Source organism: Flavobacterium bomense (genome assembly GCF_003970355.1).
Window position 1 is genome coordinate 1 of sequence record NZ_RYDJ01000010.1, and the last position, 57,671, is coordinate 57,671.

50 protein-coding genes, 1 tRNA gene and 1 pseudogene are annotated in these 57,671 nt (G+C 33.9%); 37 read left to right on the top strand and 15 right to left on the bottom strand.

From position 1 onward, the window contains the following. The first annotated feature begins 281 nt into the window (after positions 1–281). From EKL98_RS09600 to EKL98_RS09610, 3 genes and pseudogenes are all read left to right on the top strand, one after another. Positions 282–1,055 carry a DUF4369 domain-containing protein gene (locus tag EKL98_RS09600; protein WP_126555812.1) on the top strand — a complete coding sequence of 258 codons (774 nt, stop codon included), beginning with the start codon at positions 282–284 and terminating at the stop codon, positions 1,053–1,055. Positions 1,056–1,073: 18 nt separating this feature from the next. Beyond that, positions 1,074–1,460: pseudogene (locus tag EKL98_RS09605) on the top strand (TlpA family protein disulfide reductase); the annotation flags it as partial. Positions 1,461–1,634: 174 nt separating this feature from the next. Next, a tRNA-Tyr gene (locus EKL98_RS09610) sits at positions 1,635–1,715 on the top strand. A 118-nt stretch (positions 1,716–1,833) separates the two neighbouring features. On the opposite strand, the gene EKL98_RS09615 is transcribed toward EKL98_RS09610, so the two are convergent. Both EKL98_RS09615 and EKL98_RS09620 read right to left on the bottom strand, forming a co-directional pair. Next, complete coding sequence (locus EKL98_RS09615; protein ID WP_126459784.1) at positions 1,834–2,520, bottom strand: SIMPL domain-containing protein; 687 nt, start codon at positions 2,518–2,520, stop codon at positions 1,834–1,836. 50 nt (positions 2,521–2,570) lie between these two features. Continuing rightward, complete coding sequence (locus EKL98_RS09620; RefSeq protein WP_126459787.1) at positions 2,571–3,209, bottom strand: rhomboid family intramembrane serine protease; 639 nt, start codon at positions 3,207–3,209, stop codon at positions 2,571–2,573. Positions 3,210–3,323: 114 nt separating this feature from the next. Between EKL98_RS09620 and EKL98_RS09625 the strand changes: the two genes are divergently transcribed. Then, positions 3,324–4,193 carry a lysophospholipid acyltransferase family protein gene (locus EKL98_RS09625; RefSeq protein ID WP_126555806.1) on the top strand — a complete coding sequence of 290 codons (870 nt, stop codon included), beginning with the start codon at positions 3,324–3,326 and terminating at the stop codon, positions 4,191–4,193. Between the two features lie 85 nt (positions 4,194–4,278). Here EKL98_RS09625 and EKL98_RS09630 read toward each other — a convergent pair whose 3' ends face one another. After that, entirely contained in the window at positions 4,279–5,766 is a 1,488-nt protein-coding gene (locus tag EKL98_RS09630; RefSeq protein WP_126562165.1) for an aminotransferase class V-fold PLP-dependent enzyme, read from the bottom strand. A gap of 167 nt (positions 5,767–5,933) precedes the next feature. Between EKL98_RS09630 and EKL98_RS09635 the strand changes: the two genes are divergently transcribed. Both EKL98_RS09635 and EKL98_RS09640 read left to right on the top strand, forming a co-directional pair. Further along, the gene (locus EKL98_RS09635; RefSeq protein WP_126562166.1) at positions 5,934–6,350 is read left to right on the top strand and encodes a DM13 domain-containing protein; all 417 of its coding nucleotides are present in this window, start codon (positions 5,934–5,936) and stop codon (positions 6,348–6,350) included. Between the two features lie 10 nt (positions 6,351–6,360). Next, positions 6,361–7,263 (top strand): hypothetical protein, encoded by a 903-nt coding sequence (locus tag EKL98_RS09640; protein WP_126562167.1) that lies wholly within the window; start codon positions 6,361–6,363, stop codon positions 7,261–7,263. 98 nt (positions 7,264–7,361) lie between these two features. On the opposite strand, the gene EKL98_RS09645 is transcribed toward EKL98_RS09640, so the two are convergent. The 3 genes from EKL98_RS09645 to EKL98_RS09655 form a co-directional block, all read right to left on the bottom strand. Further along, positions 7,362–7,952 (bottom strand): porin family protein, encoded by a 591-nt coding sequence (locus tag EKL98_RS09645; protein WP_126562168.1) that lies wholly within the window; start codon positions 7,950–7,952, stop codon positions 7,362–7,364. Between the two features lie 26 nt (positions 7,953–7,978). Then, entirely contained in the window at positions 7,979–8,752 is a 774-nt protein-coding gene (locus EKL98_RS09650; protein WP_126562169.1) for a membrane metalloprotease, read from the bottom strand. Between the two features lie 104 nt (positions 8,753–8,856). Continuing rightward, complete coding sequence (locus EKL98_RS09655; protein WP_126562170.1) at positions 8,857–9,900, bottom strand: hypothetical protein; 1,044 nt, start codon at positions 9,898–9,900, stop codon at positions 8,857–8,859. A gap of 258 nt (positions 9,901–10,158) precedes the next feature. On the opposite strand from EKL98_RS09655, the gene EKL98_RS09660 reads away from it, so the two are divergent. The 4 genes from EKL98_RS09660 to EKL98_RS09675 all read left to right on the top strand — a co-directional run bounded on the left by EKL98_RS09660 (position 10,159) and on the right by EKL98_RS09675 (position 14,842). Further along, a complete protein-coding gene (locus EKL98_RS09660; protein WP_126459810.1) occupies positions 10,159–10,674 on the top strand; it encodes an RNA polymerase sigma factor in 516 nt (171 codons plus the stop codon). Positions 10,675–10,736: 62 nt separating this feature from the next. After that, positions 10,737–11,651, top strand: a complete 915-nt coding sequence (locus EKL98_RS09665) for a FecR family protein (RefSeq protein WP_126562171.1) — start codon at positions 10,737–10,739, stop codon at positions 11,649–11,651. Further along, positions 11,638–14,172: a TonB-dependent receptor gene (locus EKL98_RS09670; protein WP_126562172.1), complete on the top strand. Its 2,535-nt coding sequence runs from the start codon at positions 11,638–11,640 to the stop codon at positions 14,170–14,172. Before EKL98_RS09665 ends, EKL98_RS09670 begins: the two co-directional genes overlap by 14 nt. Before the next feature lie 100 nt (positions 14,173–14,272). Beyond that, positions 14,273–14,842, top strand: coding sequence for a PepSY-associated TM helix domain-containing protein (locus EKL98_RS09675; RefSeq protein WP_126555785.1), 570 nt, complete (start codon positions 14,273–14,275; stop codon positions 14,840–14,842). A 193-nt stretch (positions 14,843–15,035) separates the two neighbouring features. Here the strand turns inward: EKL98_RS09675 and glmM are convergent, their stop codons facing one another. After that, the gene (gene glmM, locus EKL98_RS09680; RefSeq protein ID WP_126562173.1) at positions 15,036–16,427 is read right to left on the bottom strand and encodes a phosphoglucosamine mutase; all 1,392 of its coding nucleotides are present in this window, start codon (positions 16,425–16,427) and stop codon (positions 15,036–15,038) included. A 120-nt stretch (positions 16,428–16,547) separates the two neighbouring features. On the opposite strand from glmM, the gene EKL98_RS09685 reads away from it, so the two are divergent. The 27 genes from EKL98_RS09685 to EKL98_RS09815 all read left to right on the top strand — a co-directional run bounded on the left by EKL98_RS09685 (position 16,548) and on the right by EKL98_RS09815 (position 47,758). Further along, on the top strand, positions 16,548–17,129 hold the full coding sequence (locus tag EKL98_RS09685) for an acyl carrier protein phosphodiesterase (RefSeq protein ID WP_126562174.1): 582 nt from the start codon (positions 16,548–16,550) through the stop codon (positions 17,127–17,129). 276 nt (positions 17,130–17,405) lie between these two features. Then, positions 17,406–17,819: a GxxExxY protein gene (locus tag EKL98_RS09690; protein WP_126562175.1), complete on the top strand. Its 414-nt coding sequence runs from the start codon at positions 17,406–17,408 to the stop codon at positions 17,817–17,819. A 145-nt stretch (positions 17,820–17,964) separates the two neighbouring features. Continuing rightward, positions 17,965–19,650, top strand: a complete 1,686-nt coding sequence (gene ggt / locus EKL98_RS09695) for a gamma-glutamyltransferase (RefSeq protein WP_126555779.1) — start codon at positions 17,965–17,967, stop codon at positions 19,648–19,650. 14 nt (positions 19,651–19,664) lie between these two features. Beyond that, positions 19,665–21,350, top strand: coding sequence for a gamma-glutamyltransferase (gene ggt / locus EKL98_RS09700; RefSeq protein ID WP_126562176.1), 1,686 nt, complete (start codon positions 19,665–19,667; stop codon positions 21,348–21,350). Between the two features lie 212 nt (positions 21,351–21,562). Beyond that, positions 21,563–23,347, top strand: coding sequence for a chloride channel protein (locus EKL98_RS09705; protein WP_126562177.1), 1,785 nt, complete (start codon positions 21,563–21,565; stop codon positions 23,345–23,347). 101 nt (positions 23,348–23,448) lie between these two features. Continuing rightward, on the top strand, positions 23,449–26,280 hold the full coding sequence (gene uvrA / locus EKL98_RS09710; protein WP_126562178.1) for an excinuclease ABC subunit UvrA: 2,832 nt from the start codon (positions 23,449–23,451) through the stop codon (positions 26,278–26,280). Between the two features lie 36 nt (positions 26,281–26,316). Further along, complete coding sequence (locus EKL98_RS09715) at positions 26,317–26,676, top strand: cupin domain-containing protein (protein WP_126459837.1); 360 nt, start codon at positions 26,317–26,319, stop codon at positions 26,674–26,676. A gap of 120 nt (positions 26,677–26,796) precedes the next feature. Further along, entirely contained in the window at positions 26,797–27,525 is a 729-nt protein-coding gene (locus EKL98_RS09720) for an LOG family protein (protein WP_126459840.1), read from the top strand. 198 nt (positions 27,526–27,723) lie between these two features. Next, positions 27,724–30,471: a gluzincin family metallopeptidase gene (locus EKL98_RS09725; RefSeq protein ID WP_126562210.1), complete on the top strand. Its 2,748-nt coding sequence runs from the start codon at positions 27,724–27,726 to the stop codon at positions 30,469–30,471. A gap of 186 nt (positions 30,472–30,657) precedes the next feature. Beyond that, entirely contained in the window at positions 30,658–33,066 is a 2,409-nt protein-coding gene (locus EKL98_RS09730; RefSeq protein WP_126459843.1) for an alpha-ketoacid dehydrogenase subunit alpha/beta, read from the top strand. A 341-nt stretch (positions 33,067–33,407) separates the two neighbouring features. Then, on the top strand, positions 33,408–34,085 hold the full coding sequence (locus EKL98_RS09735; RefSeq protein ID WP_126459846.1) for a peptidoglycan DD-metalloendopeptidase family protein: 678 nt from the start codon (positions 33,408–33,410) through the stop codon (positions 34,083–34,085). A 3-nt stretch (positions 34,086–34,088) separates the two neighbouring features. Next, the gene (locus tag EKL98_RS09740; protein WP_126555770.1) at positions 34,089–34,571 is read left to right on the top strand and encodes a hypothetical protein; all 483 of its coding nucleotides are present in this window, start codon (positions 34,089–34,091) and stop codon (positions 34,569–34,571) included. A gap of 325 nt (positions 34,572–34,896) precedes the next feature. Continuing rightward, a complete protein-coding gene (locus EKL98_RS09745; protein WP_126460145.1) occupies positions 34,897–35,448 on the top strand; it encodes a helix-turn-helix domain-containing protein in 552 nt (183 codons plus the stop codon). A 47-nt stretch (positions 35,449–35,495) separates the two neighbouring features. Beyond that, the gene (locus EKL98_RS09750) at positions 35,496–38,090 is read left to right on the top strand and encodes an ATP-binding protein (RefSeq protein ID WP_255416372.1); all 2,595 of its coding nucleotides are present in this window, start codon (positions 35,496–35,498) and stop codon (positions 38,088–38,090) included. A 2-nt stretch (positions 38,091–38,092) separates the two neighbouring features. Continuing rightward, positions 38,093–38,527 carry a response regulator gene (locus tag EKL98_RS09755; RefSeq protein ID WP_126459855.1) on the top strand — a complete coding sequence of 145 codons (435 nt, stop codon included), beginning with the start codon at positions 38,093–38,095 and terminating at the stop codon, positions 38,525–38,527. Between the two features lie 205 nt (positions 38,528–38,732). Next, the gene (locus tag EKL98_RS09760; protein ID WP_126555764.1) at positions 38,733–38,924 is read left to right on the top strand and encodes a hypothetical protein; all 192 of its coding nucleotides are present in this window, start codon (positions 38,733–38,735) and stop codon (positions 38,922–38,924) included. Positions 38,925–39,226: 302 nt separating this feature from the next. Next, positions 39,227–39,448, top strand: a complete 222-nt coding sequence (locus EKL98_RS09765; protein ID WP_126555761.1) for a YidH family protein — start codon at positions 39,227–39,229, stop codon at positions 39,446–39,448. Positions 39,449–39,570: 122 nt separating this feature from the next. Beyond that, the gene (locus EKL98_RS09770; protein WP_197037190.1) at positions 39,571–40,005 is read left to right on the top strand and encodes a hypothetical protein; all 435 of its coding nucleotides are present in this window, start codon (positions 39,571–39,573) and stop codon (positions 40,003–40,005) included. 275 nt (positions 40,006–40,280) lie between these two features. Next, complete coding sequence (locus tag EKL98_RS09775) at positions 40,281–40,499, top strand: hypothetical protein (RefSeq protein WP_126459867.1); 219 nt, start codon at positions 40,281–40,283, stop codon at positions 40,497–40,499. A 343-nt stretch (positions 40,500–40,842) separates the two neighbouring features. Continuing rightward, on the top strand, positions 40,843–41,481 hold the full coding sequence (locus tag EKL98_RS09780; protein WP_126459870.1) for a porin family protein: 639 nt from the start codon (positions 40,843–40,845) through the stop codon (positions 41,479–41,481). A gap of 33 nt (positions 41,482–41,514) precedes the next feature. Continuing rightward, complete coding sequence (locus EKL98_RS09785) at positions 41,515–41,667, top strand: lmo0937 family membrane protein (protein ID WP_126459873.1); 153 nt, start codon at positions 41,515–41,517, stop codon at positions 41,665–41,667. A gap of 26 nt (positions 41,668–41,693) precedes the next feature. Continuing rightward, entirely contained in the window at positions 41,694–41,963 is a 270-nt protein-coding gene (locus EKL98_RS09790) for a YtxH domain-containing protein (RefSeq protein WP_126555752.1), read from the top strand. A 141-nt stretch (positions 41,964–42,104) separates the two neighbouring features. After that, on the top strand, positions 42,105–42,320 hold the full coding sequence (locus EKL98_RS09795; protein WP_126576256.1) for a histidine kinase dimerization/phospho-acceptor domain-containing protein: 216 nt from the start codon (positions 42,105–42,107) through the stop codon (positions 42,318–42,320). A gap of 364 nt (positions 42,321–42,684) precedes the next feature. Next, on the top strand, positions 42,685–44,376 hold the full coding sequence (locus EKL98_RS09800) for an Ig-like domain-containing protein (protein WP_126562179.1): 1,692 nt from the start codon (positions 42,685–42,687) through the stop codon (positions 44,374–44,376). 3 nt (positions 44,377–44,379) lie between these two features. Beyond that, entirely contained in the window at positions 44,380–46,413 is a 2,034-nt protein-coding gene (locus EKL98_RS09805) for an OmpA family protein (protein ID WP_126555742.1), read from the top strand. A 429-nt stretch (positions 46,414–46,842) separates the two neighbouring features. Beyond that, positions 46,843–47,322 carry a nuclear transport factor 2 family protein gene (locus EKL98_RS09810; protein WP_126562180.1) on the top strand — a complete coding sequence of 160 codons (480 nt, stop codon included), beginning with the start codon at positions 46,843–46,845 and terminating at the stop codon, positions 47,320–47,322. Continuing rightward, on the top strand, positions 47,312–47,758 hold the full coding sequence (locus tag EKL98_RS09815) for a DinB family protein (RefSeq protein WP_126555736.1): 447 nt from the start codon (positions 47,312–47,314) through the stop codon (positions 47,756–47,758). The genes EKL98_RS09810 and EKL98_RS09815 overlap by 11 nt, the downstream gene beginning before the upstream one ends. 585 nt (positions 47,759–48,343) lie before the next feature. Here the strand turns inward: EKL98_RS09815 and EKL98_RS09820 are convergent. From EKL98_RS09820 to EKL98_RS09855, 8 genes are all read right to left on the bottom strand, one after another. Then, a complete protein-coding gene (locus tag EKL98_RS09820) occupies positions 48,344–49,390 on the bottom strand; it encodes an o-succinylbenzoate synthase (RefSeq protein WP_126562181.1) in 1,047 nt (348 codons plus the stop codon). 137 nt (positions 49,391–49,527) lie between these two features. Beyond that, positions 49,528–50,736 (bottom strand): tetratricopeptide repeat protein, encoded by a 1,209-nt coding sequence (locus tag EKL98_RS09825; protein ID WP_126562182.1) that lies wholly within the window; start codon positions 50,734–50,736, stop codon positions 49,528–49,530. A 185-nt stretch (positions 50,737–50,921) separates the two neighbouring features. Beyond that, positions 50,922–51,599, bottom strand: a complete 678-nt coding sequence (locus EKL98_RS09830; RefSeq protein WP_126454851.1) for a metal-dependent hydrolase — start codon at positions 51,597–51,599, stop codon at positions 50,922–50,924. Between the two features lie 54 nt (positions 51,600–51,653). Continuing rightward, positions 51,654–52,616: a 1,4-dihydroxy-2-naphthoate octaprenyltransferase gene (gene menA / locus EKL98_RS09835; RefSeq protein WP_126459899.1), complete on the bottom strand. Its 963-nt coding sequence runs from the start codon at positions 52,614–52,616 to the stop codon at positions 51,654–51,656. 85 nt (positions 52,617–52,701) lie between these two features. Then, positions 52,702–54,216 (bottom strand): PH domain-containing protein, encoded by a 1,515-nt coding sequence (locus tag EKL98_RS09840; RefSeq protein WP_126555724.1) that lies wholly within the window; start codon positions 54,214–54,216, stop codon positions 52,702–52,704. Beyond that, complete coding sequence (locus tag EKL98_RS09845) at positions 54,216–54,737, bottom strand: PH domain-containing protein (RefSeq protein WP_126555721.1); 522 nt, start codon at positions 54,735–54,737, stop codon at positions 54,216–54,218. The genes EKL98_RS09840 and EKL98_RS09845 overlap by 1 nt, the downstream gene beginning before the upstream one ends. Before the next feature lie 198 nt (positions 54,738–54,935). Next, on the bottom strand, positions 54,936–55,766 hold the full coding sequence (locus EKL98_RS09850; RefSeq protein WP_126459908.1) for a 1,4-dihydroxy-2-naphthoyl-CoA synthase: 831 nt from the start codon (positions 55,764–55,766) through the stop codon (positions 54,936–54,938). 876 nt (positions 55,767–56,642) lie between these two features. Further along, positions 56,643–57,497: a CvfB family protein gene (locus EKL98_RS09855; RefSeq protein WP_126454843.1), complete on the bottom strand. Its 855-nt coding sequence runs from the start codon at positions 57,495–57,497 to the stop codon at positions 56,643–56,645. Between the last annotated feature and the right edge of the window lie 174 nt (positions 57,498–57,671).

A 57,671-nucleotide genomic window follows, 5' to 3' on the forward strand; every position in this document is an offset into this window, starting at 1 on the left:
CAAAAATGACTCTTAAAATACAGATTTACAATAATTTCAAAGAACTTGTTTTATTTTTTAGTGGACACTAGTGAAATCTTAATTGAAAAAAAATTGATTGTCCCAAAACACATCATGATTAAAAGGTTTTATATTCAAAAGAAGGAAGTAAAATAACTACTTGTAAAATAAATGCTAAATCCTAATTAAGAATGAAAAATAATAACAAAAATTTAGGTTGTAAAATTATATATCAATTAAAAATTTAAATACTTTTGCACTCTTAACTTAACTAATTAATAATGAAAAAAATAATTTTATTACTTTCGGCTGCTGTTGTTTTACTATCTTGTAGCAAAGTTGGCAAAGATGAATACATCATTTCAGGGACTGCAACAGGAATTGAAAATGGTAAAACAATTATCTTAGAAACACAAGATGCAAATGGCATGGGACTGATTGCTAAGGATACCGTAAAAGTTGAAAACGGTAAATTTGAGATGAAAGGATCTATTACAGAGCCATCGTTTTATACAATCCAATTAGAAGGGGCTCAGGCTAAAATACCTTTCATATTAGAAAATGGAGAAGTAACGATTGCCATAAATAAAGACAGTATTCAAAAATCTAAAGTTTCAGGAACGTATAACAATGATGAATACGCAACCTTCAACGAGGAAATCACTAAAGTTCAAAAGAAACTAATGGATTTCCAAAACAAAAACATGCAAGCAATGGAAGCTGCTCAACAAAGCAAGGACACCATTGTGATCAATAATTTGATGCAGGAATTTTCTAAACTTCAAGAAGAAGTTGGTATTGCTTCAAAAGCAAAGTATTTAGCGTATGCTGAAACACATCCTAAATCTTTTATTTCAGCGCTAATCATCCAAGGAATGTTAAACGATCCTAGTGCTGATGTTGCAAAATCTGAAAAGTTATACAACAGTTTAGAAGAAGCATTGAAAAAAACAAAGCCAGGAATTGCTATCAAAACCAGACTAGCTGAAATGAAAGCACCGGCTGCTGTAGGCGCTACCGCTCCAGCTACTGCTCCAACTACTGATGGTAAATGAAGAGCAGATTTTTCAGGTCCTAATCCTCAAGGGAAAATAATTTCTCTGAAAGAAAGTTTAGGAAAAGTAACAATAGTTGATTTTTGGGCATCATGGTGTGGGCCGTGTCGTCAAGAAAATCCAAATGTTGTGGCCATCTATAAAGAGTTACACAGTAAGGGTCTTAATATTATTGGTGTTTCTTTAGATAAAGATGCCAAAGCCTGGAAAGAAGCCATTGCTAAAGACAAGTTGACCTGGAATCAGGTTTCAAATTTGAAATTTTGGGACGAACCAATTGCTGCTTTGTATAAAGTAGAATCTATACCTGCCACTTTTATCCTGGATGCATCCGGAAATGTTGTGGCTAAAGATTTAAGAGGAGATGCCCTTAGAGCCAAAATAATTGAGCTTTTAGAACAATAAACACCTTATATCGTACAAATAAAAAAAATCTCCCTAGTGGAGATTTTTTTATTTTATTCAATACCAATGCTTTAAAAATAATAGTAAAATTAAGTACTAATATAGTTTGGAAACTTGAAAACAGTTTTTATATTTGCATCCGGTTAGCACAATAAGCACTGCTTATTGAGTCTTGGGGAGATACTCAAGCGGCCAACGAGGGCAGACTGTAAATCTGCTGTGTAAACTTCGCAGGTTCGAATCCTGCTCTCCCCACAAAACTCTTCAAGCGATTGAAGAGTTTTTTTTTGCATACTACTGTTGTGAATTAATCCAAAAAAAATCCTAGCAAATTGATATTTTGAACGGAATTTTTTAATACTTGCAGCTTCTTCTATTCTAAAATAAAACTTACCGTTACATTAGCCGTAATGTTGATTTCGCCTACCGCCATCGTTTCTCTTGAAACTCTAGTATCGCTCATTTCCATTTTCATGGCAGCATACATTGGTTGTGGACTATAATTTTGTGAATTATCTGATATGATCATGGCACGTCCTACTTTTTGTCCTAATACTGAAACATAATCTTCTGCTTTTAATTTAGCCTCTTTCATCGCTAATTTTCTAGCCTCAGATTGATATTGGGCCAACTTAGAAGATTCAAACACAACAGTATCAATTCTATTAATCCCTTCGTCAACTAAACCTTCCATCAATTCATCATATTTTGATAAATCCTTCAATACAATTTCGATTGTTTGTGTTGCATTATAGCTGTGTTTCTTTTTTTCGTAATCGTATTGTGGGTTCAACGAAACACGTTGCGTTTTATAATCTGCAGGAGCCAAGTTCATTTTTTTGATGAACTTAAGCACAGCTTCAATCTTTTGATCATTTTGCTTTTTGACGTCTTTGGCATTATTCCCTTTTGTTTCAACAGTCACCGTTATACTTGCTTGATCCGGAACAACCTTTACTTTTCCTTCGCCACTTACGCTTATTTGAGGAACTTGTTTGATTTCTTGCCCGTAGGACACTGAAATAAATAAAATAGACAAGATTAATAGTGCTTTTTTCATTTTTTTATCATTTAATTGTTTGTGTTAACTTCTTTTCAAAAGTTGTGCCATTATAATTTTCCCATTTTTGCCATTACGAACAGGATAATTATAGGAATGGCTAATAAAACTGCCATTAAAGCATGATCCACTAATAACTGTGGCTCGTTGACAAGTGTAATCAAATAACCGCCAACAGCACCTCCAAAATGGGCGGTATGACCTATATTATCATTCTTAGCTTTCATTCCGTAGATTGAATACAATAAATAAAGGATTCCAAAGATATAAGCAGGCATTGGGATAATAAAGAAGATTCCCAACATCATGTCTGGCTGTAACAATATGGCCGAATATAAAACCCCAGTTACAGCTCCAGAAGCACCTACAGCTCTATACCCGTAATCATTTTTATGAAACAATACAGTCAATAAACTTCCAAAAATTAAACTTCCAAAATACACCAGTATAAATGAAAAACTCCCTAAATAACTGATGACTACCGGTGCAAAAAACCACAGTGTCAGCATATTAAAAATCAAATGAGTCATATCTGCGTGAAGAAAACCAGACGATAACAACCGTATTTGTTCGCCTGCACGAATACTTCCAATATGGAATTCATATTTTCTAAAAAAAGAAAGGTCATTAAAACCTTTATAACTAATCAAAACATTTACAACAATTATTGCTATTAAAATGGTATTCATAAAGTATGTTTATTGTGAATTGTAAAGATAGTCTTTCTCAAATACCATCTTGTATGCGGTCCAAATTTATATCAATCTATATTTTTGCCTTATATTTGTCAAAAAAAATACGGCATGCAATTTCTTATTTACATCTTAATCATTCCCTTTTTGTGGGTCATTTCTATTCTTCCTTTTCGGATTTTATACTGGTTTTCGGATTGTATCTATTTGATTGTATATTATATTATAGGGTATCGAAAAAAAACAGTTAGAGAAAATTTAGCCCTTACTTTTCCTAATCTGAGTTTCAAGGAGCGTCTTATTATCGAAAAAAAATCCTATCACCATTTGTGTGATATGTTCCTGGAAATGATAAAAACCATGACTATTTCAGCTGCTGAAATGAACCGACGATTTGTAATAACAAATATTGAACTGGTTAAAGAATATGAGGATAAAGGGAAAAGCACTGTATTATTAGCCTCCCATTATGCAAGTTGGGAATGGTTATTATCTGTAAATGAAAAAACAATATTTAAAGGAATAGGCGTTTATAAAAAAATTGCCAATAAATACTTTGATAAATTACTACGAGATATTCGATCCAAATACAATGCAGAATTAGTCGAAACAAAAAGAGCGATCCCGTTGATGGCAGAAAATCAACAAAAAGAAATATTATTCATGTATGGCTTAGCCAGCGACCAATCCCCAAAACTAGATCGAGCCTTTCACTGGGATACATTTATGGGTATTGAAGTTCCAGTGCATACCGGAGCTGAAATGCTGGCCAAACGATACGATCTCAATGTCCTTTTTGTAAAAGTAAAAAAAGTAAAAAGAGGATTTTATGAAGCTACTTTTGTCCCTATAACAGATGATCCAAAATCCATTCCCGATTTTGAAATCACCAATACTTTTTTACGGGAAGTAGAAAAACAAATTCTGGAAGCTCCTGAATATTATTTTTGGACGCATAAACGATGGAAACACAGACGGTAGTAATTCGTATTCAGAAAAAAATCACACATTAGAAACAATAGCGTTTATGATATGTGATTTTTTTAGTTTCTTAAAACAGCAACTTCTATAAAGAAAACCAGTTTTTTACCAATTCATCTTCTAAATGGCGTGTATTTTTATTTATAAACTCATTTGTAGCCGAATTATAATCATAATCCAAAGCCCAAATTTTATGCTTTTCAGCCAATGCTTTTATTGCGTTACACACAAATTCAATTTCGGCATTTGTAGTTGTAGGATGAATAGACATTCTGATCCAACCTGGTTTTCTGATTAAATCCCCCAAAGTAATTTCGTCAATTAATTTGTGTGAGGTTTCCTGATCCACATGCAATAAAAAATGTCCGTATGTTCCGGCACAACTACACCCGCCACGGGTTTGTATTCCAAATTTATCATTCAATAACTTTACCCCTAAATTAAAATGTAATTCTTCTATAAAAAAAGAAATAACCCCTAACCTGTCGTGATGCTGCCCTGCAAGGATTTTAATATTAGAAACCGCTCCTATCTCTGAGAAAATATAATCCACAATTTCATGCTCTCTCTTCAAGATATTCTCAATTCCCATTTGCTCTTTCAATTGAACCGCCAGTGCAATTTTTATAACCTGAAGAAAACCAGGAGTTCCTCCATCTTCTCTATCTTCAATATTATCAATATACTTGTGCTCTCCCCAAGGATTGGTCCAGCTTACCGTTCCTCCTCCAGGATTATCAGGTATTAAATTTTGATATAGCTTTTTATTAAAAATTAACACCCCGGAGGTTCCAGGTCCTCCCAAAAATTTATGAGGCGAAAAAAAAATGGCATCCAATTGATTTTCAATGTCTTCCGGATGCATGTCGATTTTTACATATGGTCCAGAACAAGCAAAATCAACAAAACAAAGTCCGTTGTTTTGATGCATTCTTTTTGCCACTTCATGATACGGTGTTTTAATTCCCGTTACGTTTGAACAAGAAGTTATTGACGCTATTTTGAAAGGTCGCTCTTTGTACTTTTTCAATGCTATTTCTAAATTCTCCATACTGAACAATCCGTCTTCAGTAGAGGGAATTACTACAACATCAGCAATAGTTTCTAGCCAAGACGTTTGATTGGAATGGTGTTCCATGTGAGAAATAAAAACAACTGGTCTTTTTTCGGGTGGGATGGTAATAAAATCTTTCAGGTTTTCGGGTACTTTCAAACCTAGAATTCGTTGAAATTTATTGACTACACCTGTCATTCCTGTTCCATCAGTAATCAAAATATCATCACTGCCGGCATGCACATGGTGTTTGATAATATGGCGCGCTTGATGGTATGCTTTAGTCATGGCAGTTCCAGAAACGGTAGTTTCAGTATGAGTATTGGCTACAAAAGGGCCAAAATCATTCATTAATTTTTCTTCAATAGGACGATACAAACGACCACTGGCGGTCCAATCCGTGTATATAATTTTTTTTGGTCCGTAAGGTGACTCAAATTCTTGATCAATTCCAATTATATTTTTACGAAACTGTTGAAAATATTGTTCTAATTGGGTGGGTACTTCTTTAGTTATCATAGAATTCCTGATTTGAGTTCAAAGGTATTATTTTTTTGCAGAAAAAATATTTTCAGTTTATGGAAAGTGGATTCTAGTGTTTTTAATCTTCTCTTAAATGTAAAGTAGCTGACAAAGTTTAATTTACATTCCTTATACATTTGAATAATCAATAACCAATCCTGATTATGAAAAAAATTTTTATACTCCCACTATTTATTTTACTGCTCTCCTGCGAAGTGGAAGGAGATTTGACGCGTGATCCAGCTATACAAGCCTCACTTCCTGAAAACAGTACATCTGCATTTACTGGAGATTTTATGCCTACATCAGGCATTAAGGTTTCAGGTTCAGCCAAAGTGTATTTGAATACCAATCAAAATGAAGTACGCTTAGACAATTTTAGTATTTCCAATGGCCCGGATTTAAAAGTATATTTATCTAAAACCGCTGCCCCTTCAGATTTTGTGTATTTAGGAAATTTAACCTCGTCAACAGTATATGCAATTCCTCCTCAAGTAAATATTAGTGATTATAAATATGTGCTGATTCATTGTCAGCAATACAGTCATCTTTTTGCAGTAGCGCAATTGTCTCAAAATTAAATTTATATCCATGAAAAAAACAATAATAATTGTACTCGTTGGGCTGTTTTCAGGCTTTAGTTCTTATTCTCAAGGATGCAGTGACGCAGGGATTTGTTCGATAGGAAACAGCTTTCAAAACTCAAAAACTGATTTCAAAAACGGTATAGAAATAGGAAATGTTTTTGGCACCGGGGAAGCAGATCTAACTTATTTTTCATCCTATCTTACCTATACCAGAACAATAAACGAACGCTTTTCACTCAGTTCTAAAATCACTTATTCTGTAGCAAACGGCAGTTTTGGACAACGTGGTGCTTTTGGTGATGGCTATTTCATAGGCAACTATAACTGGAAAACTAAAACTACCGCAAAATGGAGCACTCTTATGGGTTTTAAAATACCTTTTACGAGTTCCAATCTAAAAATAAATGAATTTTCGCTTCCGTTAGACTACCAATCCAGTCTGGGAACTTTTGACCTTATTTTGGGTTTGAATCTTACTTATAAAAAATGGGATTTCAATACCGGGATACAGATTCCTGTTTTTAATAACAACAGAAACTCTTATTTTAAGGAGTTTTCAGACACGGATGATTTCCCGTCTACTAATTTATTTGAAAGAAAATCAGATGCTTTATTTAGAACTACCTACACCATTCAGCCCGCTAATACTAAATTTACCTTCAAACCTAATGTATTATTTCTTTATCATTTAGGCGAGGATAGTTTTGAAAATGCTTTTGGAAAAAGAGAAACCATACAAAATTCTGATGGACTCACCATCAATGGAAATTTGATTGGTTCTTATGCTATTGATGCTAAAAATAGTATCGAATTATCATTGGCTGCCCCTTTTGTAATTCGGGAAGTAAGACCCGATGGACTTACAAGAGGTTTTACCGCCGGACTCATCTACAAAGTTTTGTTCTAAAAACAGGTGTAGTAAAGCCCTTTTCGTGAAATTTATTCAGAGTAAAATAAACAAAAAATGCCCAATATCTATTGGGCATTTCAACTGTTTTTTTTTAATTATAAATCAAATCCTAACGAAAACTGCAGTACTCGATTTTGTGCTTTTCCTTCCTCATAGATATCGCCCTTGCCTAAGTGATAGCGTACTCCTAAACTTATTCCGGAATCCGTTTTAAAACCTGCTCCAAAATTGACTCCCCAGTCAAAATTATTAGGTTCAAATTCTTGATTGGTATCAAATAAACTAAACCCACTGTTAAACTCCTCTCTGTGAGAAACAGCCAATCCAATTTGAGGCCCCACTTCTAAAAAGAAATTTCTAGAAGGATAGGCTTTAAGCATCAATGGCAGGTTGATATAATTTAGCTTTTGTGTAAATGTGCCGCTACTATTCGTAATTACATACCCTTGTTGGGAATACAACAATTCTGGCTGAACAGAAAAACTATTGCTTATAAACGACTCTCCATAAACCCCCACATGAAAGCTATGACGTTGAGCTGTTTCAGCATTTCCGTCAAATTGTACTGAGGATAAACTATACCCTCCTTTTATTCCTCCAAAGGATTTATTATTCGAGTTGTTTTGGGCATTCACAGCGAGGGTCATACCAAAAAGCATTACGAGTATTAATTTTTGTTTTTTCATCGATAAGTGTTTTTTAATGTATTCTATTATTTTCCCCCGTTCGCTCTAAGATCTGCAATACATTGTGCATCTAATTGTGGTGCTGTACCTCCAGAGACCATCTCTCCAATACCACTGCCTGTTTCTGCAGACCAAAACATTAAACACGTTTTTACATTACAATGCTTTGGGTGTTCCCCATCTTCATGGTTGCTTTGCAATGCCGTTCCTAAGTTTGTTAAGCCAAAAATATGTCCAAATTCGTGGGTGATGATAGTTGTTTCTAATACGCTTCTGTTGGGTTTAAAAGGGCTGTTGCTTAACCCATGAATTGTTTGTTCATAAATAACAAATGAAGTATTTCTATACGCCGTTCCTAAAACAACTCCGCTGCTTGTATTTCTAGCTGATTCTCCATCTGCAAAAAAGGCCCAAACGGCAATTTCATCTGAGGTATTGTATTTTGTTCGGTTTGTTTCTTCAATTGCTACAATTTCTTCATTTGTATACGGAGAAGTCCCTGGTGACGGGATCGATCTCAACACAATATTAATCCCATTGGGCTTATGTGTTCGTGCTTCCAGAAAAGCTACAAAATTATTTATTGAAGTACTGGTTGGCTGAAAACCGACTACATAAACCACTTCAATAACCATACTTTTAAACTTTTTATCTGATAATAAATCGTTTGCAGAACTACCTGTGGACTGTTTATTTGTAATGGGATTAACAGTCTCAATTCCTTCTGTTACATCATTTTCTTTTGAACAGGATACCAATAAGACAAAACCTACGCACAGGATTACAAGTACTTTTTTCATTATTATCTATTTATATTAAAGTTTATTATTAAAAAACAGCTGCCTAAAAAGACAACTGTTTTTTGAGAATTTCAAAAAAATTAAAGCCAACTTAAAAGTCTACTTTATATTTGTTTCAATACTAACGTCGCCGCTGCATTAGTTGAACTTTGTAATGATATTGTGGTTGCATTAAAAGAAGTTACTTTCCAATTATTATTCAACAAGCTAAAAGAAGCGTTACTTGTAAAATTTAATTTAAGAAAGACTTCTATTTGTGAGCTTACAGCGTACGTACCATTTACAGTTGTATTTAAATTATTTACCGCTTTTACACTCCAATCATTTGCAAAATCTATTGTAAAATCTTTGTAATTAGTTGCTGAATTTACTCCAGAACTTACAAATGATTCTACTTTGAATTTGCCGTTTACCATAATCGTTTCTAATTTTTTTGAATTTTGAGCTGCTTCGTCTTTAGTTGCTTCTGTTTTAAGAGACGCCACAATAGTAGCTTGCAATTCTGCATCACTAGAAATTGTAGTTTTTGAACCATCACTGGTTGTAACTGACATTGGATAATTTACTGAAAACAATTCCGTACTACTAATATTAGTCATATACGTATATAATTGCTGTTCGGATGTGATAACAACGCTTCCCGTTTGTTGTACACTTAAATTATAGGTCAAAATAGTAATTGGAAAACTAATCTTTACTGACGAAATAGCATTCTGACCAGATGATTGTGCGGAGGAACAAGCATTAATTATAGCATTATACTCTGTTTGGTTACTTACATTAACCTCTGTATAATTGCTTAATTTAACTTTTAAAGGAAATTGTAATACTACAGAATCCTGATCATTATTATACTGTCCAAGGATAGAAATGACTTGTTGATAATTGACTTGGCTAAAAAGAGTAACCTGCGTTCCATTTACTCTAGCTGAAGCTGGCAGGATAATAGAAGAACAAGAGGTGCCGTCTAAAAAATCATCCGATGATCCGTCATACATAGAAGTACGTTTCAGATTGTTTGCTGTAGTTGAGTTTGCCGCATTTGTATTTGGGTTTTGTCCTTGCTCGTTATCCACTTCACTTTGACAAGATGCAAATCCGAATAGAGTCATTAATGCTATTCCAGTAATCGTTTTTAATTTTTTCATAACGTTCAAATTTAATATATTTTTGTTTGTAGAGGCGCTGTTTTTGACGCCTTTCTTTTAGTAAGACAACTACGTTCCGTTTTACCCTATTTTATTTTTAAAAAAAATATAAATTTTTATTAAAAAATTCATAAATAACTATATAACAGTGCTATACGATTTTATATTTTTTTTAAGTAAAAATCAATTCGAATTAACCTGACTGCTTTTTGAAAAAAAAATTACATTTACAATCTACAAAAAATGAATCCCTTTTAAATGGACGACCAAAAGAGTACACTTTGCGAAGAAAAACACTTTAGAGACTTTTACTTAAAGCAAGTACAATCAGCAACTAATTTTGCCTATTATAAATGTGGTAATACTGATACTGCTTTAGATTTAGTTCAAGATGCTTTTACTAAAATTTGGGAGAATTGTGCCAAAATTGATTTCAGTAAAGTAAAAACTTATTTATTTACAACGATATCAAATTTATTTCTAAATACTATAAAACACCACAAAGTAGTATTGCAGTATGCGAAAGAAACACCAAATTTAGACACCAATAATCAAAATCCAGAATATTTATTTGAAGAAGAAGAATTCAAACAAAAACTTACTAAAGCAATTGCATCCTTAAGTGAAGCGCAACGAGAAGTATTTTTGATGAATCGAATCGATGGCAAAAAGTACCGAGAAATAGCTGAAATACTCGACATTTCTCAAAAAACCGTAGAAAAAAGAATGTCGGCAGCACTGCAACTTTTAAAATCCCAGATAGAAAACCTATAAATAACCATTTTACCGTAGGGTAATTTAAAAGTTAGTTGTCTAATAAACATAGCGATATTAAAATGAAAAACGAAAAAGAAATATTAAAATGGTTAGACGATGCGCTTTCAAGTACAGAAATTGAGGATTTAAAACAATCTGATAGCTTGCAAACACTTGATAAAATTGCTTATTATGCCTCTAAAATGGAAGCTCCACAAGTAGATGCTCAGGAAGCTTTTGCAGCATTTACAGCTAGAAATCAGTCTAAAAAGGAAACAAAAGTCAGAACCCTAAATTTTAAAACAGGGTTTAAAGTAGCTGCAGTTTTAGTGGTTTTATTGACGTCGTCTTATTTTTTGTTTTTTAATAACATTCAGACATTTGAGACCCAAATAGCACAAACAAAAACCTTTAACCTTCCTGATGATTCTGAAGTAATCTTAAATTCTGATTCAAAAATAACTTTTAACGACAAAAAATGGGATGATCAAAGAAATTTAACTTTAGACGGAGAAGCCTTTTTTAAAGTCAAAAAAGGAAAAACTTTTAGTGTGCGAACAGATGCCGGAATTATTACTGTCTTAGGAACACAATTTAATGTAAAAAAACGGAACAAATATTTTGAAGTAAATTGCTATGAAGGCTTAGTTAGCGTGTCCTACAAAAATCAAATCGTTAAATTGCCTCCTGGCAAAACATTCCGAATTATAAATGATGCCATAGAAGGTGTTCAAGACTTAAATGCAAAAAACCCTTCGTGGATTCAAGAAGAATCTAGTTTTGACCGTGTTCCTCTTAATCAGGTTATTGCAGAACTGGAGCGTCAATATGATCTAAAAATTAAAACACGAAATCTGGATACAACTAAATTATTTACAGGTAGTTTTACACATAAAGATCAAAATATAGCCCTTCAGGCGATTACAATTCCGCTTAAATTAAGTTATAAAATGGAAGGCAAAACCGTTATATTTTATAATTATGATGAAAAATAAAGGGCTGATTTTGCTATTACTTTGTTTTGGAAGCTTGTGTTACGGACAAAATTCTCCAAAAAAAATTCCACTAACGGCTCTTATCCTTTCTATAGAGAAACAATTTAATATTAAATTTTCGTATGCTGTAGAAGATGTAGTCGCTGTTTCAATAGAAAAACCTGAAACTACACTCACATTACCTCAGGTTATAGATTATCTTAATGCTAAAACAGTACTGAATTTTAAAGTTTTAGACAAGCGGTACATTACCGTTTCGGTTATCAATAAAACGATAGCTGTTTGCGGAACTGTCTTTGACCAGGAAAATAAGAGGCCACTTTCCGGTGCTTCCGTACTGGTAAAGAATACTTCCAGAAGCACCGTTACAACTGAAAAGGGCATCTTTAAATTACAAAACATACCTCTGAATTCAACAATTACGCTCTCGTATTTAGGATATGAAATTAAAGAGATTCCTGCTAAAGAACTGTTTTTATCCGGTACTAATTGTCTGGAAATCACTCTTACAGCAAAAAGCGAAACGCTGAACCAAGTGTTAATTAATGTGTATTTGACCCCTGGTTTGCAAAAGTTTTTAGACGGCAGTACCGTTTTAAACACAAAAAAATTCGGGATTCTTCCTGGACTTATTGAACCTGATATTTTACAATCCATACAAATACTTCCCGGAATTGAAAGTACCAATGAAAGCATTGCAAACATCAATGTTCGTGGTGGTACTAACGATCAGAACCTGGTCATTTGGGATAATATCAAAATGTACCATTCCGGTCATTTCTTCGGATTGATTTCTGCCTATAATCCAAATCTTACCGAAAAAGTGACTATCACCAAAAACGGAACTAGTGCGGAGTACAGTGATGGAGTTTCCAGCACCATAAACATGCAAACCAAAGACGTAGTGACGAATAGATTTTCCGGTGGTGCCGGCGTCAATCTCATCAGTGCCGATGCATTTCTTGCCATTCCGTTAGCTAAGGATCTAGAACTTCACCTCTCAGGACGCCGTTCTATCACAGATCTTTTCGATACACCAACTTATACTAATTATTTTGAAAGAAGTTTTCAGGACAGCGAAATCAATGCCGATAGCTCGGACAAGAATACTAATTCTGATTTTTACTTTTACGATTTTACCGCTAAATTACTTTTTGATTTAAATGATAAACACCAGTTTAGAGCCAATATTATTGGGATCAATAATGCTTTAGCCTACTCTGAGAGCAACGCTATTACGAACAATACCGAAACAAAAGCAAGTACCCTTTCTCAAAATAATATTGGTTACGGAGGAAACTGGAAAGCACAATGGACCTCAAAATGGAGTACCAACCTGATTACTTATTTTTCAAAATACAATATCGACGCCACTGATTATAGGGTAGAAACTGACCAACGACTCACAGAAACCAATGAAGTTCTGGAAACTGGCGTGAAACTAAATACCCATTATAAAGTAAATAAGCACCTAAGCCTTTTATCCGGGTACCAGTTTAATGAAACAGGAATGTTAAACGAAACTACCGTTAGTGCTCCGTCATATAAACGAACTAAAAAAGATGTTTTGTTAAATCATTCCCTATTTTCGGAAGCGGAATACAACAATGCAAACACTTATTTAAGAGTTGGTATGCGTATAAATTATTTTCAAAAATTTGATAAAATATTGATTGAACCAAGAATAAATATCCAACAAAAATTATCAACTGATTTTGCTTTGAAACTGGAAGGGGAATTTAAAAATCAAACTACTGCACAAATAATTGATTTTGAAGATGATTTTCTTGGTGTTGAAAAAAGACGTTGGGTTTTAGTAAACAATCAAGATATCCCAATTGCAACAAGTAAACAAGGCTCTTTTGGAATCGAATTCAATCAAAAAAAATTAAATATTGAGCTTACTGGATTTTATAAATTGGTAAAGGGTATAACGGCTTCTAATCAGGGTTTCTATAATAGTTTTCAGTTTATTAACGCCAACGGCAGCTATATAGCAAAAGGAATTGAGTTTCTAGCCAATAAAACAGCTCGTAAATATAGTGCTTGGTTCAGTTACACCTATAGCATAAACGATTATGAATTTGCTGTTTTTACGCCTTCTGTCTTTCCTAATAATGCGGATATAAGACATTCTTTTTCTATTGGGTTTTATTATGATATAATCAAAAATCTAAAAGTATCTGTTGGTGGAGTATGGCGAAACGGGCAACCGTACACAAAACCCATTCCAGGAAATGAAACCATACAAGACGGAAATACCACAATGGTCAACTACGATTCCCCCAACAATGAAAATTTAGATAATTTCATGCGTTTAGACGCTTCCTTACAGTATAATTTCAACCTGTCTGAATCAATTAAAGCTTCGTTTACAGCCGGTGTAATCAATGCTTCCAATCAGGACAATGTCATCAATCGCTATTACAAAGTCAATCCAAATGATACTAATGATGCCATTCAAGTAGACAATAAGTCACTTGGCTTAACGCCAAATATAAGTTTCAGAGTAAATTTTTAAGGATTATTTTATTACCACCTAAGGTAGATTATATTGCTTTATTTATAATGTGCTGATAGAAAAATTTAATCCAAATTACCATAAAAAATAGTGCAATAAAATGACCGAAAATAATTCAAGAAAACAACAAGCTAAATTACTCCGGATTTTTAGAAAATTACACAGAACAACTGGCGCTTTTTTATTCCTATTTTTCTTTATTGTTTCCGTGACAGGACTATTATTAGGTTGGAAAAAAAATAGTGGCGGACTACTGCAATCAAAATCTTATCAAGGTACTTCGGTGCAATTTAAAGACTGGCTTCCTATTGATAGTTTGCATAAAAATGCTTGCAAAATTGTACACGATTCTATTTCAGCAGATAGTACTTTAGAACTAGAGCGCATTGAAATAAAAAAAGATAAAGGAATGGTAAAATTTATTTTTGCTGAGAATTATTGGGGAATTCAACTAGACGGAGCAACAGGAAAATTATTGCATATTGAAAGACGAAGATCTGATATTATTGAAAAAATACACGATGGATCAATTGTTGACGATTACTTCAAAACGGGTAGTGGTTTCTTCAAATTATTTTACACAACCGTCATGGGATTTGCACTTTTACTGTTTACAATCACAGGATTCTGGCTCTGGTATGGGCCTAAGAGGATGAAACGAAAATCATAAAGTGATAATTCAAGTAAATAATACTTTATTATTTTCTCTATTGTTGCATAAATAATCATAATTATTCCTCTGCAATGTCATCTGCAAAGAAGACTAAAATAAAAGGTTACGCTTTAATTTAGTTCCAAGGACGGATCAAAAAAGCCTGTTTAATAATTCAAACAGGCTATTTGTCAGTATTTATTTTAGATTTCTAAGATATTCCAGCCACTGCTTTTATTTCATCAATAATTCGAAGTGCCAAAGCATCTGCTTTCTCTTGTGAAGCAGCTTCGGTATAAATACGAATTATAGGCTCCGTATTCGATTTTCTTAGGTGAACCCAATTTTCAGCAAAGTCAATTTTTACACCGTCAATGGTTGTACTATCTTCGTTTTTGTATTTTTCCGTCATGGCAACAAGAATCGCATCTACATCAATTTGTGGCGTCAATTCGATTTTGTTTTTGCTCATATAATATTCCGGATACGAAGCACGCAAAGCCGAAACTGTCATTTTTTTGTTAGCCAAATGCGTTAAAAACAGCGCTACTCCCACTAAACTATCACGACCGTAATGCAGTTCCGGATAAATGATTCCGCCATTTCCTTCACCACCTATTACAGCATTATTCTTTTTCATCAACTCGACTACATTTACCTCACCCACCGCACTGGCTTCATAGCTTCCGTTATGCAAATTAGTTACATCACGCAACGCACGGGAAGACGACATATTCGAAACCGTATTCCCTGGTGTTTTACTCAATACATAATCGGCGCAAGCCACCAAAGTATATTCTTCACCAAACATCTCTCCGTCTTCACAAATGAAAGCCAAACGATCCACATCAGGATCTACCACGATTCCTAAATCTGCTTTTTCTTTGACAACCAATTCGGATATATCAGTCAAATGTTCTTTCAACGGTTCGGGATTGTGAGGAAAATGACCATTTGGTTCACAGTATAACTCGACTACTTCAACGCCCATTAATTCCAATAATCTTGGAATAATAATTCCTCCAGAAGAATTTACACCATCCACAACCACTTTAAATTTAGCTGCTTTTACTGCATCAACATCTACCAAAGGCAAATTCAACACTTCATCAATATGAATATCCATGTAGGCGTCGTTAATCATAATTTCTCCCAAATTATCCACATCTGAGAAATCGAAAGCTTCCGTTTCAGCAATTTCAAGAATTTTCAAGCCTTCTTCTCCATTCAGGAATTCTCCTTTTTCATTCAATAATTTCAAGGCATTCCATTGTTTTGGATTGTGAGAAGCGGTAAGGATAATGCCACCTTCAGCTTTTTCTAACGGAACAGCAACTTCAACCGTTGGGGTTGTTGATAGACCTAAATCAATCACGTCAATTCCTAAACCAATTAAAGTATTTACCACCAAATTGTGAATCATTGGTCCCGAAATACGGGCGTCACGACCTACAACAACAGTGATTTTTTCTTTCCCGATATATTTTTTCAACCAAGTTCCGTACGCCGCGGCAAATTTAACCGCATCAACAGGTGTCAGGTTATCTCCTACTTTACCTCCTATTGTCCCACGTATTCCCGATATTGATTTTATTAAAGTCATTGATTAATTATTTTAAATTTTGAATTATAAATTTTAAATTGCTCACAAATATAATAATTGACGCTTTATAAAAGTCATTTAGAATTCAAAATTAACCATTTAAATTCCTAAATTAGGCGAATGAATTTTCTAGCACACATCTATCTTTCCGGTGATAATGATTTAATCAAAATTGGCAATTTCATGGCCGATGGAATTCGGGGAAAACATTTTGAAAGCTTTCCTTTAGAAATTCAAAAAGGAATTGTTCTGCATCGTGCCATTGACACTTTTACTGATGCACATCTTGTTTTTAGAAAAAGTACCAAACGCCTGCATGAGCATTATCATCATTATGCAGGTGTAATTGTTGATGTTTTTTACGACCATTTTTTGGCTAAAAACTGGACGAAGTATTCCGATGAAAAACTAGAGGACTTTGTGATACGATTTTACCAATCCTTGTATTATAATTATGAGATCTTGTCAGAACGAACCAAAGGACTAATGCCTACCATGATGAAAGAAAATTGGCTGGTGAGTTATCAAACGGTTGAAGGAATTGAGCATATTTTGACTCAAATGGACCATCGCACCAAAAATGAATCTAAAATGCGGTTTGCTACCAATGAGCTTTCAGAATTTTATTCGGAATTTGAAAAGGAGTTCACGGAATTCTTTGAAGAATTGAACGCTTTTGCAAAACAAAAAAGAATTGATTAATGATTTTTTTTACCACATAGAAACATAAGTTTGTTTTTTGTAGAGACAGATTAGAAAATAATTTTCAAACATAAGTAATAACCATGGTATAATGTCGTATTTTAAAATCAGGATAAAATTATGTAACAATCTGATTTAAAGTTATTTTACTTAAAGTTAATTCTTTTGACTTTACGACTTTTAAACTTTCGCCTTACTTAGTAGTATTACAAAGACAATATTATATTTAAATCAACAACGCTTTAAGAAGATTAATAATTCGAAAGGACTAAAAGGATGATTACACAAAAATATCTAAATGAATTAAGCTTTCAAATTATTGGGGCAGCAATAGAAGTTCATAAAATCATGGGTAGAGGTTTATTAGAAAGCGTCTATCACCAATGTATGAAAGAGGAATTACGGGTGCGGAATATTAATTTTATTTCAGAGCTTAAAATACCTGTCATTTACAAAGGCAAAATCATGGAATCTGATTTTAGATGTGATTTGTTAGTTGAAAACTTAATTGTGGTAGAGTTTAAAGCCGTCTCAGAAATACATCCTGCTTTTGAAGCAAAACTTTTGAATCATATGAAATTATTAAAATCACCAAAAGGTGTTTTGATAAATTTTAATTGTTATAATATTTTCAAAGAGGGGCAAAAGACTTTCGTTAATGAATTTTATAAAATTTTACCAACAGAGTAACTAAATCCGTCTATGAAATCTATTTTTAAGCGAAGTTTTTTTACACACAAACTAAAATTCTATGTCTCTATGTGGTCAAACCATTTAAAGTATTACAATATAAAACAACCAAAACAATACACCTAAAACCAAAATATATTATACAATGAAAAAAATACTATTCCTACTTGCCTTTGCCGTTTTAGGTTGCAAATCAAATGAAAAAACAGTCGAACCAACAGGTTTAGTGACTTCTAAAGCGATGGTCGTTTCCGCTCGTGAAGAAGCGTCGCAAATTGGAGTTGAAATCATGAAAAAAGGCGGTAATGCTTTTGATGCTATGGTTGCCATGGAACTGGCTTTGGCGGTTTCACATCCTCAGGCGGGAAATATTGGTGGTGGCGGTTTCATGGTTTTCAGAAAAGCCAATGGTGAAACAGGCGCTATCGATTACAGAGAAAAAGCACCTTTGGCAGCATCTAAAGATATGTTTCTAGACAAAAAAGGAAATGTAATTGAAGGAAAAAGTACTGCGACTGCTTTGGCATCTGGAATTCCGGGTACCATTGCAGGAATATTTGAAGTACACAAAAAATATGGCTCTTTACCCATCAGTGAAATTCTCAAACCTGTAATTGCTTTGGCAGAAAGAGGTGTTATTGTCACTAAATTTCAAGCCGAAAGTTTGGCGTATCACAGAGCCTCCTTTATAAAAAGTAATGGTAAGAACAGTTTGTTTTCTAAAGTATATAAAGAAAATGATACTATAAAATACATCGCTTTGGCAGCAACATTAAAACGAATTGCTAAAAACGGACGAGATGAATTTTACAAAGGAGAAACTGCTCAAAAGTTAGTTGCTTTTCTTGCTGAAAAAGGTGGAAATACCACCATTGAAGATTTTAATAGTTATAAAGCCAAGTGGCGAACTCCAATTACTTTTCAATATAAAAATTTAAAAATCACCTCGATGTCGCCTCCCAGCAGTGGTGGAATTTGTTTGAATCAAATCATGAAAATGATTGAGCCCTTCAACCTCTCGCAAATGGGACACAACAGCCTAAAAACGATTCAAGTCATTACTGAAGCAGAACGAAGAGCCTATGCGGACAGGAATTATTTCTTGGGTGATCCTGATTTTGTAAAACTTCCGGTAAAAGAATTAGTAAGTCCATCCTATTTAGAAAAAAGAATGGCTGATTTTTCATTTGATAAAGCTTCTAAATCTTCGGATATTGCCCACGGAGCAATCAAGGGATATGAAAGCAACCAAACCACACATTACTCTATTGTTGATGCCGCTGGGAATGCAGTTTCAGCAACAACTACTTTAAATGATAACTATGGTTCTAAAATATATTGTGACGAATTGGGTTTCTTTTTGAATAATCAAATGGATGATTTCAGTGCCAAACCGGGTGTTCCCAACTTATACGGACTCACTGGAAGTGAAGCCAACAGTATTGCTCCCGGAAAAAGAATGTTAAGTTCCATGACACCCACGATTGTCGAAAAAAACGGTACGCTTTTTATGGTTGTAGGTACGCCGGGAGGCTCCACCATTATCACATCGGTGTTACAAACGATATTAAATGTGTATGAATTTGATATGAGCATGCAAGAAGCGGTAAACGCCCCACGTTTTCACCATCAATGGTTACCCGATGAAATTACTTTTGAACCCAATTCATTCGATACAGAATTATTGAATAATCTGAAGAAAAAAAGCTATTTAATCAATGAAAAAAACAAAGAAATCATTGGTGAAGTTGATGCAATTTTGGTTTTGCCAAATGGAAAATTAGAAGGTGGCGCAGACAAAAGAGGTGATAATAAAGCCGTTGGTTTTTAAATTTATACATTCAAATGAAAAAAATTAGTATTCTACTATGTATGCTTTCTGTTGGGTGTAAAACCCAAAATATAATGGTTCAGCCCACAGGATTGGTTGCTGATAAAGCAATGGTCGTTTCGGCACGGGTAGAAGCGTCCAAAATTGGAGTTGAAATCATGCGAAAAGGGGGTAATGCTTTTGATGCGATGGTGGCAACCGAATTGGCTTTGGCAGTAGCCTACCCTTTTGCAGGAAATCTTGGCGGTGGCGGTTTTATGGTGTACCGAAAAGCGAACGGTGAAATTGGTTCGTTAGATTACCGTGAAAAAGCGCCGATAGCAGCCACGAAAAACATGTTTCTGGACGAAAAAGGAAATGTCATAAAAGGAAAAAGTACTGAGTCTCCGCTGGCTATTGGAGTTCCCGGAACAATTGCCGGTGTTTTTGCAGTTCATGAAAAACTAGGTTCATTACCGATTGCAGACATCCTGAAACCTGTAATTGCATTAGCCGAAAAAGGGGTTATTGTTACCAAAAAACAAGAAGACCGACTAGCTGCTTATCGAGATAGAATTATAAAAGTAAATGGGAACAAAACGTTATTTGCAACTGCTTTCAAAGAAAATGATGTAATACAATATCCTGCGCTGGCAGCTACGTTGAAAAGGATTTCAAAAAATGGCAGAGCTGAATTTTACAAAGGGAAAACTGCTGAAATATTAGTGAAATACCTTCAAGAAAAAGGAGCTATCATCACCTTAGAAGATCTGGCTCAATACGAAGCCAAATGGAGGACGCCACTCACTTTTGATTACAAGGATTTAAAGATAATCTCGATGCCTCCACCCAGCAGTGGCGGAATATGTCTAGCTGAAATATTCAAAATGATAGCGCCTTTCGACCTGGCTAAAATGGGACATAACTCAACCGAAGCCATTCAAGTTATTGTTGAAGCCGAAAGAAGGGCTTACGCAGACAGAAGTTATTATCTGGGCGATCCTGATTTTGTAAAAATTCCTTTAAAAGCCTTAATGACAGATGCGTATTTGAAACAAAGAATGTCGAATTTTAGTTTTGAAAAAGCCACCTTATCATCGGATATAAAAGAAGGAAAAGTAAATTATAATGAGAGTACAGAAACTACTCATTATTCTATTGTAGATCAGTTTGGGAATGCTGTTTCGGCAACAACAACATTAAACGACGGTTACGGGTCTAAATACTATTGTGATGAATTGGGATTTTTCCTCAACAACGAAATGGATGATTTCAGTGCCAAACCAGGTGTGCCTAATATGTTTGGATTGGTAGGAAATGAAGCTAATAGTATTGCGCCACAAAAACGAATGCTGAGTTCCATGACGCCAACAATTGTGGAGAGAAACGGCAAATTATTCATGGTTGTGGGTTCTCCCGGAGGCTCGACAATTATTACATCCGTATTGCAAACGATTTTAAATGTTTCTGAGTATAATTTCAGCATGCAACAAGCAGTAAACGCACCTCGTTTTCATCATCAATGGTTACCGGATTTAATCACTTTTGAGCCTAATACTTTCGATGCTAAAACTTTTGAAACCTTAAAGTCCCGAGGATACATCATCAATGAAAAAACAACACCTGTAATAGGAAAAGTAGATGCGATTTTGGTTTTACCAACTAAAAAATTAGAGGGTGGTGCTGATTTTAGAGGTGACGATACAGCGGTTGGATTTTAGTCCGTCGATTGTGCTCGGAATGATGACAAATTTACTTTTTTATGAAATTTACACACGCCTTAGAAAACGCTTTTACACAAAATAGATCCAAAAGCTGTGCAGCAGTTTGTCGCAAATTGTAATTTAAACCCCTTAAGCACAAAAGAAGCTTTAAAAAACATTTGTTAGGATTAAAATAATAGTAGTTTTGCATCCCCTTTAAAAAAAATATAATGTTCAAAAAGTTGATCACCAAATTAGAAGTAATAATTGCCATAGCACAGTCTTTATTGACTCCAAAACAGTTTATATTTTTATCTGCTGTTTTAGTTGGTATCTCTTCTGCATTTGCCGTAATCGTTTTAAAAACTTTTGCCCATTGGGTTTTTTCTTTTGCCACGTATGTCAGTGGAATATTAAAATTAGGTTTTCTTAATAGTATCTTGCCTATAATTGGTATTCTGCTTACTGTTTTTGTAGTCAAAAGAGTTTTGGGAGGAACCATACAAAAAGGAACTTCGCAAATTTTATATGCTGTTGCCAAAAAAGCAAGTATTATTCAAAAAAAACAAATGTATTCCCAAATTGTTACCAGCTCACTAACAGTTGGATTAGGAGGGTCTGCAGGTCTGGAGAGCCCTATTGTTATTACAGGAGCTGCTTTTGGGTCTAATTATGCCCAAAAATATAAACTGAGTTATAAAGACCGAACGCTTCTAATCGGTTGTGGTGTTGCCGCAGGTATTGCCGCTGCTTTTAATGCGCCAATTGCGGGTGTATTATTTGCTATTGAAGTGTTATTAGTTGATGTGAGTATTGCGGCATTTACACCCATTATGATTGCAGCGGCAACAGGCGCATTAGTATCCGTCATTGCCTTGGACGAAGCCATCTTACTGTCCTTTAAGCAACAGCAAAGTTTTGATTATCACAACCTTTTTTTTTACGTACTTTTAGGCTTGTTAACCGGGTTTGTTTCCGTTTATTATTCCCGTAACTTTCAAAGGGTAGAACATTTTTTTGCCAGACTTAAATTATCGCCTTATAAAAAAGCCTTATTTGGTTCTTCTATTTTGGCCATTCTTATTTTTATTTTTCCAACACTTTTTGGAGAAGGATATGAAAGTATCAAAACATTATCCGAAAATGATCCCGGAAAATTATTGGAGAACACTTTATTCAGTAGTTTTAGAAATAATAGTTGGGCGCTTTTATTGTTTGTAGGTTGCACCATGATGATGAAGGTTTTTGCTACAGGAATAACCTTGAGTAGTGGTGGTAATGGAGGTAATTTTGCACCTTCCCTATTTCTGGGGTCTTATGTTGGTTTTTTCTTTGCTAAATTTTTAAATTTAACCGGATTAACCAAACTTCCTATCAGCAATTTCACTTTGGTTGGCATGGCCGGAATATTGAGTGGCTTGTTTCATGCGCCATTGACTGCGATTTTCTTAATTGCTGAAATTACAGGAGGTTATAATTTAATGATTCCACTTATGATTGTTTCTTCTATCAGTTTTGCTATTTCAAAGCGTTTTGAAAAACATTCTATGGATGTAAAAAATCTTATTCAAAAAGGACATGCATTTACCAGCAATAAAGACACTAATGTTCTTTCCACATTAGAAACAAATTCTATTATTCAAACGGATTTTTTAACGGTCACGCCAAATGAAAATTTAGAAAAATTAGTAGATTTGATATCACATTCTAATCAAGTAATTTTTGCTGTAGTAGATCCAGAAAATCAACTTCTAGGAATGGTTCATTTTAATACTATTCGGGAAATAATATTCAATACCTATAGAGTTAAATATACTTTGGTCAAAGATATTATGATAAAACCTTTGGAAACCGTCACTCCGGATGACAGTATGGAAACCGTCATGAATAAATTTGAAAAATCTAAAGTAGCCTTTTTGCCAGTACTCAAAAACGACAAATATTATGGTTTTATTTCTAAATCTATTGCGCTTGAGGCATACAGAACTAAACTAAAATCGATGACGATAGAATAATTTCGTAATTACTTTTAACACAAACTTCTAAAGTGTTCTATCGAAAGAATAAATCAAAATAGTAACTTTGTTTCCGAAAAATTCGGAATCTGCGAAAAATTATGTTAGACAAAGACAATACCATCGAAGTTCAAGGCGCTCGCGTTCACAACTTAAAAAATATAGATGTTTCTATTCCTCGGGAAAAACTGGTTGTAATTACCGGTCTCTCAGGTTCTGGAAAATCCTCCTTAGCTTTTGATACTATTTATGCCGAAGGGCAACGCCGTTATGTAGAAACTTTTTCGGCTTATGCACGCCAGTTTCTTGGTGGCTTGGAACGTCCCGATGTGGATAAAATTGACGGACTTTCTCCTGTAATTGCTATTGAACAAAAAACGACCAGTAAAAGTCCGCGTTCCACCGTGGGAACTATCACTGAAATTTATGATTTCCTACGTTTGCTTTATGCTCGTGCAGCTGATGCATACAGTTACAACACCGGCGAGAAAATGGTTTCCTATTCTGATGAGCAAATCAAAGATTTGATTATTCAAGATTTTACCGGAAAGCGAATCAATATTTTAGCGCCAGTTATTCGGTCTCGCAAAGGACATTATGCGGAGCTTTTTCAACAAATTGCCAAGCAAGGTTTTCTTAAAGTTCGCGTAAACGGCGATGTATTGGATATTACTTTGGGAATGAAATTAGACCGTTATAAAACACACGACATCGAAATTGTTGTGGATCGAATGGTGATTGAAGCCACCCCAGATAACGAGAAACGTTTGTCGGAAAGCATCAATACAGCCATGCATCATGGGGAGAACGTCTTGATGGTTTTGGATCAAGATTCCAATGAAGTACGATTTTTTAGCCGGAATTTGATGTGTCCTACTACTGGAATTTCCTATCAGAATCCCGAACCCAATTTATTTTCTTTCAATTCCCCAAAAGGCGCTTGTGATCATTGCAATGGCTTAGGAACAGTCAATGAAATTAACCAAAAAAAGATTATTCCAAATCCAAAATTATCCATAAAAAATGGCGGTTTTGCGCCTTTGGGAGAATATAAATCTTCGTGGATTTTTAAGCAACTTGAAATCATAGGCGAAAAATATAGTTTCAAATTGACGGATGCCATAGAAACCATTCCGCAGGAAGCTATGGAAATGATTTTGAATGGCGGAAAAGAAAAATTCACCATCAACTCAAAAGATTTAGGCGTTGCCCGAGAATACAAAATTGATTTTGAAGGGATTTCACATTTCATAAAAAACCAACATGATGAAAGCGGCTCTACATCAATCAAGCGCTGGGCAAAGGAATTTATGGACGAAATAAAATGTCCGGTTTGTGACGGTTCCCGTTTGAAAAAAGAAGCGATGTTCTTTAAAATCAATGAAAAGAATAGTACCGAATTGTGCGATATGGATATTTCGGATCTAACGGTTTGGTTTAATGACTTAGAAAATCATTTATCCGACAAACAAAAACGCATCGCTACCGAAGTCATCAAAGAGATTAAGGATCGATTGAACTTCTTAATGAATGTAGGCTTGGATTATTTGGCTTTAAGCCGAAGCTCTAAATCACTTTCGGGTGGTGAAGCACAACGCATTCGATTAGCGACTCAAATTGGTTCGCAACTTGTAGGTGTTTTATATATCTTGGATGAGCCAAGTATTGGTTTACACCAAAGAGATAATGATAAATTGATTCATTCCCTGGAACAATTACGCGATATTGGAAACTCTGTAATTGTGGTAGAACACGATAAAGATATGATTGAACGTGCAGATTATGTAATTGATATTGGACCAAAAGCAGGAAAATACGGAGGACAAATCATTAGCATTGGAACTCCTGCAGAAACAATGGCCTCAAATACCATTACGGCACAATATCTCAATGGGAAGATGAAAATTGAGGTTCCAGCAAAACGTCGGGAGGGAAATGGGAAATTCCTAAAACTGACCGGAGCAACCGGAAATAACTTGAAAAATGTTTCGATAGAATTGCCTTTGGGCAAAATGATTTGCGTGACTGGAGTTTCCGGAAGTGGTAAATCTACGTTAATTAATGAAACGCTCTACCCTATTTTGAACGCGTATTATTTTAATGGTGTCAAAAAACCAAAACCGTATAAAAAAATTGAAGGACTGGAACATATTGATAAAGTGATTGATATTGACCAAAGTCCGATTGGCAGAACGCCCCGCTCTAATCCTGCAACTTATACCGAAGTTTTTACCGAAATCAGAAATCTGTTTACGATGACTTCTGAAAGTCTGATTCGGGGATATAAAGCCGGACGTTTTAGTTTTAATGTCAAAGGCGGACGTTGTGAAACCTGCCAAGGTTCTGGAGTGCGAACGATTGAAATGAATTTTTTACCTGATGTATATGTAGAATGTGAAACCTGCCAAGGAAAGCGTTTTAACAGAGAAACTTTGGAGATTCGATACAAAGGAAAATCCATTTCGGATGTGTTGAATATGACAGTAGATGAAGCGGTTCCGTTCTTTGAAATGATTCCGAAGATTTATAGAAAAGTAAAAACTATTCAGGATGTTGGATTAGGATATATTACCCTTGGACAACAAAGCACTACACTCTCCGGCGGTGAGGCACAGCGCATTAAGCTGGCGGGAGAATTATCTAAAAAAGATACTGGGAACACGTTTTATATTCTGGATGAACCCACAACTGGTTTGCATTTTGAAGACATTCGAGTGTTGATGGAAGTGATCAATAAACTGGTTGACAAAGGAAATACTATTTTGATTATCGAACACAATATGGACGTGATTAAACTTGCGGATTACATCATCGACATTGGCCCTGAAGGCGGAAAAGGCGGCGGACAACTCATTGCCAAAGGAACTCCGGAAGAAATTATTAAAAATAAGAAAAGCTATACAGCGCAATTCTTGAAAAAAGAATTACTTTAGTATACATAAAAAATAAAAAAATAATTTTTGGAAATTATGAATTTAAAAGAAGCGTTCAGTAGTGTCGAAAACTATTTTTCACCTAAAATAATTGGTGAAGTTAATGATCAATTTATTAAAGTGGCAAAAATCAAAGGCCAAGATTTACCATGGCATAATCATGAAAATGAAGATGAATTATTTTACATTGTAGAAGGAGAACTTTTAATGGAAATTGAAAACGAACCTAAATTCACTATGAAAAAAGGAGATTTATTTGTGGTAAAAAAAGGTATAAACCACAGAGTTTCGTCAACTGACGACTGTTTAATAATGCTGATAGAATCAAAAACTACTGAACATACTGGTAAAGTTATATCTAAAATAACAAAATCCATTGAAGAGCAAACGTATTAAATTTGCTTAGCCCTGATAGCAATGAAAATCCTTTATTGTTTTTCTTTAAAACAATAAAGATTGAAATGGATAGCAGGAAATAGCTCCAAAAAAAAGAGAAATTAAAATATATTTTTGAAAATGAGATTAGAAGATTTTGATAACGACGAAGATAGAGTAATCCAAGACCGACTGAAAAGAAAGACTTGGAACGAAATTAGGACCAATGATAGTTGGGCGATTTTTAAAATCATGGCCGAATTTGTTAATGGTTATGAGAGCATGGGACGCATAGGTCCGTGCGTAACCATTTTTGGTTCTGCCAGAACAAAGCCTGAAGACCCCTACTATTTGCTTGCTGAAAAGATTGCCTATAAAATCAGTAAGGCCGGTTATGGTGTAATCACTGGCGGTGGTCCAGGAATTATGGAGGCAGGAAACAAAGGTGCACATTTGGGTGGTGGAACATCAGTAGGATTGAATATTGAACTGCCTTTTGAGCAACATTTCAACCCATATATTGACAGTGATAAAAACCTTAATTTTGATTATTTCTTTGTTCGCAAAGTGATGTTTGTCAAATATTCTCAAGGTTTTGTAGTGATGCCGGGAGGTTTTGGAACGATGGATGAATTATTTGAAGCGATGACTTTAATACAAACCAAAAAAATTGCTCGATTCCCAATTATACTTGTTGGTTCCAGCTTTTGGGCAGGATTAATTGAATGGATAAAAACGGTTTTAGTGGAAAAAGAAGGTACAGTTCATGCCGAAGATTTGAATTTATTTAAAATTGTAGACACAGAAGATGAAGTGGTTGACGTCCTGAATGCCTTTTACAAGAAATACGATTTATCTCCAAATTTTTAAACAAAAAAAGAAGTTGCTTCAAAACAGCTTCTTTTTTTTGTTTTATTTTAAGATCCCTAGTAAGAATACTATCTAATTATAAGTACATTTATTTTTTTAATAAATCAATATCTGAATTTGAAATCATACCTTAAAATATTCTGTTACATTCTTTTTTTATTAGCTACATTGAATCAATATGCACAGCAGCACTCTACCATCTCTGTAGTGTTAAATATTGAAAAAAAGACATTGGATATTAAGCAGGAAATCATTTTTAATAATCAGTCCGATGATACGTTGACATCTATTGTTTTGAATGACTGGAATAATGCCTTTTCCAATAAAAATACGCCTTTAGCCAAACGATTTTCGGATGAATTTTATAGAGGATTTCATTTAGCCAAAGAAGAAGAGCGTGGTAGCACAATAAATTTAATTATTACAGATGCCACTCAGCAGTTTTTGTCTTGGCAAAGGACAGAGAAAAATCCTGATTATGTAGTTGTCCAATTAAAAAATCCGCTACTTCCAAACCAGAAAATCAATTTAAATCTCTCGTACATTACTAAAATCCCCAGCGAAAAATTTACAAAATTTGGTTACCACAACAATGGAACTGTAAACCTTAAAAACTGGTACCTTACTCCTGCGCGTTATGAAAACCATGCTTTTATCAAAAATAGTAATAATAATCTGGATGATATTGCCAATGCTATTTCTAACTTTGAAATTGATCTTAAAATACCCACTACTTTAGAAGCAACATCCGATTTAAACAGTGAGAAAACAACTGATAATAATGGCTTTTCAAACTACAAATTGTGGGGAAATAACAGAACGGATTTCAGTCTGATCATTGAGCCTAAATTGAATTTTGAGAGTTACAAAAACAGTTCAGTTGAAGTACTCACGGATATGAAAAGCAACAAATTAGACAACATTCAAAAAGCAATTGCAATTGACCGAATTGTGAATTTCGCAAGTGATTTGATTGGAAAATATCCTTACGAAAGAATTGTAGTTTCCCAAACGGATTATGAGAAAAATCCGTTTTATGGATTGAATCAGCTTCCCTCATTTATAAGTCCTTTTTCTGATGAATTTATTTTCGAAATCAAATTTCTAAAAGCCTATTTAAATGAATATTTAAAAAAGAGTTTACATCTGGATCCTAGAAAAGACAATTGGATTTATGATGGTATTCAAGTTTATGCGATGATGAAATATATGGATGAAAATCATCCCAAAGCTAAAATGATGGGCAGTGCATCAAACATCCGATTGCTAAAAAGTTTCAATCTGACCAATATTGACTTTAATGGACAATACAGTTATTTCTATATGTTGATGGCTCGCAAAAATCTGGATCAGCCATTAGGCGATCCAAAGAACACTTTAATAAAATTCAATGAACAAATTGCCAGTAAATACCGTGCGGGATTAAGCATTCGGTTTCTGGATGATTATTTGTTAAATGATGCTGTAAAGACCAGTATTCAACAATTTTATAAAAAAAATCAGTTGGAACAAGTATCGAGATCCGATTTTGAAATTTTATTAAAATCAAATACAACTAAAGATATCAGTTGGTTTTTTAATACAATCATTAATTCAAGAGACATCATTGATTATAAATTTTCAAGCGTCTTAAAAACCCAAGACAGTATCACTTTTTCAATTAAAAACAGAACTGGAACTCTTATTCCCATTCCAGTTTATGGTACTAAAAAAGGTCAAATTGTTTTTAAGCAATGGCTGGATATTAATGAAACCGATACTACTTTCACGATACCCAGAAATAATGCTGACAAAATTATTTTAAATCTAAAAAATGAAGTTCCAGAATATAACTTAAGAAATAACTGGAAGAAATTAGAAGGTTTTTTCCCTAATAATCGTCCTGTAAAGTTTGTTTTCATGAAAGACTTAGAGGATCCTTATTACAATCAAGTACTGTATGTTCCGTCAATATATTACAATTTATACGATGGTTTAACTCCCGGCATCAGATTGCATAACAAAACCATTCTGGAAAAGCCTTTTGTTTTTGATGTCAATCCATCTTATTCTACTAAATCAAATAACGTATCTGGTTCAGCATTTTTTGTGGTCAACCAAAATTTTAGAAACACAACGCTGTATAATGCCCGATATTCAGTAAGTGGATCCTATTTTCATTATGCACAGGATGCAGCGTATCTTAGACTAAATCCAACGGTGCAATTGCGTATCCGAGAGCCCAACTTCAGAGACAATAGGAAACAGCTTTTCTTATTCCGACAAGTAATTGTCAATAAAGAAAAAAGCATCCTGGTACTTGACAACTCCCCCGAAAATTATTCTGTTTTTGATGCGAGATATATTAATACCAAAACAGAAGTTACCAACCATTTTAATTTTACTACGGATCTACAAATTTCTGGTAAATTCGGAAAAATTACAGGTGAAATTGAATACCGAAAACTCTTTGAAAACAACCGGCAAATTAATTTACGGTTGTATGCGGGAAGTTTTTTGTATAATAAAACGCAATCCGATTTTTTCAGCTTCGCATTAGACCGGCCAACGGATTACCTTTTTGATTACAATTATTTTGGAAGGTCTGAAAGTACAGGGATTTTTAGTCAACAATATGTATTGGCCGAAGGCGGTTTTAAATCAAAAATTGCTACGCCTTATGCCAATCGATGGCTTACCAGCTTTAATGCCAGTTATAGTATCTGGAACTGGATTGAAGTATATGGTGACATTGGTTTAATCAAAAATAAAAATGTAAAAGAAAGATTTGTCTATGACAGTGGTATACGCCTAAATTTAGTCACAGATTATTTTGAATTATATTTTCCGGTCTATTCTACAAATGGATGGGAAATTGCCCAAAACAATTACAATGAAAAAATACGCTTCATCGTAACTTTTTCACCTAAAACATTAATCAATCTTTTTAATCGAAAATGGTTCTAATCCAATAAGATTCTCATTAATTATTAAACTATTCTTAGTGAATTGATTTTAAAATTACATATACTAAAAAAATAAGATACTTTTTATTAGAATAAATTACAATAATTTAATTATATTTATTTCAATGAATTATGAATCTAGCTACTTTTTAAGTAAATTTGCACCTCAAAGTTATACTTTTCAATTATGATAAAAGAAAAAACCAATACTACATTGACATTTGAAGATTTCAAAATCGAAGTATTAAATGACTATAAAATAGCCATATTAAGCAGAGAATGCAGTCTTTTAGGACGTAAGGAAGTATTAACTGGAAAAGCTAAATTTGGGATTTTTGGAGATGGAAAAGAAGTACCACAACTGGCAATGGCGAAAGCATTCCAAAATGGAGATTTCCGTTCTGGCTACTATCGGGATCAAACGTTTATGATGGCTATTGGTGAACTTAGTATCCAACAATTTTTTGCCGGATTATATGGTCATAATGATATCGAACAAGAACCAATGTCAGCAGGAAGGCAAATGGGCGGTCACTTTGCTACCCATAGCCTAAATGAAGATGGAAGTTGGAAAAACTTAACAAAACAAAAAAACTCTAGCGCTGACATTTCCCCAACTGCCGGACAAATGCCACGTTTATTAGGACTGGCTCAAGCATCAAAAATTTACAGACAAGTCTCCGGAATACCAAATGCAGCTAATTTTTCTAATCAAGGAAATGAGATTGCCTGGGGCACCATAGGAAACGCAAGTACTTCAGAAGGCTTATTTTTTGAAACTATCAATGCAGCGGGTGTTTTACAAGTACCAATGGTAATGAGTATTTGGGATGATGAATATGGGATTTCTGTTCATGCAAGACATCAAACCACAAAAGAAAATATTTCTGAAATTTTAAAAGGATACCAAAAAGACAAAAACACAAATGGCTTTGAAATTTTAAGAGTAAAAGGGTGGGATTATGCAGACCTGATTGCCACGTATGAAAAAGCTGCCACTATAGCCCGAGAAAATCATACTCCTGTTTTGATACACGTAAATGAATTGACACAACCGCAAGGACATTCCAGTTCTGGTTCTCATGAGCGCTACAAAAATACGGACCGATTGGCCTGGGAAAAAGACTATGATTGCATCCGTCAAATGAGATTATGGATGATTGCTATCAATATTGCTTCTCCTGAAGAAATTGAAGCCATTGATACACAAGCCAAAAAAGATGTTTTAGAAGGCAAGAAAGCGGCCTGGAATGCATTTTTAGAACCCATAATTGAAGAGCAAAAAGAAATAGTCGCTCTATTACAAAAAATAGCCGAAAGCAGCAAAAACAAAGAAGCGATATTAAAACATATCGTTGATTTAAGCAGTATCAAATCTCCTTTGAAAAAGGAAATTCTGGTGACAGCCCGAAAAGTATTGCGTTTAATCCTAAATGAAAATAGCAAAACTGAACTGTCACTTTGGATAAAAACCTACACTGCTAAAACACAAAAGAATTTTAGCAGCAACTTATTTTCGGAAACGGATTTAAATGTGTTCTCTGTCAAAAAAGTTCTGCCTATTTATGCTGAAGATGCCAAGGAAGATACAGATGGACGTATGATTTTGCGGGATAATTTTGATGCAATTTTTACTAAATATCCTGAAACATTAATTTTTGGTGAGGATGCTGGAGCTATTGGTGATGTCAATCAAGGTTTAGAAGGAATGCAAGAAAAATACGGAGAACTCCGCGTTGCCGATGTAGGAATTCGTGAAGCAACCATTTTAGGTCAAGGGATTGGAATGGCTTTAAGAGGTCTTCGCCCTATTGCCGAAATTCAATATTTAGATTATTTATTGTATGCAATTCAAATCATGAGTGATGATTTAGCTACGTTGCGCTATAGAACCGTAGGAAAACAAAAAGCACCATTAATTATCCGTACTCGTGGTCATCGTTTAGAAGGCATCTGGCATTCTGGTTCTCCTATGGGAATGATTATAAATGCCATTAGAGGAATTCACGTTTTAGTTCCTAGAAACATGACTCAAGCAGCCGGTTTTTATAATAGTTTATTAGAATGTGACGAGCCTGCTTTAGTCATTGAGTGCCTGAACGGTTATCGATTGAAAGAAAAAATGCCTTTAAACTATGGCGAATTTAAAACACCAATTGGAGTAGTTGAAACCTTAAAACAAGGAACAGACATTACACTCGTTTCCTATGGTTCTACTTTGCGATTAGTACAGCAAGCTGCCAAGGAACTCCTTGAAATAGGTATAGATTGCGAGATTATCGACCTACAATCTTTGCTTCCGTTTGACATTAATCAAGATGTTGTAAAAAGTATTGCTAAAACAAATCGTCTTTTAGTAATTGATGAGGATGTTCCTGGTGGTGCTTCAGCTTATGTTTTACAACAAATTATTGAGCATCAAGATGGTTATAATTATTTAGACAGCAAACCTCAAACGCTAACAGCAAAAGCACATCGACCTGCTTACGGAACAGATGGTGATTATTTCTCTAAACCTTCAATAGAAGATATTTTTGAAAAAGTGTATGGTATGATGAATGAAGTAAATCCATCAAAATATCCAAATTTATACTAAGATCCAATTCATAAATTAGAATCCCAATTGGAAACGATTGGGATTTTTTTTGATAGAAAAAATACACAAACTCATTTCTAAACAGTCATTAGATAATCCATTATTAGATTGTTTATCCCATTTAACGGATGAGCATGAAAAGTTGATGACGTTTTAAAAGAAAAATTCAGCTGCTAAACTCGGTACCTATTTATAAATAAATTCTTAAAATTAGGAGTTAAAAATTATACTTGTACACTCAAATTAAAAGGTTCTATCTGCTAATTAAAAGTTATAAAGCGGGCGTAAAATTTTTATACAGCCTTTTTTTATTTAAATTTAAGCTTTTTAAAACCCAATAAATGACAAAACTAGAAACTATCTTACACAACATTCAAAATGTTAAAGTTATAGATCAAACAATTGATTACAACAGCTACCTGCCATTAGATTTATCCAATACAAATGAAATCTTATCAAAACGAAATATACATACCGCAGTTGCCTTTGAAGAATATATTGAGGATTATTTAGCTCAAAATAATGCAAAAGTTGCGTTTGGAGGATATAATGAAATTAGAAATTTATACAAACGGAGTGAAATTTTTAATGACACGAAAACCGATGAAAGAAACATTCACATTGGTCTAGACTTATGGATCAAGGCAGGAACGCCAGTTCTGGCAGCATTAGACGGATTTATCCACAGTTTCAATTACAATACTGGTGTGGGTGATTATGGCCCCACTATTATTCTGGAACATAAAATAGAAAATCAAAAATTCTATACTTTATACGGTCATTTGTCCCTTGAAAGCATTAGTAACATTAATATTGGTGATGTGTACGAAAAAGGAAGTCAGCTGGCTACATTAGGCGATTCTGCTGTCAATGGTGATTATGCCCCACATTTGCATTTTCAGATTATAAAAAAAATAGCAAAAATCCTTGGTGATTATCCGGGTGTCTGCAGCAAAAATGATTTGAGCTACTATTTGAAAAATTGTCCGGATCCTAATATCCTATTAAAAATTAAATAAATCATGAAAAAAATAATTATTGTATTTAGCATTCTTTTACTTATTGGATGCAAATCAAAAACTATTGTAATTGCCCCAGAACCCGAATTTGAGAACGCTAAAATTGTGAAGCTGGACTTAACAGCAATCGATGCGGATCAAAAAGCCAAAGCGTATGAATTAGGAAAGCGAGTTTTGATGACCTGTAATACTTCAAAATTCAAGCCTTTTAACCTCAATGAAGCCACAACGTCAGTAATAAAAAACACCACCGAAGAAAGACTGACAAAGACCTGTACGCGTTTTCGCCAATATTATGGAACTTTTATTGATCTTCAGTTAGTTGAGGTATATAAAAACAATTTTGACGGAAGTACTCTTTTCAGATACAAGGCATCATATACTAAAAAAGTAGCCAACAAGGAACTTCGAGTTACAATGAATGAAGAAAATAAAGTTTCCTCTATTAAATCATTAGATTGGGTAAATTCATTTTTGATGAAATAATTTTTTAAAAAATAGCACTGCATTTTTTCTTCAGGAATAGTTGTTGCAAAACAGAATAGAAATACTAAATTCCAAAAATAGTTTTAATGCCAATTATTTTAAAATTGCTAGAATATTACTGGTGAAAAATATTTAACGAAATTTACTAATTGTAAAAAATTAATTACTATAATTCAATTGAATATTTCGGATTAATATCCTATTAAAAATAGAATACCTTTAATTATATAACTTATAAGTTAAATTATATAATGTACCTTTATTACTAGAAGCTATTTTTGTCTAAACTGTAAAAGAAATATTTTTGAAACTATATATAAAATACATGGTAAGCAATCGCTGTAAAATTGCAGTGAAAGAAGAGCTAAAAAAACTAAACCTTCACTTTATGGTTGTCGATTTAGGAGAAGTTGAAATTATGGAAAATATTACTTTGGAGCAACGACAACAATTAAAAATTGCACTTTTAGATTCTGGACTTGAATTGATGGATGACAAAAAGTCAATGCTTATTGAAAAAATTAAAAATATAATTATCGAAATGGTGCACCATTCAACTGAAAATATTAAGATCAATTTTTCCGATTATTTGAGCCAACTCTTAAATCACGACTACACCTATTTATCTAACTTGTTTTCAGAAGTGCAGGGAACCACAATTGAACAATTTATAATTTCACATAAAACAGAACGGATCAAAGAATTAATTATTTACGGCGAATTAAATATAACTGAGATCGCTTGGAAAATGAATTACAGCAGTGTTGCCCATTTATCAAGTCAGTTCAAAAAAGTAACCGGACTTTCCCCTTCTCACTTTAAAAAATTAAAAGATAAAAGACGAAGCCCAATTGAAGAAATCGGGAATTTAAATTAGAACAATCAACACCTTATTTATCTACCTTCATAAATAAAACAGAAATCATTAAAAATCAAGAATCACAATACGCAAGAAGTTTAATAGAAGCCAGTCTGGATCCCATAATTGCAATAAATACGGAAGGGAAAATTACGGATATAAATCAAGCGACAATACATATAACGGGATTTACTCGCGATTTTTTAATTGATTCTGACTTTTTTGATTATTTTACAGAAAAACAAAAAATACAAGACATCTATCATGAAGTTCTCCAGAAAGGGGCTGTGTCTGATTTTCCGCTTACAATTCAAAATAAGAATGGCAGTTTTACGGATGTATTGTTTAATGCCTTTGTATACAAAGATAATTTAGGAACTATAATAGGCGTACTAATTGTTGCCAGAGATAGTGCAAAACAAAAATGGGCGCTAGATTTAAAAATTGCAAACAATGAACTTGCTTTTCAAAACAAGATCAAAGAAAAACGAGCGGCTGAATTAGTTATTGCCAATGAAGAATTGGCTTTTCAAAACAATGAAAAAGAAAAACGCGCGGATGAATTAGTTATTGCCAATAAGGAGCTTTTATTTCAAAGTAAAGAAAAAGAAAAACGAGAAATTGTAAATAAAAAACTAGAGGAACTTACGTACAACGCAAAATTAGCGTATCAGTATTCACTCAGTTTAATTGAAGCGAGTCGTGATCCATTGGTTACAATTAATACCAAAGGAAAAATTACTGACATGAATGAAGCCTTAGTAAATATCACAGGAATCCCTCGAGAGGAACTTACTGATTCTGATTTTTTTGATTATTTTACGGAACAACAAAACGCAAGAGAAGTATATCAGGAAGTATTTGAGAAAGGATCTGTTGCAGATTCACCACTTACACTACGGCATAAAGACGGCAAACTAACAGATGTATTATTCAACGGATCCGTATACAAAGATGACAAAGGAAACATCCTTGGTGTAGTAATTGTTGCCAGAGATGTTACTGAGCAAAAAAGAATTGCGACAGAGTTGATTGAGGCCAGAGTTTTTGCTGAGTTAACTACAGAAATTGCTGAAGAAGCTAAAAAAAATGCTGAAAGCGCCACTATTATAGCAGAGAATGCCGTAAAAGCAAAACAACAATTCTTATCAAATATGAGTCACGAAATACGTACCCCAATGAATGCCATCATTGGATTTACAAAAGTGGTTTTGAAAACAGAATTGACACCCAAACAAAAAGAATACATCAGTGCGATTAAGATGAGTGGTGATGCCCTAATTGTGCTGATCAACGACATACTCGATCTAGCAAAAGTTGATGCAGGAAAGATGACATTTGAAAAAAAACCTTTCAAAATGAAATCATCCATATCAGCTATGCTGCATTTATTTGAAACAAAAATTCAAGAAAAAAACTTACGATTAATAAAGCAATACGACAGTAAAATACCAAATGTACTTGTGGGAGACCCGGTGCGTTTGCATCAGATTATTTTAAACCTCGTGAGCAATGCCGTAAAGTTTACATCAAAAGGAAACATTACAGTAAGCGTACATTTGATACATGAAGACGAAGATCGAGTCATTATTGAATTTGCCGTTACTGATACCGGAATTGGTATCCCAGAAGAAAAAATAGACAAAATATTTGAAAATTTTCAACAAGCTTCCAGTGGAACTTCACGATTGTACGGAGGAACGGGACTAGGTCTGGCAATTGTCAAACAGCTGATAGAGCCACAAGGCGGGACTATAAGGGTAAGAAGTACCCTAAATGAAGGTTCTACATTTAGTTTTACTTTAAGTTTTCAGAAAACAAATGCCGATGTTGAATTAGAAAATGAGTTAATCGAATTAGATACCGAAATCAAGAATATTAAAGTCTTAGTAGTTGAAGATATTCCGCTCAATCAATTGCTAATGAAGACATTATTAGACGATTTTGGATTTGAGTGCGATATTGCCGAAAACGGGAAAATAGCTATCGAAAAACTAAAAGCGAAAGAGTACGACATTATTCTAATGGATTTACAAATGCCAGAGATGAACGGATTTGAAGCTACAGAGTATATCCGTAAGAAAATGAATTCAAAAGTCCCAATTATTGCTTTAACTGCTGATGTCACCACAGTTGATTTAGCTAAATGCAAATCGGTAGGAATGAATGACCACCTTGCAAAACCAGTTGACGAAAGACTGCTGTACAGCAAAATTGTTGGAATATTAAAAAAACCAAAACTGGAAAAACTGAGTGAAAAACTTAATAACGGTTTAAAGGAAAACAATAGTAAAGAGAAAAAAATAAAATGTATTGATTTGATTTATTTGAATCAAAAAACAAAATCAAATCCAACCTTAATGATGGAAATGATATCCCTGTATTTAGTACAAACACCGCCTTTAATGAATACTATAAAGCAAAGTTTAGAGGACAAAAACTGGAAATTATTAGGCGCTGCTGCCCATAAAATGATCCCTTCATTTGCCATAATGGGTATTAACAGTGATTTTGAAAATATGGCAAAAAAAATTCAGAACTTTGCAATTACACAAGATCAATCAGAGGGAATATATGATTTAGTATTACAACTAGAAAAAATTTGTCTGCAAGCCTGTATTGAACTAGAGGAAGAACTTAATATAATTAAAAACACATAATAGTGAAAAACGAAAATAAAATAAAAATCTTCTTAGTAGATGATGATGCATTATTTTTAAAATCTTTAGAAATTGAATTTACCACAAATACTGATTTTATCGTTGAAACCTTCTCTACCGGTGAACACTGCTTGGCAAATATATCCAATAATCCAGATGTGATCATTTTAGATTACCAACTTGATGGTATTGAGAAAAATGCCATAAACGGAATTAAAACTTTAGATCAAATTAAAGCTTTCAATCCAGATATTCCAGTGATCATGTTGTCCTCACAGGATAAGATTGAAATTGCAGTAAACTGTATGCATCACAAAGCATTTGATTATGTAGTAAAAAGTGAAACTGCCTTTATTCGGTTAAATAAAAATATCAAAACTATTTTTAAATATCAAAAAATGACAAAGGAATTGAATTGGTTCATGGATAGAATGTGATACTAAATCCCTTTTTTTTAAGTGTGAATGATGTAACTTTTATAGACAATTATATAACACTCGTAAAGTCTAATCGGAATACATTTGTATTGTAATACCATTATTTACAGCTGTTTGAAGATATTTTTATTTTGTGTATTTGTTTCTAATTAGACTTTCACGAGAAATTACTAAAACTATAGCAATCCATTTAAAAAAAAAAAATATGAATCTTAAAAGAATCTTTGGAACTGTACTTACTTTTCTTGGAATTAGCGGTCTAATCTATACTGCGGTATTATTTTCTAGTGCCTCAGACGATATGAGTGACATTAAATCCCTCCTTATTTATGGCATATTAGGTGCCGTATTTTTCGCTTCAGGTATTAGTCTGATTCGTACAACAAAAGATGAATAATAAAATATCTTCACTCTGCACAACTGTCAAAACAACACTCCATAAATAGAACGGAATTATCTTATAATTTAAATTGTTTTATACCAAATTGACAACTCTATAGCTGTACTTTAAAAGCCATTTGCTCAAGCACACCCACTGGAACTGTTTAATTTCTTGAGTGAGAATGAACATTTTTTAAAATAAAATTCGAAATCAAACATCCCAATCAGATGACACCAAATCAGCAACATACCTTTGTAAAAGAATATTTTTCAAAAGCATAAACGCATCTCCATACAATCACTTTTAAATAAAAAAAAATGAAAACAAGAACCATTGGAATCGCGATGATTTTTTTAGGAGTAATTCTGTTACTTTACAACAGCTTTAACTATGTAACCACTGAAAAAATTGTTGATATAGGCCCAATACAAATAAATAAAAAAGTAAACCATCCAATAAAATGGTCCCCCATTATAGGGGCTGTACTTGCTATTGGAGGAGTTGTTTTAATTATGAAAGACAAGAAACAAAGTAATTAATTACAAAGAATAAATTTTTTATTAATCTGTGAATATTACAAGTTTAAATAAAAGTTATTCAACAACTAATTTAATAAAAAAACTTAAATTTGTATTATATATACTCTTAAAATAAAACTAAAATGAAAATAAGTGCTGATTTAAAAAAAATATTTATGGGTGGTTTAGCAATGCTGATGCTGCTTTCGATTTCTTCATGTGGTAAAAACATTGCTTTTCAAAATTCTATTGTGGTCCCCGCAGCAAATGGCTCGGTAAATGTCACAAAAGACAGTAACAAAAATTATTTGATAAAAATAAAAATATCAGATTTAGCCGAAGTAAACAGATTACAGCCTTCAAAAAATGTTTACGTTGTCTGGATGGAAACAGACGGGGATATTGTGAGAAATATTGGTCAAATAAAAAGCGATAGCGGATTTTTGTCCTCAAAACTTAGAGCAACTTTTGAAACAGTTACAGCCTACAAGCCGTCAAAAATATTTATAACTGCTGAAGATGACGGAGATATTCAATATCCGGGGATGCAGATGATTTTGTCTACCAACAAATTTTAAATTTATAAAACCTACCTGATATGAATCCATACCTGGTAGGTTTTATTTTTAAAAAGTTACCTTTTCTTTTTTTGGAATAGCAATAATCCAAAAAAACCTTAGGACATGAAACCCGCAATAACAATTCTTACTCTGGAATAAACAACCGTATTTTGAATAAATTTACTTTATAACCACTACTTTATCAAGTATTTATTCTAATTATTAAAGATGAAATTCGTGAATTTGATTGCATCTTTTTTAAAAAAATAAAGGTTACCTTAAACTATTTTAGTATGAAAACAGAAAAACAACTTAGCGAATCTATTCTTGAAATTACGATAAAAATACACGACCAGTATCCTGAGTTATCTAAATACCTAGCGGAGATTCCCATCACTGTTCCAATTATTTCAAATCCTGAAATAAATATCCAAACATTAACAAATTACTACAAGTCTTTAGAAAATATCCTTAAAGAATACACTATTAATCACCCTAGAACTGCCAATTAATCAATTCCGGTATATGAAATGAATGAGGCAAAATACATGTGGCTCTAAGCCTTAGTCTGTAACCCGTGAATAATGTAACTAATCCTAAAAGTTATGTAATCGTTTTTAGGTATAAAGAGCTGAACTTTGTAAAGTGACAATTCTTTCACAGGTAATTATCAATAAAGCGGAATGAATCAGATTTAAAAGGAAATTGGAAAGACAAAAATAAAAATCAAAAGAAAAATTTGGAGATTGAAAAAAGTGTGAATAATATAAACTTATCAAAAAGTATTGTAACATAATTATTTTGAAACAGTTGCATCTTTGCAAAGAACAATTTTTTAATTAAAAAATTAAACAAATGAAAAAATCAAAATCAATTATTTTAGCTTCACTATTTGTAAGCCTTATCACTTTTACAACTATTGAAGCACAAGAAAAAACAGCTTCTTTTGGTTTTAAAGGAGGATTAAATTTCTCAAATCTTTACACGGATAATGTAGATGACAATAATGTATTAACAGGTTTTAATGCCGGTTTATATGCTAAGCTTCCCATTACTAATGCTATTGCTATTCAGCCTGAGATTAACTATACCACAAAAGGAGCAGAACTGGTGTACAACAATTCTTTTGCTAACGGAACAGCTAAATTCAATGTCAATTATATTGAAGTACCAGTCTTATTGGTAATGAATCTTACCGATAATTTTAATGTCCATGTTGGGCCTTATGCCGCTTATATGGTAAGTGGTAAAACAACCAATGATTCTAACTTATTTAGTTCCGAAAGTGAATTAGACACCAATGATTTCAATAAGTTTGACGCCGGTATCTCCGGAGGTATTGGTATCGATTTAGATGTTGCAAACTTTGGAGTACGATATAATTATGGTTTAACCAAAGTAGGAAAAGAAAGAAATTATTCCGGTACTAATTACACTTATCCTGATGCAAAAAATAGCGTATTGAGCGTATATGTGGGACTTAGACTTAACTAGAAATTAAAATATTAATCATTAAAAACTAAAATCATGAGCAATCTATTATATACCATAGCCGTAATTTTAATTATCTTTTGGGCGGTTGGGTTCTTCGCATACAGCGCGGGATCAATTATTCACATCCTTTTGGTTATAGCTGTAATAGCAGTGATATTGAGACTGATAAAAGGCCGAGGAATTTAAATTCATTGTTATTAAAAATAAACATTATGAAAGCAGATAAAATTATATTAGGAGTATTAGGAGGAGTTGCCGTAGGAGCATTATTAGGAGTCTTGTTTGCGCCTGAAAAAGGAGACAAAACAAGAAGAAAAATCATGGACAAAAGCAATGATTATGCTGATGAACTAAAAGGCAAATTAGACTCTTTATTAGGGACAATAACTCAAAAGTATGAGAAAATTTGGAACGAAGGCGAAAATTTAATTGGCAAGGGAGAAACTAAATTTGTAGAAGCTAAAAAGGAATTTAAAATTTAAAATTTTTAAATTACAGTTACAAAAAGATTCTCAATATCAATTTGTTCCAATTTTCAGTGTGGAAAACAATGTAACTACAGTATAAATGCTTTTTAAAAAAGCAAAAGAAACCATAAAGAATATATAAAAGGTCTTGAAGAAATGATCTTCATGACCTCGCATAGAGTGAGGCAACCTATTGCCAATATCATTGGGTTAGCCAATTTACTTGAGGAATCTATAAATTCCCCAAATGAATTAAAGGAATTTTCAGAGTACATAAAACAATCTACCATAGCGCTGGATATTTTTACAAATGAATTGACAACATTTATTTTTGCATTAGAAAAAAAAGGTAAAAAGAAAAAAAAGACATAAACAGATTATATTCGTATTATTTACAAATCAAGAATGAAAATTCTTGATTTTTTTTATGTCTTTTTTTAAAATTAATTTTTGCGTTTTACGCTATTTACTTTTTTGAACTTAAAATTGAACATCGATATAAAACTACAAAAAAGCTTTTAAACTGTAAAGAGATCCTGTAAAAGGCAACTATTCTCTTTTAATATTGCGTTAAGTAAACACAAAATATAACTAATTGATTTTTAATACATAAAAGTAAAGATAACAATTTACAAGAGTAAATCTTGCAAGTAATTTCGCTAATTCCATAACATATTCCTACTTTAATAAACTCACCTTTGTCTGCATATAACTTAATCCCCTAAATAAACAAAAAATGAAAATTAAAAATTTATTAGTAACTTTTGCAATACTATTTATTGCATTAATTTCTGGTTGCGCTAAGGATGACTTTCAAGAAATTGATGGTGTTTGTCCAGAAGTTGTCTCGACAAGCCCTGAAAATGGAGCTATTAATGTAGCACTAGACAAATCGATTACCGTTATTTTCAATGAGGAGATGAACGCATCAACTTTTAACCAATCCTCTTTTACTTTACAAGGCTCCACTTTAGTTACAGGAACTGTTTCATTCAGTGGAACAACTGCTACACTTGATCCTACATCCCCATTATCTGCGAACACAACCTATATCGGTAAAATTAAAACATCCGTTAAAGATGTAATGGGAAATGCATTACAAGTAGACTATGTTTGGACATTTAGTACCGGATCTACAGTTACTCCAATGGTAATAGAAACAGATCCGTTGAACAATGCCACCAATGTATTTCTGAATAAAGTGGTTGCGGCAGAGTTCAATATGCCAATGAATCAAGCGACTGTAAACGCTACCAATTTCACCTTAAAACAAGGCGCTAATTCCGTTGCTGGTACGGTTACTTATAACGGAACAAAAGCTTATTTTGTACCTAGTATTCCTTTAACTGTCAATACCGTCTATACAAGTACGATCACAACTGGAGTCAAAAATATACAAGGAACATCACTTGCAAATAACTTTGTTTGGACATTTACCACAGGCGCCACTAGTGGACCTTCAGTAGTCACAACAGATCCTGAAAATAATTCTTCTGGTGTTGCTCTGAATAAAACTATTACTGCTGGTTTTAGTGTAGAAATGGATCCTACTACTATTAGTAATTCTACCTTTACTTTAAAAAATGGTACTACAGCGGTAGCAGGAGCTATTTCCTATTCAGGGACTACACTTTCCTTTATTCCTACAAGCCCACTTACAGCAGGGACTACTTATACCGCAACAATTAGTACAGCTGCTAAAAATTTAGCGGGTACTCCTCTGGCAAACGATTACGTTTGGAACTTCAGTACTAGTTCAAACTTGGTTGGAAATACAGTAAATCTTGGATCAGCAGAAAGATTTGGAATTTTATCCGGTGTTGGAGTAAGTAATAATGCAGGTTTCAGTGTAATTAATAATATGGATGTGGGTATCAGTCCTGGTGTTCGTTCTTCAATAACAGGCTTTCCTCCCGCTGTTATAATAAATGGTGCTATTTATGCTTCTGATGATACTGCCCCTGTAGGGATTGCTGCCCTGCTAACACAAGCAAAACTAGACCTGACTAATGCATATCTTTTTGCAGAAGGAGCTTCTTATAGTGCGCCAATAACTGTATCCGGTGATCAGGGCGGAAAAACACTTGTTGCAGGTATATACAAATCAACATCCACACTTTTAGTACAAAATGGAGATTTGACTCTTACCGGTTCTGCAACTGACGTTTGGATCTTCCAAGTCGCATCTGCTTTCACTACTGTTGGTGGTGCAGGTGGAAATATAAAACTTAGTGGTGGAGCACTTGCTAAGAATGTGTATTGGCAAACGGGAAGTTCTGCAACTATTGGAAACTACACAAAATTTGAAGGGAATATATTAGCCTTGCAATCTATAACAATGGGAGCATATTCAACTGCAAATGGCAGAATGCTTGCTCGAAATGGAGCAGTAGTAATGACGCACACAAATATAATCTCTAAACCGTAAAAAATGAAAACTAAAAATAATTTCAAAATGGGATCATGCGCTGCATGGTCCCCTAATAATCTGAATTTCAAAAGTGTTGCGATAGTTGCTTTGACATGGTGGAGCATTCAAACCCAAGTTCAGGCACAAGAAACACTAGTAGTAAAATATGCAAAACCTACTTGGCTTTTTGGAGCTGCAGCTGGTGCCAATTTTAATTTTTATCGCGGTTCAACAAATCAGTTGAATGCTAATTTCACACCACCCGCTACTTTCCATGAGGGAGACGGTATTGGACTTTTCATTGCGCCGCTTGTAGAATACAGGCCTGCTGATTCCAGATGGGGCATCATGTTTCAAGCAGGTTATGACAGCCGTAAAGGTTCTTTTGACCCCGTTACTACCGCATGTGACTGTCCTGCAGATTTATCTACTGATCTTAGTTACATCACCGTGGAACCCAGCGTACGTTTTGCTCCGTTCAAATCTAATTTCTATGTGTATGGAGGCCCGCGTTTAGCTTTCAACTTAGACAAATCATTTACCTATCAATTGGGCACTAATACGGCATTTCCGGATCAAGAGCCTTCTCCTGAAGTAAGAGGTGATTTTAGTGCCATTAACAAAACAATTTTATCTCTTCAAATTGGAGCTGGATATGACATTCCGCTATCTTCAGACAGCAACAAAACACAATTTATATTGTCGCCTTTTGTCGCTTTCCAACCCTATTTTGGTCAAGATCCACGTGCTACAGAAACATGGAACAATACTACTGTCAGAGCTGGTGTTGCGCTCAAATTTGGACAAGGGAAAAATATTCAGGAAGCAACAGATCTGGCTAAGGACCGTGAAGTACAGTTCTCCGTAAATTCTCCTAGTAATGTTCCGGGAGAAAGAAGAATGACAGAGATTTTCCCACTTAGAAACTATGTGTTTTTTAATCAAGGATCTACTGAAATTCCAAGTCGTTATGTTGTATTAACGAAAGACCAAGTAAAAGACTTCAAAGAAGACCAACTGGAAGTTTTTGTTCCAAAAAAATTGTCTGATCGTTCTAAACGTCAAATGACTGTGTATTATAATGTATTGAACATTCTGGGTGATCGAATGCAAAAAAATCCTACAGCTACAATTATCTTGGTAGGTTCGTCAGAAAAAGGATCCCAAGAGGGTTTAGTAATGGCAGCATCAATCAAGACTTATCTAGTATATATATTTGCTATTGATCCGTCTAGAATCATGACTAAAGGTCAAGACAAACCAACTATACCTTCTGAACAACCAGGCGGAACTCAAGAACTAGTCTTACTTCGTGAAGGCGATCGCAGAGTTTCTATCGAAAGTAATTCACCGGATTTACTAATGGAATTTCAAAGTGGACCTGATGCGCAATTAAAACCTGTACAAATAATAGCACTACAAGAAGCTCCTATTGAAAGCTATGTTAGCTTCAACAATAAAGGAGCCGGTGAAGCCTTATCTTCATGGTCATTACAAATTACTGATGAGCAAGGTACGGTTCAAAATTTTGGACCATATACTCAAGACGAAGTTAAAATTCCTGGAAAAGCAATTTTAGGGAGCCGTCCAGAAGGTGATTACACCGTAAAAATGATTGGTCAAACTAAAAGTGGTAAAATTGTAGAAAAAGAAACTCCTGTTCACATGGTACTTTGGACTCCTGCAAAAATGGAGGAAGGCACCAGATATAGTATTATTTATGAATTTAATAAATCTAAAGCAATTGGTATCTATGAAAAATACCTTAGCGAAGTAGTAACCCCACAAATACCTGTTGGCGCAACAGTACTAATTCACGGTCATACTGATAGTATTGGTGAAGAAACCTACAATCAAAACTTGTCTTTAGCCCGTGCTAACGATGTGAAAGGGATCCTTGAAAAAGGGTTATCTAAAGCCGGTAGGAATGACGTAAAATTTGAAGTAACCGGAGAGGGCGAGAATGAAAATAATTCTCCTTTTGAAAACAAAACCCCTGAAGAACGTTTTTACAACCGTACCGTCATAATTGATATAATGCCCGCTATTAAATAAGTAAAATGCACGTATTATAAATTGACAAAGAGGGTAGAAACGCAAAGTTCTATCCTCTTTTTTTGTGCTGAAATTTATTTCAGATATCATGAATAGAAATTCATTTTCATAATTAAGTAGCAAGAAAGATATATTCTCGCAATTATTAAAGAAAATTTTTGCAACAGATTGGGCTGATTAAAAATATTTTAAAGCTATGAAGCGCATTAATCTATGCAAATCTGTGAAATCTATGGAAAGAAATGAAGATCTTTATTACTATTTTAGTCCCAAATTAATACCAATTTTTTTGAATTAATTTATTAGTTCTGAATCTTATAATTTTACAAAGTAAAGGTAAATTAGACGTAATCCCTTTCCAATTTTGATTTTAAACACTTACTTTTCGTAAAAATTTTAGTATTTTTACTTTTCACTTTATTTAAAAACATGACCGAAAACGAGAAAATCCTTACCAAATTCTATAGTGCTATTGCAAATGCAGATTCACCAACAATGTGTAACTGTTATGATTCCAGTATTCAATTTCGTGATCCAGTTTTTGGTCTATTAAAGGGAAATGATGTTTGCCTAATGTGGAAAATGCTCCTCGAAAAAAGCAAAGGGAATATTACAATTAAATTCTCTGCGGTCAAGGCTGATGACTATATTGGCTCCGTACAATTTATAGCTACCTACAATTTCAGTAAGACTAATAGAAAAGTAGTAAATCGTATTCAGGCACAATTTCAGTTTAAAGACGGATTAATTATAAAACACACCGATGATTTTGATATTTTTAAATGGTCCAAACAAGCTTTTGGAATCACCGGATACCTACTAGGCTGGACTGGTTTTTTTCATAAAAAAATTCAAGAGCAAGCCCTTTTATCATTAAAAAAATATAAAGAAACTCAACATGCTGATTGACACCCTGAAAATGCTTTTCATTAGAGATTTAAACATTCTGAAATCCGAAATTGAATCGTATGAAAACGAAAGTGATATTTGGAAAACACAAAAAGGAATCGCTAATTCAGCCGGAAATCTATGCTTGCATATTATAGGAAATCTCAACACATATATTGGAGCCCAATATGGAAAGACGGGTTATATAAGAAACAGACCATTAGAATTTTCACTGAAAGATATTTCAAGAGCAGAATTATTATCAAAAATCGAAGAAACGATAGTTATCCTTGTCAATGCACTTAATACCCTCTCAGAAGAAGATTTGAAAATGGAATATCCACTTTTAGTTTTAAAGAACAAAACTTCAACTGAGTTCATACTCATCCATTTGACCACGCACCTTGCCTATCATTTGGGACAAATTAATTACCACAGGCGATTATTGGACGCTTAAATATTTCCCACAATATTCAATTTACTGTAATTCGATTAGTTATAACAAACATCTTACTCGCAAATAAATATAAAATACGAATAAGAGATAACGACTATAATGTAATATTGATATCCAATCCTCTAAAACTCCCATCCCGGTTCAGTCCACTAAAAAATATTCTGTTTTAGAAATTCTTTAGTTTATAAGTAATAACCATGGTATAATGTCGTATTTTAAAATCAGGATAAAATTATGTAACAATCTGATTTAAGGATGTTTTACTTAAAGTTAATTCTTTTGACTTTACGACTTTTAAACTTTCGACTTACTTAACGTTGTCCGCATTAATATTCTATTTTGGAAAAACACTATTTATTCCGTTATGTTTTGCTTTACTCATTAGTTTTATTCTATATCCTGTTTGTAAGTGGATTGAAAAAAAGGAATACAAAAAGGATTAGCTATCTTTATTTGTATTTTAGAACCTCACTTTTGGCAGGTCCCGTTATTTATTTATTATCAAATTGATAACGGACCGCACTCCTAGTTAGAAGACATTATCCGTTTTGTTAGGAGAGGGCGAACAAAAAAAGACGAGATAATCTATTTCAAAAGAGCAAAATCAAACGCCCAGTCCAACTCCTTTTTATACCACAATTGCCCTTGTGAAACTTCCAGCGGACAGTCAAAATTATTCGTATAAAGCGCTCCGGTTCCTAATCCCTGAGGCATTGCATTGTGTTGCAAAAAAGTCCATTGCGCAATCGCATTTAGTCCAATATTACTCTCCAAAGCAGAGGTAATCCACCACCCGATTTTATGCTTTTCAGCCAATGAAATCCATTCTTGCGTGCCTCGAAAACCACCTACAAAACTAGGCTTCAAAATGATGTATTGCGGCTTGATTTTTGTCAGTAATTGCTTTTTCTCTGCCAAAGTAAACACACCGATCAGCTCTTCATCCAAAGCAATAGGAAAAGGAGCTTTTTTACACAGATCTGCCATCCTGTCAGTATGGTTTTTTTGTATCGGTTGCTCTATACTATGTAATTTAAATTCAGATAGTTGAATTAATTTATTTAAAGCTAAAGTTACATCAAAAGCACCGTTCGCATCCACCCGAATTTCGACTTGTTCCGGAGTAAAATGTTCCCGAATAAACCGTAATAACTGTAGTTCTTTATCAAAATCTATTGCTCCAATTTTGAGTTTGATGCATCTAAAACCCTGCGCTAATTTTTCCTCGATTTGCTGCTTCATAAACGCCTCTTCACCCATCCAAACTAAACCGTTTATCAGGATGGATTTTGTACCGTTTGTGAATTCAGATGGAAAGAGGAAAAAAGGGTTTTCACTCTCCAAAGATCGGAACGCCATTTCCACTCCAAATTGTATCGAAGGAAACTCTAATAACGCTTCCCAAAGCTGATCTTTTCCTAAGTGAATATTATCGCAAGTCCACTGCAATTTTTCTTCATAATCCGGTCGGTCATCAATACTCAATCCGCGAAGGATTCCGCACTCTCCTATTCCCTTTTTACCGTCTTGTTCCAAAACAATAAACCAAGTTTCTTTTTCGGTCATAACGCCACGAGAAGTTCCTGATGGACGTTTGAAATTAAGAATATATTTGTGGTAGGTTGCTTTCAAGAAATTATGAATTATGAGTTATTTCAATCTAGTAAACTTATATCTGAATTATTTTATTAAAATTTAGATGCCTAACATGGTAAAAAGAATTGTTGCTTCTTTAAAACATATAAGGCATATAAGCTTTAAAGTTCGATTTATTTATCCATTAACTTCAAAACTCTTTCAAAATCATCATTTTTAATCCCAACTTTCTTAAAAGCTGCGAAATCTTGTTTTACTTTTTGAGTCCAACTCAAACTATCCGTTACGTTTTGCGATTGATACTCTTTATAAATGGCTTTTGCAGACGAAAAATTATCATTCAATAAATACGCGTGTGCTAAATTCAGCTTTATCAATAACTCTGTATCGTCTATTTTCTCACCTTCTTTCAGGAATTTAATTGCTTTGCCGTATTGCTTCGTCAAAACATAACTGCTACCTATCGCATTATAATCCAAAGCAGTTGCTTTTCCATCATTGATAATCGTTGTCAATTTCGTGATTGCCTCACCTTGCATTCCTTGTTTAGCCAACATAGCGGCTTGCTTACGCAAATTGTCATACACACTTTTTGAAAGACTACTTTCACCAAAACAACTATTACCAAAATCCCTGAACGCCTTAGTGCGCTCTACAGCTAATAATTTCTGGAATTCCTTAAACTTGTACTTGGTTTGGATTTTATCGAGAATACAAACACAAAAATCATCTGAATTGGTCATTTTTTGAGCCAAATTAGATGTTTTGCATTGTTCAATTATTGCTTTTCTGTTTGCTAAAGTCCATCCGCGACTGAGTTTATTATCAACCCACGGCACCACTTCGAGAATGATTTTTTGGTTCATGATCCAGTTTTTACTTTCGAAACCAAACCATAAATTTCCCGAATTCGATCGCATACAAGTAGATTTCTCAGTAGAAAGTCGTTTGGCATCTTTACTCACCGGCGTGTCTTGAACCAAACAAGCATCATCCGTTTTGCCACTTTCTTTATATTGCATGGCTAATTCATCGCTAGAGAAAACAGCATACTTGCATTTATCATCACCTGATATTTTCGACAAGATAAAAACTGCTCCTGCTGAACCTTGACTGATTCCTGTTGGGTCTGGAATAGCTTTTAAAACCGAAACTAAACTGCCCACCATTTGCTGATTTTTATCCAAAAGCGTTATTCTGTATACGACCTCGGTAGTTCCTTCAGGGAAATCTTGAGTTTTTATAACGATTCTATCTCTGGCGGAAACTGTAATTTCTTCGGTTGTAGCACGGGTTTTATCCCAATAGCCATCTTTCTGAGAAAAAATAGTATTTGTTGAAATTAGAAACAGAAATAAAAAAATGAAATTCTTTTTTTGCATGATTGATATAAAATTTAAACACCAGAGCGAACAACGTTTTAGTAAAATTAACTACGAAGTTTGGTACCGGCAAACCCTAGCCCAGATAGAAGTAAAAATCCTTTTATCACCCTGTCAGGGTTTGAAACCCTGACAGGGTGATAAAAGATTGCAACGGATAGCTGGATTAGCTTCAAATAAAAAAATTACAACTCTATGGAACTTCCTATCTCTAACAACATGAGATCTTTTCCTTTATTGAAAAATTTACGAATAGCATCTTCATGATCAATTTCGATATAACCGAAAGTGTCGTAATGATACCCCAGAATTTTATCGCAATCCAAGAAATCAGAAGCGACAATAGCATCTTCAACATCCATGGTAAAATTATCACCTATGGGCAGAATAGCTAAATCGAGTTTGGTCCGCATAGGAATGAGTTTCATATCCATAGTAAGCGCTGTATCACCAGCAATGTAGATGTTTTTATGTTCCCCTTCAATGACAAAACCGCCAGGATTTCCTCCATAACTGCCATCAGGAAACGAACTGGAATGAATGGCATTTACATATTTCAGTTTTCCAAAATCGAAATTCCAGCTTCCACCGTGATTCATAGGATGCGATTGAAAGCCTTTTGCACCATAATAACCGGCAATTTCAGCGTTAGAAACAATTACCGCATTCGTTCTTTTAGCTATCGCATCGACATCCAGAATATGATCTCCGTGAGCATGTGTCACTAAAATATAATCGGCTTTTAACGTATCAATGTCAATGTGAGCTGCATTGGGATTTGCAGAAATGTACGGATCTACAATAATATGTTTGCCGCCAACTTCTATCCCTAATGCCCCGTGACCGTAAAATGTTATTTTCATCTTTTTAAATTTAAAAATAGAATGATTAAAGGATTCCGTATTTAGATTATTATTTTATCTCCCCCCTAAAAAAGTGTTTACAATTATATCCGAAAAGAAATAAATCATACCTAATGACAATAAAATTGAAAGTGCAAAAGTACTCAATGCCAGTTTTTTTAATTCAGGATCTAATTCCTTAGGATTTTGGTTTTTATAGACGGTAATTAAATGTTTAGTCAAAGGGATATACGACAATAAAAACAAGTATTGATCAAAGTGAAAATCATCTGTAATTGCAAAAATCAATACTAAAACCATCGCGGTTACAATCAGAATATAATGGTATATTTTAGCTTTGGCACCGCCAATTTTTACGACAATCGTGTTTTTATTTGATTTTTTATCTGATGCTTCGTCTCGCATATTATTCAGATTTAAAACACCTACACTCAATAATCCAATGGCTATTGCAGGTAAAACCAACAACGCATCCAATTGTTTAGAATATAAAAAATTCACTCCTAAAGTGCTCACCAATCCAAAAAATACAAAGACAAATACATCGCCAAATCCACGGTAACCATATGCCGTATTCCCAACCGTATAGCGAATCGCAGAGACAATTGAAAGAATTCCCAAAACCAAATAAAACAAGGAAAACCATAAATTTGTATCTCTAAACGCATAATAAATCAATAGCATCGCTGAAAGCAACGTCAAAGCTGATGTTATGATCATGGCGCGTTTCATGGCTTGCGGAGTAATCACACCGCTTTGTATGGCTCGTTTTGGTCCTACCCGATCTTCATTGTCCGTTCCTTTCATTCCGTCACCGTAATCATTGGCAAAATTGGACAGTATTTGCAATCCTAATGTTGTCAATATTGCAAAACCAAACAATCGCCAGTTAAAGACTTCCGTAGGCGTTAATATGTTATCTGTTGGGTTTGCCAAAGCATACATGCTTCCAACTATTATTCCAGAAACCGATAAGGGTAAGGTTCGTAAACGTGCGGCTTCAATCCAATGTTTCATATTTTTTTATTTAAAAGTTTGAAGTTTAAAACTTAAGCTTTATTGTAAAAAACAACTTTAAACCTTAAACTTTAAACCATTTTATTTACATCCAATTGCTATCGGAAGTTTCTATTTCGTACAACCAAAAATTAACTTGTTGTTGTAGTACTGAATAATTCCCTAATTGAAAAGCGATATTTCCTCCTGCGGTATGCAATGTTATGGAACCAATATCCAACTTTTTATGCCAAAAAAGCTGCGACGTTGTAATCGCTTGTATTTTACTGGGTTCAATAATATCATTGCTCACATCCCAAGCGCCACTTTGCTTTATTATAAAATTCTCGTGGATAAACAATCGGTCATTTTTGAATTTAAAATACTGGATTGCTCCAATAAAAATCACATAAATTGGCATCACATAATTATATTCAAAAATTATAGGTTCAATCCAATGACCAACTGCCATAAAACCAAACAAAGGTAATCCTATTGAAAGAATAACAGAAAAAACAAGTTTACGAAAATTAGGCTGAAGCATTACTCCCTTTTCAGGAATTTGATGAAATAATAACGTCAATATGGAATCTCTTTCGGCTTCACTGCATCCCGGAATTTCTATTATTGATTTCCGTTCTTCCTTTTCACCCCCGGTAGCTTGTTTGATTTGTAGTTCTAAAATTCCCATTTTTTTTTGGAAATAATTTCTGGTAACGGACGTGATCTGAACTTTTTCAGGTTTGATGATAGTGCTTTTCGTATTCAACAAGCCAAAAGACAACAACAAAGATCCTTTTTGTCTCGCTATTCTATAATCATAATATTTAAAAACCGTACGGATCACATTTACAACCAGAACCACAACAAACAACAACAGTATTGATATTAAAATAGTTTGCAACACTACATTTTTATCAATGTATAATCCTACTTTCTCCTTATAAGCATTGCTTTCTTCTCCAAAATTTTGAAAATTCTCATATATAGTACTAAAAAAAATTACCAATAGAGCGATACTTCTGCCATAATTAGATGTAATTCCAACTTTCAGCAAACTCAAAAAACTGATTTTAATAAAAGGATGCGCAGCTTCAAATAGTTTTTGCTCGGTTTCCTCCAATACAGTTTCTTCAGCGCCAATTTCATTCTTTATATCTTCATTTTCTAACAAACGAAATTTCAATTCCAAAGCCAGTTCTTGCGAAATCGCTTGAATAGCACCTTCTTTTTTATTGCTTCCGGCTGTGTCTACATCCAATTCATAAACACCAATTAATTTTTGAATAAAAGACTGATTGATATTTACCTGTTGGATTTTACGCAGCTGAATCGCGGTTTTGGTTTTATTGAAAACGCCGTCGGTAATGATAAATTCCTGATTTTCGGCATCCAAAAAGAAAGTGAAATTCAGGTATTTCAAATAAGAAACAACTCCAACACTCACAAAGAGGGCAAGCATCCCAAAGAAAAAATACAATTTATTAACCTCATCAAACTTGAAAATCCAAATCACAATCATAGGCCACAACGCTCTGGCGTAATACTGAAGCGTGTAAAAAAACATCACTAAAATCCCTATTGAAGATTGCCTCTGTGGCTGACTAAAATCGGCTCCCATTACAATTGCTTTTGTATTTTACCCATCAACAACTGTTTGATATTTTCCGCTTGTTCTTTTTCAATTCCGGGAATTTCAATATCACTGGAATTTCCGCCAGCAGTAAAAATTTCAATTTTGGCCAAACCAAAATAACGTGAAATCAGTCCTTCATGCAATGCCACATGTTGCACTCTGTTATAAGGAATTACAATCGTATTTGTAGCAATTATTCCGTGTCTGAAAAGCACATCGTGTTCCCTGAATGCAAATCCTTTTTTATGGAATCCAATAATAGAAAACACTACCAACAAAGCTGAGAATACGGGAATAACAGCTCCTATAATCAACCAGACTCTTCCTGAAAACAGTTCCGGTTTAAATGTTGAAATCAATATTGGAACAAGAATAAGTATGCCAATAAATAACGCCAAATTAATCAATACTACCCTAATATATTTAGGATGTAAATTCATAAAAGTGACTTTCTCAAATTTTGGAAGTTGGCCCGTATCAATTGTTTCGTTTGTGAAATTTTCCATTTATAAATTTTAGTTTTTTTTGCCAAAAAGAGGCTTTCTTTTTTGCCACAAAGACCACTAAGGCGCGACGTTTTTATTTGAGTCTTTTGAGTCTGATTACTGAAACTGTTAATGAGATTTCTTCTTCGTCGAAATGACAAATTACGACTGCGTTCTTGATGGCGACCGACTACTGAACACTTATAACTGAATACTCAATTACGGCAACCATTTTTTCTCAAAATTCGGCTTTCTTTTTTCCAAGAATGCATTCCTGCCTTCTTTAGCTTCTTCTGTCATATAGGCAAGTCTAGTGGCCTCACCGGCAAAAACCTGTTGTCCCACCATTCCATCATCCGTAAGATTCATCGCAAATTTTAGCATTTTAATAGCCATTGGAGATTTTTGCAAGATTTCCTGCGCCCATTCGTAAGCCGTATTTTCTAATTCAGCGTGAGGAATCACAGCGTTCACCATTCCCATATCCATAGCATCCTGAGCCGAATAATTGCGTCCCAAAAAGAAAATTTCACGTGCTTTTTTCTGTCCCACCATTTTAGCTAAATAAGCTGAACCATATCCACCATCAAAACTGGTTACATCGGCATCAGTTTGTTTGAAAATAGCGTGTTCTTTACTTGCCAAAGTCAAATCGCAGACCACATGTAAACTATGTCCGCCGCCTACAGCCCATCCAGGAACTACGGCGATAACTACTTTTGGCATGAATCGGATTAAGCGTTGTACTTCTAAGATGTTCAAACGATGCTGTCCGTCATCGCCTACATATCCTTGATGACCACGTGCGTTTTGATCGCCTCCGCTACAAAAAGAATATACGCCATCCTTAGAAGAAGGTCCTTCGGCAGAAAGTAAAACTACTCCAATTGAAGTATCTTCCTGCGCATCATAAAAGGCATTATACAATTCAGCTGTCGTTTTTGGACGAAATGCATTGCGCACATCCGGCCTGTTAAAAGCAATTCTGGCAACGCCATTGCATTTCTTATAAGTGATATCTTCGTATTCTTTAGCAGTAATCCAATCCATTACAATTGATTTTAATTATTATAGTGTAAAAATAAATCATTTTTTACATTTTATCTATTCTATTTAGACAAGCTTATGGTAATATTTCTCTCATTAAAGGCTATGTAATGTTAAAAAACGACCAAAAAATAGCGTTTTAACAGTTGGGAATCCAAATTATTTCTAACTTTATAATCAGCTAATCAGATAAATACGAATTATTTATCTCATTTAATTATTGATTTTTCACTGATTTATTAACCTAAAAAAAGAATGTATTGAATACCATTAAAAATGTTGTCACTCGTTTTTCTACGGTAATAACTTATAACACTATTTCAAAAGCCCTGATTAACGAGTTTATGAGAAAATCATTTGCTTCAGCAGTAAAAATAAAAGTAACACCCACGGTTAACTAAAGAGCTATTTTTCTTGTTCTTGCATAAGTGAGACATTAATAAACAATTGTTTAGAAAATTATCTTCCAATATATATAAAACCAGTGGCTTTATTGTGAAATTATTTTCAAAAATGCTACGCAACTGACTGGACATTTAAAGACAAACTATTCTTTAAAGTACTTTATGCTTACGTTATTGTTTTAAAAATAGTATCCTGAATACTATAGTGTTAGAGGTGGATAAAGTTACTTTGAACATCCAATTTATTTTAATGTTGTCAGAATTTATTATTCTAAAACAATATTAAAAAGAGAAAGACTAATCATACCGATTAGTCTTTCTTTTTTTAATTTACATTGAACATTGTTTAAACATTTTATATTTTTTCTAAATCATTTAGAAATTAATCTACAGTAAGAATATGCTCCTTGACTAAACTTCCTAAATTTTTTAATGGTTGCAAACGATAAAACATAAAAATAGTGTTGGTATTATTTTACTCCTTAATTAAGTAAATTCCGTCTTCCTTGATTTCGATTAATTTCTCTCGGTATAAAGCACCAATGGCTTTCTTGAAGGTTTTCTTGCTCATTTTCAAAACTGTTTTAATGTCTTCCGGGTGTGAATTGTCCGTCAAACGCAAAAAACCTCTGCTGGCTCTTAACTCATCTAGAATTTTATCTGCATTGGGCTCGATACTTTGGTACCCCTGAACCTGCAATGCCACATCAATTTTATTATCAGGGCGAATCGTCTTAATGTAGCCGCGCATGCGGTCTCCTGTTCGAATTGCATCATCATACACTTCATCTTTGTACAACAAACCTTTATGTTTCTCGTTGATAATTACGTTAATTCCTATTTCAGTAATGTGCGAAACAATCAAATCCACTTCTTCTCCTTTTTCAACCGTTAGCTCCTCATTTTTTAGAAATTGGTTGGTTTTACTGGAAGCCACCAAACGATTAGTTTTTTCGTCCATATAAAGATAAACCAAGTAGCGTTTGCCTTTTTCCATAGGACGCGCCTGCTCTTTGAACGGAACCAAAATATCTTTTTCCATTCCCCAATCCATAAAAGCACCAATCTGATTGGTATAATTCACACGCAAAAGCGCAAATTCATTCAATAATATATACGGTTCTAATGTGGTGGCAACGGGTCTTTCTTCGTGGTCTAAATACACAAAAACAATCAACTCCTCGCCTATTTCAAATTCGTTTGGTACATATTTGTTAGGCAACAGAATGTCGTGAATTCCTTCGGGATCTTTTTCTGGATTACCTAGAAACAAACCCACTTTGGTATCGCGTAATATGGTAAGCGTATTGTATTTTCCTATTTCAATCATTTTCTTTCAATTTCTAAAGTGCAAAGGTACGAAGTTTGAAAATAGTAAATTAAGAAACCGTCCACAAAAAAACAAAGCCCGAATCCGAGGTTTTTTGGTTTTCCAGAAGCATCACTTTCCGTTGTTTCATTATGAGTTGTACTGCCGACTATTTAGTATCTTTTACTCATCAGT

Excerpts from the sequence above, each read along its gene's own strand:
- EKL98_RS09600 (WP_126555812.1), top strand. The coding sequence starts at position 282 with ATGAAAAAAATAATTTTATTACTTTCGGCTGCTGTTGTTTTACTATCT.
- EKL98_RS09615 (WP_126459784.1), bottom strand. The coding sequence starts at position 2,520 with ATGAAAAAAGCACTATTAATCTTGTCTATTTTATTTATTTCAGTGTCC.
- EKL98_RS09620 (WP_126459787.1), bottom strand. The coding sequence starts at position 3,209 with ATGAATACCATTTTAATAGCAATAATTGTTGTAAATGTTTTGATTAGT.
- EKL98_RS09625 (WP_126555806.1), top strand. The coding sequence starts at position 3,324 with ATGCAATTTCTTATTTACATCTTAATCATTCCCTTTTTGTGGGTCATT.
- EKL98_RS09630 (WP_126562165.1), bottom strand. The coding sequence starts at position 5,766 with ATGATAACTAAAGAAGTACCCACCCAATTAGAACAATATTTTCAACAG.
- EKL98_RS09635 (WP_126562166.1), top strand. The coding sequence starts at position 5,934 with ATGAAAAAAATTTTTATACTCCCACTATTTATTTTACTGCTCTCCTGC.
- EKL98_RS09640 (WP_126562167.1), top strand. The coding sequence starts at position 6,361 with ATGAAAAAAACAATAATAATTGTACTCGTTGGGCTGTTTTCAGGCTTT.
- EKL98_RS09645 (WP_126562168.1), bottom strand. The coding sequence starts at position 7,952 with ATGAAAAAACAAAAATTAATACTCGTAATGCTTTTTGGTATGACCCTC.
- EKL98_RS09650 (WP_126562169.1), bottom strand. The coding sequence starts at position 8,752 with ATGAAAAAAGTACTTGTAATCCTGTGCGTAGGTTTTGTCTTATTGGTA.
- EKL98_RS09655 (WP_126562170.1), bottom strand. The coding sequence starts at position 9,900 with ATGAAAAAATTAAAAACGATTACTGGAATAGCATTAATGACTCTATTC.
- EKL98_RS09660 (WP_126459810.1), top strand. The coding sequence starts at position 10,159 with ATGGACGACCAAAAGAGTACACTTTGCGAAGAAAAACACTTTAGAGAC.
- EKL98_RS09665 (WP_126562171.1), top strand. The coding sequence starts at position 10,737 with ATGAAAAACGAAAAAGAAATATTAAAATGGTTAGACGATGCGCTTTCA.
- EKL98_RS09670 (WP_126562172.1), top strand. The coding sequence starts at position 11,638 with ATGATGAAAAATAAAGGGCTGATTTTGCTATTACTTTGTTTTGGAAGC.
- EKL98_RS09675 (WP_126555785.1), top strand. The coding sequence starts at position 14,273 with ATGACCGAAAATAATTCAAGAAAACAACAAGCTAAATTACTCCGGATT.
- glmM (WP_126562173.1), bottom strand. The coding sequence starts at position 16,427 with ATGACTTTAATAAAATCAATATCGGGAATACGTGGGACAATAGGAGGT.
- EKL98_RS09685 (WP_126562174.1), top strand. The coding sequence starts at position 16,548 with ATGAATTTTCTAGCACACATCTATCTTTCCGGTGATAATGATTTAATC.
- EKL98_RS09690 (WP_126562175.1), top strand. The coding sequence starts at position 17,406 with ATGATTACACAAAAATATCTAAATGAATTAAGCTTTCAAATTATTGGG.
- ggt (WP_126555779.1), top strand. The coding sequence starts at position 17,965 with ATGAAAAAAATACTATTCCTACTTGCCTTTGCCGTTTTAGGTTGCAAA.
- ggt (WP_126562176.1), top strand. The coding sequence starts at position 19,665 with ATGAAAAAAATTAGTATTCTACTATGTATGCTTTCTGTTGGGTGTAAA.
- EKL98_RS09705 (WP_126562177.1), top strand. The coding sequence starts at position 21,563 with ATGTTCAAAAAGTTGATCACCAAATTAGAAGTAATAATTGCCATAGCA.
- uvrA (WP_126562178.1), top strand. The coding sequence starts at position 23,449 with ATGTTAGACAAAGACAATACCATCGAAGTTCAAGGCGCTCGCGTTCAC.
- EKL98_RS09715 (WP_126459837.1), top strand. The coding sequence starts at position 26,317 with ATGAATTTAAAAGAAGCGTTCAGTAGTGTCGAAAACTATTTTTCACCT.
- EKL98_RS09720 (WP_126459840.1), top strand. The coding sequence starts at position 26,797 with ATGAGATTAGAAGATTTTGATAACGACGAAGATAGAGTAATCCAAGAC.
- EKL98_RS09730 (WP_126459843.1), top strand. The coding sequence starts at position 30,658 with ATGATAAAAGAAAAAACCAATACTACATTGACATTTGAAGATTTCAAA.
- EKL98_RS09735 (WP_126459846.1), top strand. The coding sequence starts at position 33,408 with ATGACAAAACTAGAAACTATCTTACACAACATTCAAAATGTTAAAGTT.
- EKL98_RS09740 (WP_126555770.1), top strand. The coding sequence starts at position 34,089 with ATGAAAAAAATAATTATTGTATTTAGCATTCTTTTACTTATTGGATGC.
- EKL98_RS09745 (WP_126460145.1), top strand. The coding sequence starts at position 34,897 with ATGGTAAGCAATCGCTGTAAAATTGCAGTGAAAGAAGAGCTAAAAAAA.
- EKL98_RS09760 (WP_126555764.1), top strand. The coding sequence starts at position 38,733 with ATGAATCTTAAAAGAATCTTTGGAACTGTACTTACTTTTCTTGGAATT.
- EKL98_RS09765 (WP_126555761.1), top strand. The coding sequence starts at position 39,227 with ATGAAAACAAGAACCATTGGAATCGCGATGATTTTTTTAGGAGTAATT.
- EKL98_RS09770 (WP_197037190.1), top strand. The coding sequence starts at position 39,571 with ATGAAAATAAGTGCTGATTTAAAAAAAATATTTATGGGTGGTTTAGCA.
- EKL98_RS09775 (WP_126459867.1), top strand. The coding sequence starts at position 40,281 with ATGAAAACAGAAAAACAACTTAGCGAATCTATTCTTGAAATTACGATA.
- EKL98_RS09780 (WP_126459870.1), top strand. The coding sequence starts at position 40,843 with ATGAAAAAATCAAAATCAATTATTTTAGCTTCACTATTTGTAAGCCTT.
- EKL98_RS09785 (WP_126459873.1), top strand. The coding sequence starts at position 41,515 with ATGAGCAATCTATTATATACCATAGCCGTAATTTTAATTATCTTTTGG.
- EKL98_RS09790 (WP_126555752.1), top strand. The coding sequence starts at position 41,694 with ATGAAAGCAGATAAAATTATATTAGGAGTATTAGGAGGAGTTGCCGTA.
- EKL98_RS09795 (WP_126576256.1), top strand. The coding sequence starts at position 42,105 with ATGATCTTCATGACCTCGCATAGAGTGAGGCAACCTATTGCCAATATC.
- EKL98_RS09800 (WP_126562179.1), top strand. The coding sequence starts at position 42,685 with ATGAAAATTAAAAATTTATTAGTAACTTTTGCAATACTATTTATTGCA.
- EKL98_RS09805 (WP_126555742.1), top strand. The coding sequence starts at position 44,380 with ATGAAAACTAAAAATAATTTCAAAATGGGATCATGCGCTGCATGGTCC.
- EKL98_RS09810 (WP_126562180.1), top strand. The coding sequence starts at position 46,843 with ATGACCGAAAACGAGAAAATCCTTACCAAATTCTATAGTGCTATTGCA.
- EKL98_RS09815 (WP_126555736.1), top strand. The coding sequence starts at position 47,312 with ATGCTGATTGACACCCTGAAAATGCTTTTCATTAGAGATTTAAACATT.
- EKL98_RS09825 (WP_126562182.1), bottom strand. The coding sequence starts at position 50,736 with ATGCAAAAAAAGAATTTCATTTTTTTATTTCTGTTTCTAATTTCAACA.
- EKL98_RS09830 (WP_126454851.1), bottom strand. The coding sequence starts at position 51,599 with ATGAAAATAACATTTTACGGTCACGGGGCATTAGGGATAGAAGTTGGC.
- menA (WP_126459899.1), bottom strand. The coding sequence starts at position 52,616 with ATGAAACATTGGATTGAAGCCGCACGTTTACGAACCTTACCCTTATCG.
- EKL98_RS09840 (WP_126555724.1), bottom strand. The coding sequence starts at position 54,216 with ATGGGAGCCGATTTTAGTCAGCCACAGAGGCAATCTTCAATAGGGATT.
- EKL98_RS09845 (WP_126555721.1), bottom strand. The coding sequence starts at position 54,737 with ATGGAAAATTTCACAAACGAAACAATTGATACGGGCCAACTTCCAAAA.
- EKL98_RS09850 (WP_126459908.1), bottom strand. The coding sequence starts at position 55,766 with ATGGATTGGATTACTGCTAAAGAATACGAAGATATCACTTATAAGAAA.
- EKL98_RS09855 (WP_126454843.1), bottom strand. The coding sequence starts at position 57,497 with ATGATTGAAATAGGAAAATACAATACGCTTACCATATTACGCGATACC.